Raw genomic sequence first — 53,199 nt, 5'->3', positions numbered from 1 at the left:
GGCCTGGTCGTCGGCGCCGCACGCCGCGCACCAGGTGCGGATGTCCGCGTCCGAGGGCAGGGCGTCGCCCTTCTGGATCCGGGTCGTCTTCGCCGGGTGCCAGCCGCACCGGGCGGAGAGTTCCTTCCCGGTGAGGCCGGCGTCCTTGCGCAGGTGCGAGAGCCGCACGGCGAGCGCCTCGCGGGCCGACTGGGCGCTGGACGAGGGAGAGGTGGTCGTCATGGAGGGGCGGCCCTTGAGGTGCGTGGGTCAGATCAGATGCGGTAGTCGGCGTGCGGGGTGGCCAGCTCCCACACCGTACGGAACGCCTCCGCGCACAGCTTGATGGCCTGTGGGTCCTCGGTGTGGTCGGGCTCCACGGCCTCACCGTCGCCGGAGAAGACGTTGAACCGCACGACCTGGTCGTCGATGAGCCAGAAGTCGTTGCCGGGCAGGGCGAGGGTGGAGGCGCGGCGGCGGGGCAGCCAGCGGACATCCTCTCCGGCGCGGAGGTTGGCGTCGGTGATGGCGTGCTCGAAGCGGATGTAGTCGGTGACGGGCTCGGAGACGATCCGGGCCCGACGGACCTTCACCCCGCGGGCGACGGTCCGCTCCACGAGCGGCAGCCACCCGCTCCAGTACGCCGAGTCGTACGCGGGGACGGTCCCGTCGCGCAGGAACGCGTCGTAGACCTCCCGTTCCTCCCCCACGGCGTAGGCGTCGCGGAGCTCCAGGTGCAGGGCGTGCTGTTGGGCGGAGTCGAGCAGGTCCTCAAAGCTGAGGGCCGGCGGCTTCTGCGGCATCGCATGCCTTCCTGATCTGGTCGATCATCCGGGCGGAGAGCCGGATGACGCCTTCGTCATCCGCCGGCGGACTGTCCTGGCTGCACGCGGCCCGGGTCGCCGCGTCGGCGAACTTGCCCTGCAGAACCAGTTCCGGCCCCTCTGCGGCTTCGGTGTCCACCCACACCGCCGGGCAGTTCCCGCCGCCCGAGTTCGGGTCTGTGCCGAAGAAAAGTAGCGCCATGATCGCCTCCGGAGAAAGCCAGTTGCGGGGAGTTGCGTAACTGACCGTCCCGCGCACCGGCACCCTCGGTCAAGAGTGCGTTCCACCGCTCGCCGCCACCGCGCCGGTGCCTGCTCCCTCACGTCGGGGCAGCCGCAGCGCGGGCCAGGCCGGCTCCCAGCGCCAGGCCGCCCACCGGTCGGCGTCCGCGAACGGCCCGGCCCGTTCCTCGAGCATCGCGAGGACCTGGGTACGGGCGAGCTCCACCGCCTGGTGCTCGATGTCGGTGACGATGCCCAGGCGCCGGACGTGGGCGTACTCGTCTTCGTCCTTCCACGTCCACGTGCTCAGATCGGGGTCGATGACGAGGTCGACGGTCAGATCCAAGGTGTCGAACCCGGCCTGGGTACGGAGGGTGGGGTGCTCGAAGTTGACGTACCAGTTCCTCAGCCCGGCCGTGGTGAAGAAGGCGTTGATGCTGAACCACGCCGTCGGCGGCTTCCACAGCAGCAGCTCCGTCTCCTGCCACACCCCGGGCGCGAGCTCCCACTCCCCCGCCGCCATCGCCTCGAACGCCTCGGTGCGCACCGTACGGTCGCCCTCCTCGCGGGCCTTGGCGTACAGGGCCGGCCACCGGGCCTGAGCGCCGGGCGCGCAGGCGGTCACCAGTGCCTCGCCGGTGTCGGCGACAACGCGTAGCGCCTGCTCGCTCCACACCCGGCCGGAGCGGTGCACATCGCGCCGAACGACCGTCTCCCCCGTCGTGAAGGTCTTCACCGGGTGCCTCCCTCGTACGGGCCCGGCCGGGACGTCCGGCCGGGCGGGCACCACCTCAGCGCGCGGGGGGCGGGGTGGGCAAGCCGCCGTTCGAGGGTGGCTTGCCCAGGGCCGCCGGTCAGGCGTGCCCGGCCGCCGGCTCCCACAGCGGGCGGGCGCGCCCGGTCCCGTCGCAGTGGAAGCACCGGCCGCCCCCGGGCGTGCTCCGGGCGCCGATGGTGCCGGTGGCGTTCTCGAACAGCCGGGTAAGGCCGGCGGTGTGCGCCGCGTGGATCGGGAGCTCCTGCCGTCTGCCGAGCGTGAGCTCCAAGGCGACGCCGGGACCGGTGAAGTGGGCGTGGGGGAGGTCGCCGGTCATCGCGCGGAGCGTCTCGTTCACTTGGTGCATCGTCTCCGCGCCGGTCAGCTGCACCCGGGCCGCGAGGATGGTGTCGGCGGCCGCGGTGAAGGACAGGAGTCCGGCCGGGCGGGCGAGCGGCCCAACGCGGCCCACGGGGTCGGGATGGGTGTGCTGGAGCCGGGCCAGCGCGGGCCACAGGCCGCCCGGCAGATCCTGGGGCGCGGTCTCTTCTCGGGTGCGTCTCATAAGCCCTGTCTACGGCCCGGGACTGGCGTGCAGCCGGGTTCGGCCCTTCCGTCCCGTACGGCGACGTCCCGAGTTCGCGGGCCGTCCCGCCGGGCGGGCGGGCGGGGCCGGGGCTGGGCAAGCCACCCATCGGGGTGGCTTGCCCAGGCTCCCCTTGGGCTTGCCCGGGTCAGGTCCGCCGGCGGAACCAGCCGCGGCCCCGGTCCGGCTCCGGGTCGTCCTCGGGCTCCGGCGTGGCGGCCGCGAGGCGGGCGGCTTCGGCGGCGGCCTCCTGGCGGGCGACGTCGTCGGCCCGGCACGGACCGCACACCGACTTGTCCCCGGCCCGTACGGCGGTGCGGTGCACGGTGATCTCCTCCCAACGCTCGTCGGTGAACTTGCGCCCGCAGCGCGTGCACACCGGGCGCTCCGCCTCCCGCTCAGCGGCACGGCGCTCCTTGTCCTGCGCGTCGGCGCGGGCCTCCTGGGCGCGGTAGAGGTCGTGGCCGTCGGGGTTGTCGAGCGCGTCCGTCAGCGTCTGCTCGCCCTTGCGTCCCAGCCTCCGCCACACCGCCGCACCGGCGCCGTGCTCCATCAGCTGCTCCAGGGTGGTGATGACGACGGGCACCGCCTGGCGGTAGTCCCGCGCGGTGATGGCCTTCTCGTAGAGGGACTCGTACCGGCGCGGCGCCCAGTAGCGGCGGCCGGCCTCCTCCAGCACGGCGACCGCGTTGTCGACCTTCGCCTCGGTGGTGTCCGCGAACACGAACGCGAGGGGCACCAGGCCCTCCCGGCCGGTCGGCGGGTAGAACCTGCGCCACAGCCGCTCATCGTGGCCGACCAGCCGCTCGATCGCATCCGGCCGCGACCGGACCAGATCGGCCCTGCGCTTGTCCGCGTCCTTCGGCAGCAGCCGGCCCCACTCCCAGTACCGGCGCAGCTTGGCGACCAGGTCGTGCGCGTCCTCGGTGCGGCGGTCGATCTCCAGCAGCAGCACGGGCACCCCGGCCTCCGGCGCCCGCACCACCAGGTCCGCCCGCTGCACGTAGCCGTTGCCGAGCCGGTGCGCGATCTCCGTCTGGAAGCCGAGCCGGTGCCCGATGCCCGCGACGTGCAGTGCGGCGGCGGTCGAGGTGACCGCGGCGGCGTGGTCGTCGTAGCTGGCACCGAGCAGCTTCCCGGTCACCGGGTCGTACTTCTTCTCGCGCAGCGCCGAGACCCGTATGCCCTTCGGCTCCAGCAGCTGCTTCGCCTCACCGTGTCCACGCTTCGTCAGCACCCACACCTGCCGCTGATCCTCCCTCACCAGCTCGGGCCTCACCAGGTGGTGGTCCTCCAGATCCAGGAGGTTGTCCCGTACGAGCTTGTCGTGCTTGTTGCCCGGACGGGTCAGCTTCCACAACTGGTCGGGCGTAGCCCTCTGGAAGATCCCCAGTGCTTGCAGCAGCTCCCGGCGTCGAGGTCCGGTCGAAGTCCTCCGGTGTTCAGGGCTCCTTGCTACATCTACATGAGGGTTGTCGACGCTGCGCCGACCCCCTGTCCGCCGGGGCTGACCTGCGGAAACGCCCGGTCGCTGAGAGCGGGGCGCGGAGGGGGTGATGGAGGGGTCCGCGGAGGGGGCCTCTCCGGGCTGGTCAAGGTACTTCTCGGGGTCGTCTGCGGACACAGGATGCTCCTGGAGGTGGGGCGAGACCTATCTCGCCATTCACCTTCTATCGGTGCGAGATTCGGGCTTCGTGTGACGCCGACCTCGGAAAACCTCTCTGTCGTGACCGCATCGTGATCAACGCAGGGGGGAGAGTTCTCCCCCGTCAGCGGCCGGACTCTGTCCACAGGGCCGCCGCTGGAGGCTCCTCTTGAGGCCGCCGCGAGCAGCGGGGCGGCCCGAAGATGAGGAGTCACCCATGCCCGAGAACACCGTCACCGAGCAGCTCGCCCCGATGAAGCCGGAGGACGTCGCCGCCGCCTTCGCCTACATCCGGGCCCGTCTCGTCGGCGACATCGACACCGCCGGTGCGATCGCCGACGACGCAGGCCCGGAGCAGCTGCACCGGCTGCTCGTGGACGTCGCCGCGCGCGTCTTCATCCCGGTCACCGCCGTGGACGACCACGACGGAGAGCCGTGCGCGCACTCCTTCCTGGCCGCCGCGCTCGGGCGACTGCTGCTGGAGCTCCTGTGCCACAGCGTGTGCCTGAGCAGCCTGCCGGGCATCGCCGACACCATCACCCGCTTCACCGCGAACATCCTCACCGACGACCACGGCGAGGTCGCCGGCGTCCTGCGCCAGCTGGAGGCCGCGGGGATGAAGCAGGCGATGGAGGCGCACCCGGCGCACCGCACCACCGCGTAGCCGCGCATCCGGGACGGCGGTGGTGCGGTGCGGTGCGCCGGGTGCGCATCGGGTGCGCACCATCGCCGGACGATGCACCGCACCGTGCGCACCCCGCACCGCACCGCGCGCACCTGGTGCGCACCAGGTGCGGTGACCGCATCGGAGGTGCGCGCACCGGCGCACCGCACCATCCATCGCGGTGCGCACCACCGGCCCCACCACACCGCACCGGGCGGGCGCCGCCGCCGGGCGGGGTCCTATATCACACACCCCCTTGACCGCGGCCTGATCGGCGGCCGGTACCGGCTCTGTCCAGGGGAAACGCTCCGCTGGCGAACCTGGTCAAGGGGAAACGTGCGCTCGCCCCGACCTGGACAAGGGGTCGCCGACTTCCCGCCCGAAGGCGGACAAGGGGTCGGGCCGCTGATGCGTACGACCCGGGCGGTGCGCGCACCGGGTGGAGTCCGGAGCATCGGGTGCCCGACCTCGTGGTGCGCCGAGAGTGCCCGGCATCGTCGACCGGTGCGCGCGATCCGGGCGGTGCGCACCGGGTGCGGTGCGGAGCATCGGATGCCGGACATCGTGGTGCGCGCGAGGGTGTCGGGCATCGTCGGATGGTGCGCACCGGGTGCGGTGACGGACATCGCGGCGCGCACCGGAGTGGAGTCCATCGTCATCCGGTACGCACCGGAGTGGAGTCCACTCGGTGGCGTCCATCGGGTGGAGTCCACTGAGTGGAGCCCACTCGGTGCAGCCCATCGGGTGGACTCCACTGAGTGGAGCTCACTCGGTGTCGTGCATCGCCACGGGATGCTGAACACCGTCGGCTCCACTCGGGGGACGATGCCCGGCATCGTCCCGCAGCCAGGCGTTGGAGTGCCGCACCCGGGACAGGGCGCGCGCATCGCGGCGCGCGGCCGCGTTGCCGATCCGACTCTGACGGGAGCGGGGCCGGCGCGACTGCGCGGCAGCGAGGCGGCGCTTCCCGGCGTCCTGGAGCCGCTCCCGCTGATCGCTCAGCTCCTTCTTCTTGGCCGCCTTCGACTTCGGCGTCCGGGGCCGCTTCCAGATCGGCTGCCAGCCCGAGGGCTCAGCGAGCGCGGCGGCCATCTCCTTGGTGGCTGCGCGGGCTCGGGCGAGGGCGTCCTCCAGTCCCGGGAGCTGTGGGTTCGCCGGTGTGGTCATGCGAGTCCTCCAGTAGGTGTCCGGCCCGGCGCGTGCTGCACTCCGGGCGGCGGGGTGTGCGACGGGGAGGGCGCCGCCGGGGCGGGCTGCGGCCTGTAGCGGTGGGCGACGGCGCGCTCCCGGACGCCGTCCTGGAGGCTGACGGCCATCTTGGCGACGGCCTCGATCGTGGAGCGGGTCTGCTCCAGCGCGGCAACATCGGTCTCCTGCTGCTGCTCCTGGGCGCGGCCGGCCTTCCGGTCCGTACGCGAGAGCTGCGGGCCGGACCTCGAGGCGCCGGGCACCGCGACGGTGTGCGGGCGGGTGCGGGAGCCCAGGCGCTCGGAGCGGCGCTCCGCGTGAACCCGGGCGGAGAGCGCTTTGGCGGCCATACGGGCCCGCGCGTAGAGGGGCAGCATCCGGTTGCGGGTCAGCGGGCGCAGCACGGCCTGGTCCTCGGTGTCGCGCGGGTACAGGGCGTGCAGGTCGGCGGTCATCGCCAGGCCCCGGCCGACGGGTCGGGTGTAGTCGTCGACGGCCGTCTGCACGATCCGTTCGTCCAGGCCGGGCTCGTGCGGGCGGCCGCGCAGGGCGTAGGCGAGGTAGCGGCGCGCTTCGGCGAGCAGGTGGTGGCGCTTGAAAGCCCCGCGCATCACGTACACCACGGCCACGGTGTCGACGGCCGCCAGCACTATGTCGACCACCGGCCTCACCCGCGCCCACACCGCCGTAGCCGCCGCCCGCGCCCGCTCCGCGAGCCGGTCCACGACATCGGCACCGAACGCGGCGATGGCCGACTCCCGCCATCGTTCGCGGAGCTGGGACAGCGACCGCGGCTCCTTGCGCTTGTGCGGGCGCGTCCGGTCGGCGGCCCGGCAGGCCAGCCCGTACGCGGCCCGCTCCCCCGGCTCGTGCCCGTGCTCCTCCACGTACTCGGCAGTGAGGACGAACAGGGCCTCCTCGATCTGCTGACGGCGCGTCGACTGCCAGCCGATGAGCCGCCGGTCGATGCCCGCGATCTCCATGACGGGCCGGCGCCCCGGGGTCACCTCACGCGGCTCCCACGCCCACCCGAGCCGGGCGGACACCTCCCTCATGAAAGTCAATACGTACAGGGTGTCGGCCGCGACGATGTGGGCCAGCATCGAATCCGCCGACAAGTTGCCCCACGTGCCCTTCTCGTCCGGCCGCCGGGCACGGATCGACACCAGCGCATGATCGTGGAGAAGGGGCTTGGACTCCGCGGCTCTGGACTCGTAGTGCCGGAAGACCGCGACGATCAGTCCGTCCCGGACACCGGCCCGGTGCTTGCCGCCGCCCTTCCAGCGGATCTGAGCGACCGCATCCTCCAGCCACTCAAGCGTCTCGTCCCGGGCGATGTCCTGGCACAGCTCCAGCACCCGACGATCCTCGTCACCCGACAGCGCCCACACGAGGTGAGCGGTCGGCGGAGGCCGGAACACCAAGTGCATGCCGAGCAAGGGCACGCGCTCCTTGGCCTTCTCGGTCTTGGGCGAGCGGTTGTGCTCGATGGGCCTGCCCAGCACGGTCGCTCTCCGGGCCTTCGCCGGATCGTCGCCCGCCTCCAGGCGCTCGCGCTCGATCTGGTCGGCGTCCGGGTGCCGGCCCTCCCCCAGGAGGAGTTCGGCCTGCCGCTCGGTCACCACATCCCCGGCAACCAGGCCGACACCGGCCAGGCCCCGGCCCTTCCAGATCCCGGGCGGGACACCGGCCTCATCCTGAGCGGCCCGCAGCGACGTGTCCGCAGCACGGTGGCCGTCGCCGACCATCACGCCGCGGAAGAGATAGCGCCCGTCCCCAGGACGGATCGGTGTATGGCTGATCATCGGCCCATGGAACACCGGGCTTGACCTGCCGAAAAGCGTGATCCGGGGTCCTTCCCGCCGGGCGGGAGGCCATCACCAGATCTTTACCGTGGCGCCCGCCAGGCGGGCCGCCGCCACAGCCCGAGACGGTAAGCCGCGGCCGTGTGCACAGTGCGCCGCATGACCAACGAACTGCTCCACGGAGACCTCTGCCCGCTGTGCGACCGGCCCCTCACCCGGCGGGTCACCGACACGGTCCGGTCAGCCCAGTCCGACTACCCGACACGAATCGACACGGTGCCCCACTGCGAGAGCTGCGCCGGCGACATGCTCCTGGCGCAGCAGTGGGCGGACCTGATGCGCGCCTGCTACGAGAGCTGACCCCGGCCGTGCGATTACTGCGCGCCGACCACATCGGCACCACTCGCCACGAAATCCGACTCCAGCCGGCTCCAACGTCAACCAGTGCCAACACGCACCATCGCACCACTCCCCCGACCGTCCACTGAGCGCATCGCGTCACCGACGCCCTTCAACACGACCAGCAACCACCGCCCCCGGCCGACTCCGGCCGGGGGCTTCGTGCGTCCTGGAGGTTCACCGTGCCCACGTACGAGACCCTGCCTCGCTTCGCATCCGACCTGGACCGCCTCACCCCTGAACAGCGCCGGCGCTTCCGCCGGGCCGTCAATGCCTTCGTCCACGACCTGCGCGACGGTGGACGGTTCCGCGCCGGCCTCCGCATCAAGCAAGTCAGCGGATTTCCCCACGTCTACGAGCTGACCTGGTCCATGGGCACCGGCCCCGCCGGACGCGCCACGTGGGCGTACGGGGCCGCGGTTCGTCCTGGCACACCGCATGTGATCTGGAGGCGCATCGGCACCCACTCCATCCTCACCGGGCCATGACTTGTCGGGCAGGTGGCGTCCAATCCCCTGGCGTTTCATTCCTCACCGGACGAGTGGTCTGCTGGCGAGTAGGGTCGGCGGCGACTAAGGGGAGGCTCAACGATGCCGGACACTGCAGGGCTGCTCGCGGCGGATGTCGCACAGATGATCATCACCGTCATGAACTGGCAGGACGACACCCGTACAACGTGGGTCGGTCCGACCATGGAGCGCATCGAGCATTCCGGTGACGGCCGGTGGATCGGGATCACTAGCAGCATGGGGCACACGTGGGTGTCCCTCCATGCCGGCCTGATCCGTGACGGGGTGTTCGCTTCCCCCGTGGCGCACTCGGAGCGGCTGGACGGTACCGACCAGGCCGTCCTGGCGCTCGCGGTGCGACGGCTGTGGAAGCAGTTGGATGACCTGGGGCAGAAAAGCCTGTAACGGCTCGGGTCAGTCCGCAATCAGGATCACGCCCAGGAACCTGGAGAGGCGGCCCACCACGATGTCGATCGCGTCCGCCTTGCGCCATAGGTCGTCGGAGACGGCAGCCAACTCCCAGGTCTGCCAGTCGCCTGTGGTGTCGAGCGCCCACTGGGTATCGAGCAGATCCACGTCTTCGCGAAGGTGGTCGCACAGGTCAGCCGCCGCGCCGAGCAACATCGGCAGCGGCCCCCGGGCGGGCAAGGATCGAGTGACCGAACACAAGGGCCCGGCGAGCGCAGCCAGGCGCCCGGCCCGCTGTAGCCAGGACGACGGGACGAGCAGGTTGGCCGTGGGGCCGTGTGCCGGGAGGCTGGGATAGCCGTACACGGGCGCTGCGGTCAGGCCGGTCGCGCTGGCTGCGGCCCGCTCTGGGGGGCTGATAGTCCACTCGCCGGCCTGCCACAGGGCCGCGGCCTCGGCCAGGCAGCGCACCACGAGGTCGCGGTCTGCTGTCCAACCGTGCTTGGAACCCATGCCTCACACCGTACGGCCAGCCGCTCCGCGCGCGATCTCACACACTCCCGCCATCTGGCGCCGCATCGGCACCCACAACATCCTCACCGGACCATGACGGCTTCGGGAACGCGGAAGGCCGGCCCCGGTGGTCTGGGGCCGGCCTTCGTCTTCAGTCTCGGAGGTCACTCCGCCTTCGGAAGCCTGATCGCCACGGCTCGGTCGATCTGCTGGAGCAGCGACCCAATCTCCTGGATGAGCGGGACGGCGATGTCCGGCTGGGCTTCGACGGCCCGGCGTGCTGCCGACTTGTTCACCTTCTTCGCCGCCTCCTGGAGGGAGGCGAGGGTGGTCTGCAGTCGCTCGATGTCCTTCGCTGCAAGGGGGTCCGCCTTGCTATTGCTGGGCTTCCGGCTCGACTCCCCATTTGGGGAGTCGCTGCCGAGCGAGCTGATGTCAGGGACACCATCGTTCTTCTCGTCGGCGTCGGACTTCTTATCCGGCGCCTCCAGGAGCTCGCGGACGCGACGGCCGACGTCGGCGGCCTTGGCGTCCTTCGGGAGGAAACCGAGGTCACCCACCACCTTCTCCACGAGCTCCCCTGTGACGCGAGGGCTGCATCGGGCGATGGTGTCGTAGACCGTGATCGCGACCTTGTCGTTCGTCTGGCGGCGCAGCTCGGTCATCGCGCGGACGTGGGACTCCGGCGGCTTGTGCCCGAGGTTGGCGAGAGCTTCACCGACGCGCCATTCGTCGATAAGCCGGTAGAGCTGGGATTCGGAGACCTCCCAGGTGTCCCAGACCCATGCCGCGTAGTTGGGGTTCTCCTCGCGATGCAGCTTGGCCACGCTCATGGTCTCGAACGACTTGCCCGCGATCCAGAAGGCGTTGCGGAGGTTGTCGACCCCGGCCTTGCAGGCTTCGAGGTCCGCGCGCTCCTGGTCGGACAGCTCGTCTTCGCTGTGTGGCTGGTACGGCGCGGGGATCAAGGCGAGGGAGGTGCCGGGCAGCGGCTTGACCACCACGCTCACCGCACCGGCCGCTGCCGCCAGACCTCCGCCGAAGAGGCCGCCTGTGCCCTGGCCCTGCTGAGCTTCTTCGTCGACGTCGAACAGGCCCATCAGGCCCTCCTCCTGGTGTGGTCGAAGATTTCCTGGTTCAGCTCCCGCATCTCCTTGGCCAGCGGGACGATCGTGTCCGGGACGACGTCGGCCGATGTGGCGCGGCCGGCCTTCACGTCGTACGCCGTCGCGGAGGTCGGAAGCAGGTCGGCGTACTCGCCGAACAGCAGCCCCTTCTTGCGGGCGTTGCGGGCGGGCACCTCTCGGTAGCCCACGATCGTCTCCAGGATCGGCGTGCCCTCGCCCAGAGTCGTGCGGATGTCTTCATAGACGGCCGCGTGCATCAGCGTCGCCGCACGGTTCGAGCCGTAGAGGAAGGCCCCGGCCATCTGGAGGTGAGGGTTCACCTGGGTCTTCACCAGCTTGAAGTTCTTGCTGATGCGCTCCATGCCGCGGACCGAGGAATCGTCGGAGCGGGTGGGCACGATGAGGTACTTCGCGGCGGCGAGCACCAGCTGCTCCAGAGAGTCCTTCTCCGGGGCGCTGTCGAAGATGATGCGGCCGTAGAGAGGCGCGATCGGGGCCAGGGCCTGCGCGAGCGACATGACGACGCCTGCACCTTCCTGGAGCGTGCGCAGCATCAGGAGGCCGTCGATCTCCCCGACCTTAGGCCCACCAGGCATCACGTCCAGGTTCGGGCGTACTTCCCGGATCGGCCGGAGCGGGGTGCGATCGTGTATGGCGCTGTAGAGACCCTCACCGTCTATGACGGACGGGCCCTCCGGGTGGATTCCGCGGTTGAACCGCTTGATGCCGAGGTCGTCGTCATCCTGCCCGGTCACGCAGATGAGGAGGGTCCGCTCCCCGGCAGCCGCGGATTCGCCGGCGAGGTGCGCGGCCACGGTGCTCTTGCCGACGCCACCCTTCCCTGTGCCGACGACGGTACTTCCCTCGGGGGGTTCGATCGGCTGCGCTGCGCTTGGGTTCAGCACGGGGAGTGCCCTTCCTTGTTACTCATGCGTGGGCCGCACCGTGCGCGGCAGGGGCATCTTGGCACACCCAGAACCCTTGCCAGGACTGGCTTGCGAGCATCGCTCCCCATTTGGGGAGTCCATTTGCGGGCTCATGATCCATCGAGTGCCGGACGGCGCGGAGTTGACGGCTCTGACTCCAGAAACGAAAAAAGCCCTACCTCCGGCACGGGGCCGGAGGCAGGGCTTCGGGTGGAGCAGGGGTCAGGTCGCCCAGGTCGCGGGCGCACCGTCTTCGTCGGGGTTGGGGAGGCCGGCGGCGGTCGCCGAGGCGGCGGGGTGCCGTAGGGCGGTGATCGGGACGGCGCCGGGCTCGGTGCTGGGTGCCCAGACCATGCGCCAGGTGTCGTCCCACTCGCATCCGCAGCCGTGTTCGGGGTGCGGGTGCCGTAAGAAGGCGCCGTGGGTGTGGACGGCGCGCGGGATGCGGGGGATGAGGACCGCCGGGTCGTCGCCGGGGTAGAGGTGCAGGTTCCTCCAGCCATGGGTCCGGGCCATGTACGCGGCGGCGGCCTCGATGACGTCGGCCCACCGCTGGTGTCCGAGGACCAGGAAGCCGACCGGGTAAAGGTCATCGTCGGCTCCGTCGATCCCGGCGACGAACAGGCCCTGGTGGGCGATGAACCCGTGGTCGGCCGCGCCGTCGGCGCAGGGCGTCCAGAGCTGTTCGGCGGGGTGCGTAGTGCCGTCGTCGCCCTCGCTGGTCTCGATCTCGTACAGGGCCGGGGCGATCATGCGCTCACCCCCGCGACGGCCGCGTCCAGGAGCGCAACGGCGTCGGCCTCGTACGGGTCGACGAACAGCTGATGGTCGCTGACGTCGAACGGCGCGTACCGCGCGGAGACGCGGAAGCCGGGCACCGCAGTGGTCTCCCGGCCCTCCAGCGTGCCGGTGAGCCGGTCGTAGTCCTGCTGAGCGTGCCGGGACTGGGTGTACGGCCCGAGGCGCAGCAGGGTGTAGCCGTCCAGGCTGTCGTCGCGCTTGCGGGCCTCGATGTAGAGGGCGTAGTGCGCGGGCTCCATGCCGACGTCGCCGGGCAGGGGCAGGCCGGCGGCGGCGTGGGTGAGCATCGTGTAGCCGGGCTGCCAGAAGCCGAGGATCGCGGTGGTGGGGCAGCGGAGCCAGCCGCGGTTGGTGTAGCCGAGCTGGCGGCCGTGGAGGTAGGCCGCGGCGTGCGGGGTGTCGGGGTGGACCAGGGTGACGGCGATCAGGTCGGGGCCGTGGTCGTCGCCGGGCCGGGTGTGCGCGCGTTCCACGAACGGTCCGACCCGCATGGCGATGTCCTGGGAGCCACCGGGCGTCCAGGGATGCGGGTTGCGTACGGCGGTGAGCATCGCGCGGAACTGGTCGATGACGGCCTGGTCCTCGGGGGAGAGGGCGCCGGGCGCGGTCCCGCAGCGGCGGAAGGAGGGACGCTTCATCGGGTGGGCTCCTGCTCGAAGGTGGTGTGGGTGCTCGCCGGGCGCAGGTAGTGGGCGGCGGCGTTGACGAAGTCGTCGTGGGCAACCTTCGCGGCCTCGCGGGCGGCGGTGAGGTCTTCAGTGGTGGCGTACGCGTCCCGCATCGCGTACGTGAGCGTGATCATGCGGTCGGCGGCGGCGCGCACGGTCTGGTCCTCGAAGAGGACGCGGAGCGCGACCAGTGGGCGGGTGACCGCGCTGCGGGTCATGTGGCTCTCGCCGCGCAGGGCTTCGATCCGCTCGGGGCCGGCGCCCTTGAGGACCGCGTCGCCGCGCCTCCACATCGTCGTGCGGTGGTCGCTGGCGGCGCAGGCGAGCGCGGTGACGGCCTCCAGGCGGTCGCGTCGGATCGCCTCGCCGTGACTGACGCGCACCTGCCGTTCGGCGGCGCGCTCCTGGAAGCGGCCGCTGACGATCGCGCCCAGCAGGGTGGCGACAATCGCGAGGGCGGCGGTGATCAGGGTGGCTAACACGCGGGGGCTCCTCTGGTGTGCTGGTGAGGGGAGAGAACAAGAGAGCGGCGCGCCCCGGCCTTCCGGTCGGGGCGCGGCGCTTGGTGTCGCGTGGCGGTGTCTCAGAGGGCCGTGGCCGCGCGGAGGATGTCGGCGTGGTCGAACGCGAGTCGTTCCGGCAGGGCGTCCAGGGGCCACCAGCGGGCGGTGCGGGCGTCGTCTCCAGCGACGATCGGGGTGCCGGCGGGGACGACGGCGAGGTAGGCGTCGGTGCTGTACCTGCCTCGCGGATCGCGGCCCGGGTGGTCCCAGGTGCCGATCGCGCGCAGCTGGTCGGGGTCGACGGGGACCCCGGTCTCCTCCAGGAGTTCCCGGGCGGCCGCCATGCGGCTGGTCTCCCCCTCGTCTTGGTGGCCACCCGGCAACGCCCAGGCGCCCTCGAACGGCGGCCAGTCGCGCTCGATCAGCAGGACGTTGCCGTCGGGCGTCAAGGCGACCACGTCGGCGGTGTAGCGGATCGTCTCGAATGTCTCGGTCTCGGTGTCGCTCATGGGCGCCTCTCGGTTGGGTGGTTCAGCGGGTGGTGGTGTCGGTGACTACGAGGAACTGGTCGCTGCCGAGGTCCATGACGACGTGGGCCTCGGTGCCCTGGGCCCGCTGGGCGGCGGCGTATTCGTCGGCGGGCCAGACGCCGCGGGGGTGGCCGGCGGGGAACGTCTCCAGGACGGTGCGCTGTGCGGGGAGCGTCGTGGTCATCGCGAGCCGCCCTTCTTGTAGGCGGCGATCAGGTCGCTGATCACGTCGGGGCTGGCGGCCTCGCCGACCCATGTGCCGGACGCGGTGAACACCGGGACCTGGTCCCGGTCGGCGTCGAAGACGGCCACGTAGTCGCCCCAGCGCTCCAGCACGAGGTCGAAGGGCATGAACGCCGGAGCGGCCTCGAGGACCTCCAGCCCGGCGACGGTGAAGAGGGCCGGGGCGTCGGGGGTGCCGGGCGGGGTGAGGGTGCCGGTGACGCGCAGCAGGTCGCCGCGCTGGATTTCGCTCAGCAGGACGTCGGCGAGGCCGGGGTCGGCGGTGGTGCAGGCGTACACGGTGTCGGGGGTGTCGAGGGCGATGGTGTCCGCGTCGGCGGGGGAGTGGATCAGGTCGAACGTCGCGGTGCCCCGGTCGCGGCCGGGGGCGGGGATCGCGTCGACGTAGCCGTCTATGGCGAGGTGCGTCTGGGGGTTCATCGGCTGGCCTCCGCCAGGGTGTTGGGGGAGCGTGGGGTGCGGGGTCGGTGGGTGCGCTGCGCGAGCACCAGGAGCTCGCGGTTGCGTCGTTGCTGTGCGGTGGTGAGCGGCCGGGCCTTCGCGTTGCCGTGGCGGTGCCACAGCGGCGAGGCCGGCGGCTCCGGGTAGGCGAGGGTGTGGTCGACGTGGTGGTCGGTGCTGCTCATGGGGTCCTCCGACGGGAGGGTTCAGGCGTGGGTGGCGCGCTTGGTGCTCTTGGGCTGGGTGTCGGAGGCGAACCGGCCGAGGCGAGCCTCGGTGGGATTCGCGGCGATCCAGTCCTCAGCGCACGCTTTGTGGACGGGCTCCCCGGCGTGGGAGCGCATCGGCGTGGGCTTGTCGCACAGCGCGCAGGGGCGGTCCTGCCAGTGGTCGAAGTGCTGGCTGTCGCGCCATTCCAGGAGCGTGCCGGGAGCCGGGATCAGGCCCGGCTCGAACGGCTGCTTCTTCTTGCCCCGGGTGGTCACGGCCGGAAGTCGGGCAGCTGCTGGAGGACCTGGGCGACCAGGTCCTCGCCGGGCTTCCAGGGCCCGAGCCGACCGCGGGCGGGGATGGGCAGAGCGAGCTCCTGGACGTCGGCGAGCTCCAGGTGCCACTGGCCGGGCTCCGACCACGACCCGCAGGGCGGGGTCCCGTCCGGGTCCTGGTGGCAGCCGGTCAGCCGGGCGACGCCGATCACGGCGCCGGTCGGCAGGTCGCGGCCGCGGATCGCGCAGGCGACCAGCGGCAGGCGCAGGGCAGGCCGGTCGGTCTGGAGACTGGCGTGCAGCAGCAGCCAGCCGCGCCAGGACCAGGGTTGCGGGCGGTTCTCGATCGGCTTGGCCCCGGTGGCGATGGCGGTGGCCCACGGCTGCCGGATGCTGATGCCGCGGATCCAGTCGCCCGCCGGCGGAAGGGTGGCGGTGCTCATGCCGCTCGCCCCCACACGGCCGTGCCCGGCCTGCCGGCCCGGCGCCCGTTGACGGACGGGAGCGTGGTGTGCGCGGCGACGGCGAGGACCGCGCGGCCGGAGTGCTTGCCGTCGTACAGCGCAGCGTCGGCCGCCCTCTGCAGGGCGGTCAGGTCGCGGGAGCCGACCAAGGCCGGGGCCGCGGCGCCGACCGAGGCGGCGACGGCGACGGTGCGGCCGTCGTCCAGGGTGACCGCCGTGTGCAGCATCCGGACCAGCTGCTCCAGGCGCTGCGTACGGCGGTCGGCGGCGAGTTCCAGGACCACGGCGAACTCATCGCCCCCGAGGCGGCCCACGGACGCGCGCGGGCCCGCCCACGCCGTGAGCCGGGCTCCGATCGCGGCGAGGACGGTGTCGCCCGCCTCGTGGCCCATGCCGTCATTGATCTGCTTGAAGTGGTCGGCGTCGACCATGACCACGGTCACCTTGTCGCCGTGGCGGGCCAGGAGCCGGCGGGCGCGGGCGGTGTAGGCGTCGCGGCGCAGCAGCCCGGTCAGCGGGTCCTTGTCCTTGGCGGCGTTCTGCTTGATCAGCACGGTGGCGTGGACCGCCCAGCCGGTCAGCGGGACGGCTGCGGCGGTGATCAGGAGGGTGCGTGGGCCGAACCGGCCCGTGGTGTGCAGGACGGAGTCCATACTGAGGTCTCCCTCTCGTCTCGTACGGGATGGGTGGCCCGGGGCAGTCGTCAGCCGGTCAAGCAGGGCGGCTGTCCCGGGGCGGAGCTACAACTCGAAGGTGCTGGGCTTGGTCCAGCGGAAGGGGTTCGTCCAGCGGCCGGCGGTCGCGGCGGGCCAGTCGAGCTCCCAGCCGGGCCGGTATCCGCAGGCACCCCAGCCGTCCGGCCGTCCGTGCGGGATCTCCAGCCCGGCCTCCGTCGCGGCGCGTGCCGCGTCGTAGACCTCGTGGGCGATCCGTACGGCGGCGCTGCGGCTGTCGGCCCGGCCGGTGAAGACGTGCAGCCCCCGCACGCCGGGCATCTCGGTACTGCGTATGGGCACGTCCACCTCGAAATACGGCAACGGCATGGCGCCCGTCTCCTTCCTGTGTTGAGGGGCCACCGCGACCGCCCCGGCCCCCGCGAGGTGCGGGAGTCCGGGGCGGCACGGAGTGCGCTCAGCTCAGGGCGGTCAGCTGGCCGTTTCGATCGCGGCGCGCAGGTGGGTCCGCGCGCGGGCCAGGAGCGCGGGCATGTCGGCGCCGGGCTCGGTCAGCGCGTCGGTGAGGTAGGTGGCGGCGTGGTCCAGGTCGTCCCCGGCTTCCTGGAAGTTGCCGAGGCTGGAGGAGGCGAGGACGTCGCGGACCTCTTCGACCAGGTCGATGAACCGGTTCGGGGTGAGGTCGCGTGGCGGTTCGCTGCCGATGAGGGCGGCGAGGTCCGTGGTGAAGCAGGTGTCGAGTGCGGTGAAGGTGTCGGCCGGAGCGGTCTGGACGGCCATGAGGGCCTCCTTGTCAGTAGTCGAGCTGGATGGTGATGGGGGTGCGGCGGTCGCCGTAGTCACGGCGGGGGTTGTGGACGGTCCGGCGGTGCGCGGCCAGGCCGGCGCCCCCGCCCTGGATCGGGAGGTGGCAGTCGGGGCAGCCGCTGAACCAGTCGTCGCCGTCCGGGAGGTCGGCCGGGGTGAGCGGGTGCGGGTGCGGCCCGTCGGCGGCCCGGCTCACCGGCCCTCGCCCCCGGCCGGCTGCCGGTCGGCGAGCGCCAGGAGCTCCGCGGCGAGTTCCGGCGCGGCCAGGATGATGCGCAGGATCGAGGTGATCCCGTCCCGCTCGATGGGATTCAGCCGGTCCCACACCGCGTGGGCGTCACCGTGGGCACCGACCACCTTGAGGTAGTCGGCCTCGGTGCGGGCGGTGTGCTCAGCCCCGCACCGCCCGCACCGGAAGACGGCCTGGTCCCAGCCGCACACCGGGGCCTGGGCGCTCATGCGCTGATCGCCTCCAGGGCCTGCGCCTCGAGGTCGGCGCGCCCCTCGGGGTCGTCGTCCCAGCCCCGGTCGTAGTCGTCGGCCTCCTGGTCGACGTCGTCGAGGCCGCCGTGGACGGTGCAGACGATCTCGGGGTCGTTGTCCATGGCGCCGGTCAGCGCCTTGTGCAGGTCGGTGACCGCGTAGGCCGGCGCCCACGCCTGCCCGTCGCACTCCGGGTCCACGGGGCAGGGCAGCAGGACGTCGAAGCCGAAGTCGCCCTCGCCGTCGACGTCCTCGCGCAGCGCGAGGGTGAGGTACTGCTGCCCGAGGCGGAGCTCCGCGACGCGGTCCCGGCCGGTCACCAGGTCCGAGCCGGGCCGCCACCGCCACAACGGCAGGATCTCCGGGCCGAAGAAGCGGCGGGCCAGCCACAGGTCGCCCAGGCCGTCGCTGCCGTCGCGCCCGAGGTCGGCCTCCCGGACCTTCGAGAGCCGCCCCAGGAACGGCTCCAGGCGGTGCAGGGCGTCGGCGAACACGATGGTGTTGAAGCCTTCGGCGGCGAGGCGCTGGTGGGAGTGGACCATGGCCTGGTGCTGGGAGCGGACGACGTCCTCGGGCACCCGCCGGCTGTCCGGCCGCGGGCCCTGCCGCTCCAGGCAGACCGGCAGCGGCGTGGCGACGACGACCGCGACGGTCGGCATCCCGTGCCGCTTGGCGGCCATCACCAGCTCCACCCGCACGGACTGTTCGACGTTGGTGGCGTCGATGACCGTGTTGAGGTGGCGGGCCATCCGGCGCTCCAGGATCAGCTTGAGGACGTCGGCGGCGTCGCCGGTCGCGCCCTGGTCGCCGGGGTCGTCGCTGACCGTGCCGCGCAGGCCGTCGAGGGAGAGGACCTGGGAGGCCGGCCAGGTGCGGGCCAGCGTCGACTTGCCCGCGCCGGAGGCACCGATCAGCACGATCAGCCCGTTCTCGGGCAGGTCCGGGTACAGCTCCGAGGTCATGCGAGGTCTCCTTGCGGGTCGAGGGAGCGGGCCGCCCAGGTGAGGCGCGGCCCGGCGTTGTCGGTGAGGAGCGCGGCGGCCTCGTGAAGGGGGCAGGAGGCGTCTCCGTCGCGGTCGGGCTCGATCTGCTCCGCCCGCCGCGCGGCGACGGTGAGCAGCTGCGCGAGGGCGGGGAAGAGGCCGCCGGGGACGTCGATGTCCTCCTGGAGCTCGCGCAGGATCGCGGCGAGCTCGGGGCCGTCGACGTCGTCGGCGCTCAGGTCGTCCTCGATCTGCTGGAGGGCGAGCTGGGCGATGCCGACGGAGGCGCGCACCCGGTCCAGCCGGGTGCGCGGACGGCTGGCGGTCACCGGGTGGTGGACTTGGTGGTGGCGACCAGCGCGGCGACGGTCTCCCAGCCGTGGTGCCATGCGGAGTCGAGCTGAAAGGCCCCGTTGATGCCGAAGTCGGCGAGCTTGTAGAAGCCGCCCTTGCCGGTCTTGGTGGCGATCTTCTCCAGCAGGCCCTTGCCGGGGACGCGGCGGTCCGCGGCGTAGTGGGTCGTGAAGGAGATGGCGAGCGCGGCCGCGGCGGCGGCCGGGTGAACCCGGATGCCGAGCGCGCGGGCGCCGGCCCCGGCCACGATCGCCTGCGTGGCCGTGTAGGTGAGGCAGTGGTGCAGGCACGCCGAGCGGCCACCGGCCGTGCCGTGGGTGGTCTCCTGGCCGGTGACCGGGTCCTTGAAGGTGACCGGGTGGTCGTCGGAGGCGCCCTTCACCCGGGCGCAGAAGTCGTTCTGGATCCAGAAATCTCCGATCGCGCTCCCGGCGCGGGTCAGTCCGAGCAGGGCGGCGAAGACAGCGGGGCGATGCGTCATGCTGGGTTTCTCCTGATCTCGATGGGTGAGGGAGCGGGCGGCCGGCCTTTTGCCGGTGCTGCGGCCGCCCGGGTTGTGCGGGCCCCGTCCCGGCCTGTGCGGTCGGGACGGGGCCGGTTCACGCGGCGAGCAGGTGCGTGAGCGGGACGGGGATGGTCATGAGGCTGCTGGGGTCCACGGGGGTGCCGTCGAAGCACTCGATGCAACAGCCGAGCTTTTTGGAGAGGCAGAAGTAGAACCGCCTCCCGCAGTCGCCGCAGGTCTGGCGGGCTGCCATCGCCCGGTCCAGCGCCCACTCCTGAGCGAGGGTCGGCACCCGCTTGGGCACTGCCAGGTCGACGCGGAGCAGGAAGCCGCGGGTCGGGTGACGGCAGGACCACTGCGGGCGGGTCGCGCACAGCCTGCACCGCAGGATCGCGACCGGGCCCTGATTGCCGCCGGGACTCAGCTGCATGTCCCGTAATGCCCTTCTGGTCACAAGCCCTTCGGGCACCGTGCCGCGGTCGAACTCCGGCAGCGCCGCGGCCTCGCGCAGCACCCGGGTCACCTCGCGGCGGCGGCGCCTAGTTCGGCGGCGCGGCATCACCGGTTCCAGGTGCCGGGCAGCCGGTGGGGGCGGTACGGGTAGCGGGGGCCGGGACGCTGCGGGCGGGGCCGGCCGATACGGCGGCGCGGGCGGGGGATGAGCACGGGACGGTTCCTCCAGAGGTCGGTGCACAGCGCCGCACCCCCGCCGACAGCAGCGTCGGCGGGGGTGCGGCGGGTGACGGATCAGGCGGGCGTGTGCGTGCGGTGCGCGCCGGGCAGGGCCGGCGTGGTGTGGCTCGGGCGCGGGTGCTGGGGCTGCGGGTCGGCGCCGTGCAGGTTCGTGCCGATCAGGTAGCCGATCAGCAGTCCGAGCACGCCGTAGACCTTGTGCCGGTTGGCCTTCCACCAGGTGGGCGGGGTCGGCTCCGTCAGCACGCCTATGACGGCCACGTGTTCTCCATTCGGTCGGGGACAGGGCGGGTGGTACGTGAGGCCGGTCGGCCTGTCCGGCCCTCGCCCGGCCCCGCCGGTGGCGGGGAGGGGCGAGGACCAGGCGGAGCGACCGGGGGTCAGCGCTGGAGCTGGTGGACGTTGTCGGGGGTGTCGTCGTCGGGCGCGGGGGCCGGGGCGGGGATGTGGATCTCGGGCCGGATCTCGATCTGGGGCTGGAAGGCCGGGGCGGGCGGGAGGAAGTTGTTGACGATCGGGCGCAGGCTCAGGCCGCGCAGGGCGAGGGTGGAGGCGATGGTCCAGGCGAGGACGGCGATCCCGGTGGCGACGGTGCGTCCGTCGGCCGGGGCCGCGGACCACACGGCGAGGACGCTTCCGGCGCCCCAGCAGGTCCAGGTAATGCGGGCGCCGGTGCTGCCGATGAACCCGCCGATCAGGCCGAACCAGCCCACGAGCTGCCAGAAGGTGTAGACGGCGGAGGCGCTGACGCTAAGGCCGGCGGTGTGCTGGGCGATGTAGGAGCGGATCGGGTTGTCGACCACGCCCCACAGCTCGCCGGCGGCGGTGGTGCCGGCCCGGGTGGCGGGGACCGTGTCGGCCATGCGGCTCAGGGTGGCGTCGAAGATGTCGCCCGCGGTGTCGAGCAGGATGATGACCGCGCTCACGCCGGTGAGGATCAGCAGAGCCTTGATCCAGTTGGTCATGAGGTGCCATCCGGCCTGCGGGGCCTGGCGCAGTTCCTCCCAGCGCCCGTGCAGGAAGCCGCCCTGTTCCCAGGAGGCGTTCCACCCGGCGCGCAGCTGGGCGAAGCGCATGGTGCCGGGGTCCTTGTTGAGGTCGGTGTCCGGCTGCGGGGGCGTCTGGTTGAACAGGTCGAGGAAGCTCGGGTTGTGCTGGCCGTTGATGGGCTTGTCGTCGGACTGCATGGCGAGGCGCTCCCTTGATCGGGTTCATGTGACGGGTGGTGGTGTGCAGGCCGGAGGGCCTGGCCCGCACCCGACCGCGAGGGTTCGGGTGCGAGGCAGGTGGTCCGGAGCCGGGTCAGAGGCCGCGGGCGTCGGCGAGGCCGGCGGCCTGGTCGAGCATCCGCATCGGGATGCGGCCGCTGGCGAAGCCGTCGTTGAAGGACGGCACGGAGTCGATCTCGCCGAACTGGCGGCGGATCGCGTCCATCAGGACCTGAAGGCCGCGCGACTCCAAGCTCTGGTCGCCGCGGGCCTCGATGTGGATCGCGCCGTACAGGCAGCGGGCACCGTCCTCGTCGACCAGGGCGCCGGAGCACCAGCCGCCGGTGAGCAGCCGGTGGTGCGCGCGCTGGAGGAGCGCCGCGACCGGGGTCGGGTACGGAGTCGGGGGCTGGAGCGTCGGGGTGAGCGGGAGGGTGACGATGTCGCCCAGGTCGACCGGCTCGGTGGGGATGTGCGCGGTGTTGACCTCGTAGGCGACGGCGGCTTCCTCCAGCCGGATGGTCATCGCCGCGTCGGTGGCGGCCATGCGGGCCTCCAGCGACAGTTCGGCGGGCGGCGCGCTCGTGCGGGCCGGTATGGGCGGGGCGTGGGTGGGGTGGGGCATCGGGGCTCCTCGGAAGGCGTCGGAGGTGCAGGGGGCGGCGGCCGTCGACGCCGACGGCCGGGCGGTGTCAGAAGGTGGAGATCCAGCCGGTGACGCCGCTGATCGCGTTGGTGATGAAGGGCGCGGCACCGGTGGAGGCGAGGAAGAAGCCGAAGGCGGCGCAGGCCAGGGCGTGCCAGAGGCGTACGGAGCCGCCTCGGATGAGGACGACCACGACGATGGCGAGCAGGACGACGACGGAGATCGATACGGCCACGAGCGGTGTGTCCTTCCAGAGGTGAGCAGGGCCCGGCCGGGATGCGGCCGGGCCCTGCGGGTGTGTACGGGGTGGGGTCAGACGCCGGAGAGGTTCTTGATGGCCTCCAGCGCCTGGCGGGGCGAGGTGACCGCGTCGCGGCGCGCGGCGGACTTCCCTCCGCCGCGAGGCTTGCCGCCGCCCCTCTTCGGCCTGTCGTCCCCGTCCTCGTCATCGCTCGGTTCGGGGCCGAATTCCCCAGGCCGGGGCGGCTCGGTCCAGTCGAACCACAAGTCCCGCGCCTCGAGCTCGCGGATCTCGTAGTCGGTGAGGCTGGCGACGATGTCGGGGAAGTAGTCGTCCAGGCCGGCCTTGAAGTCCATGAACAGCGTGCGCAGGACCTCGGGCTGCTTGGCTTCGACGATCCACCCGGCGCCGCCGGTGTTGGAGTCGGCGGGCGGCTCGGGCTCTCCGGCCATCACCCGCTCGATCCGGCCCGCTTCGGCAGGGGAGAAGGAGCGGGGGAGCGGCTCGGGGGTGTTCTCGGAGGAGATGCCGAGGGTCTTGAACATCTCGGCGACCTTCTTCGGCGCGACCTTCAGGACGACCGGGATGCAGTTCTCGCGCAGGTTCTCGCACAGCAGCTGCGTGAACCCGTCCTGCACGTAGATGGACTGGCCGGCCACCTTCAGCCCGATGCCGTACTTGCGGCCCTTGACCGACACCTTCTCGGCGAGGTCCATGATCTCCGCGCCGTAGTCGCCGTTGCGGGCGGCGGAGAGGAACTCGTCCAGGTAGGCGGACAGCATCCGGTAGGGGCAGCCCGGCAGCTTGGGGTCCCAGTCGTAGACCCGTCCGTCGTCCCACGGCATCTCGCCGCGGATCTCCATCAGCGCGTCCAAGGTGCGCAGGAGCCGGATCATGTAGAGCGCGCCGACGCCGTAGCGGTCGGTGTACTCGCCCAGCTTGGCGGCCTTCTCGTCCGGGGCTTCCGCCGCCAGCCACACCACCGCGCCGAACAGGGCGTCGGCGGCGACGTGCAGGCCCATCAGCTGGGTCTTGCCGCCGCCGGACGGGGCGACGAACAGGCCGTGCGCTGCTCCCCGGTCGGTGTAGACGCGGTTGCGGGCGGGCTGGCCGTTGCCGAGGTAGCCGGTCACCCACCGGCCGTCCTTGTCCGGGGTCAGCAGCTCCTTCGTGGCGGGGAAGATCTGCGCGAGCGGGCTGGAGTCCCACAGGGAGACCAGGACCTGGTTGCCGTCGACAGTGACGAACAGCCGGCCTTCGTCGTACTTGGTCTTCAGCGCGGCGGCCAGCGAGTGCTGGTTGACGCGCGGCTCGCCCATCTCGTCGGGGACCTGGGCGATGTAGTGGGTGACCTTCCGCTCGTGGTCGCGGATCTTCTTGATGAACTCCGAGCCGGGCACGGGCCCGCCGGCGATCCGGTCGGCCCACCACTCGTGGGTGGTGGGGGCCTTGCGGCGGCGCTCGTTCAGGTCGGGGGTGACGTGGACTTCCTTCCAGCCGGGTCCGCCTTCGCGGCCGTACTGGCGGACCACGTCCTCGATCCGTACGTCTTCGGTCTCGACACCGAACGCGGCGGCGACCGCTTCCTGGGTGAGGCTGGAGATCGGCCGTCCGGCCTCGGAGGCGCGCAGCAGCAGGGACAGGTCGTTGGGCATGCCCCGGTGCGGGGTGGCGGTGACGACGATGGTGCGGCCGGGCAGGCCGCGCTCCTCCCACAGCCAGCGGACCTGGCGGGTGAAGGCGTCGGCGCCGTCGTCCGGCTGCGCGAGGGACGGCTCGGGGGCGGCCTGCAGCTGCGGCGCGGGGACCGGGACGGCGAGCGCGGGACGGTGACGGCGGCGGGTGTGCCGGGAGAAGGGCATCACCAGCAGGCCGGCCGTCGCCCAGCCGGCGGCGAGGAGTCCGTCCAGGCAGTAGGGGCCCCAGCCGATCGTGTTCCGGGCGGCGATGTCGATCGCGGCGGCGGCCACGAGCGGCGACCAGCGCAGGATCTTGCGTCCCGCACCGGAGTCGGTGCTCTTGGCGGCCAGGACCCAGCCGCCGATACCGGCCACGCCCGCCAGCTGCACGACCGTGTTGACGGGGCTGTCGGCGAAGAGGTTCGGGGCCGCGGCGAGGACCGGGGCGGTCAGGGTGTAGAAGGTGCGCTCCAGGGCGACGCTGCGCGGCACGGACACGGGCTTTCTCCTTCGGGTGTGGCGATGGGCGGCCCGCCTACGTGGCGGGCCGCCCATCAAGGGGTTGCGGTGGGTCGGGTCAGCGGACGAAGAAGCCCGGCTTGGGGGTGCGCTCCGGCCGGCTGGAGCGGAGGTCGTCCAGGCCCTCGTACAGCCGCGCGTGGGTACGCCGCGTGTCGTGGGCGAGGCCGGAGACCTCCTGGGCCGTCTCGTGGAGCTTCTTCACTTCGACGGCGGCGCCGCCCAGGGCGACGGACACCTGGTTGGTCATCTCGATGAACTTGCGGTCCAGCTCCGCGTTGGCGATGTCGACGGCCAGGCCCTCGGAGCGCTGGGCGTTGGTTCGCATGCTGAGCAGCAGCACTTCGAGCTCGCCTGCGGCCAGGTCCATGGCCGTGGCCAGCGTCTTGAGCTTGTTCTGGACGGCCTTGTAGCGGTTGTCGCCGTCCGTCTTGGCGGCGGCACCGCCGCCGGTGGTGGGTGCGAGGTCGCTCATCAGCGGACTCCCTTCTAGTCGTGGTGGGCGGCGGAGGATGCGGTGGCCAGGCCCGCGTCGTCCATGGCGTCGATGTCCTGGCCGTAGACGCGGCCGACCGACATGGCGGCGATCCGGGCGGCCTCCGAGGCGATCTCGCACTCGGTGGCGCACCGTTCGGCCAGCTGCTTCATGCGGTCCGCGGCGTCGGCCAGGTCGGTGATCTGGTCGACGACCTCGGTGGCGATGTTGTGGTCACCGACCAGGTCGGCCGCCATGTCCCGCAGCGCGTCGGCGACCTTGCCGAGCGCGATGGCCAGGTCCTGGGCGCGGTCCTTGTCGAGCGCGGCGGCGATCGCGATGTTCACGATCTCCATCAGGTACTCGCCGAAGGTGATGTCGGTGCGGTGCTGGGCCGCCATGCCGGTCTGGCCCGACGTGGGCTTGTTGACCTCCGAGGCCACGGGATCCTCCTGTGCGGTGGGTCGGCTGGTGCCGGGACGCTGGGTGTGCGGCTCGGGCGCGCGGGGGAGGCTCGCCGGGCTGCTGACGTGCGCCCCGAAGGGGTCGGACGGATCGTCGACGATGACCGCGTCGGGGATGTCTTCCTCAGCCGGTTCGGGCTGCGGGGTGCGGGTGGGGCCGCCGGGGCGGTCCACCGTGACGTCGCCCAGGTCCTCGGGCCGAAGCCTTGAGGGCTCTTCCGGCTCGGGCGGGGTGTTGTCCTCGCCGGCCTTGGTGAAGAAATCCTTGAGCTTCTCCTTGAAGGAGCGCTCGTCGTCGCTGTCGTCCTTCAGGTCATCGTCGGACGGGCCTTTGACGTCGTCGGTCTTGGGGTCGGTGTCCGTCCCGGTGCCGTCCTTCGCGTCCGTGTCTGCGGAGGCGTCAGACGGCTTCTCGCCGCTCTTCTTGTCGTCGTCCGGCTCCTTGGTCGCGGAGTCGTCCTTCGGACCGTCCGAGGGCTTCTCAGGGTCGTCCTCGGTCATCTTCTTGGTCGTGGCCTCGGAGTCCTTGTCGCCGGTGGCGTCCTTGGCCTTGTCGTCCTTCGCGGCCTTGTCCTTCTCCGCCGCGCGGCGCTTGTCCCAGCGGCGCTGCGCCTCCTCCCCGAGGGCCGCGCCCAGGGTGGTACGGCCGTCGGCGGCCCTGGCCGCCTCCCGCTTCGCCCGTGCCGCGGCCTTCCGCTCGGCTTTAACCCTGCGGCGTTCCTCGCGCGCCGCCTGAACGGCGGCGCGGTCCTGGTCGCGGTCCTTGCTGCGGTCGGCGAGGTTGGCGGCCTGGTCGGCGCTGCGCCGCTGATGGCGTGCCGCCTGGCGGGCGGCGGCGCGCTCCTGGCGGCCGCGGGCCCGCTCCGCCCTGGGGCTGGAGGCCGGCGAGTCCTTCGACCTGCCGCCGTCTCCCTTCGAGCCGCCCTTGCCGGTCCCGGTACTGCCCGAGCCGTTCTTGCCGCCCGAGCCGCCCGAACTTCCCTTGCCCGTACCGGCCTTGCCCGACCCGGAGCCTCCAGGGCCGTTCTGGCGGCCGTTCGAGCCACCGGACGACTGGTTGCCCTTCGAGGGGCCTTTGCCGCCGCCAGCGGAGCGATCAGGGCCCTTCCCGGCGCCCTTGGAGGAGTTGCCGCCCCCGGAACCGCGACCGGAGCCGCCGGACCCGTTCGTTCCCGAGCCCCGCCCCCCGCCGCGACCGGACCCGCCGGAGCTGCCCCCGCCGCCGGCCTTCGAGCGGCCGCCCTTGTCGGCGCCCAGGCCGGAGCCGGAGGACCGAGCCGCGTCGGCCTTGCCGCGCGCCGCCGCCTTGTCCGACTTCGCTTTCATCTGCGCGGCGTGGAACTTCGCGTTCTGCTCCATCAGCGCGGTTTCCTGAGCGGTCCGGGCCTCCAAAAGCGCGGCCTTGCGTGCTATTTCCGCCTCACGGAACGGCGCTTCACCGGCGTGCCGGTCCCGCGCCACTTCCAGACGGAGCTCCAGCCAGTCACCGAGGCGATCTGCGAGAGAACGCGGCTGCTCGTATTCGCCTTCCTCGTATTCCTCATCGTCGAAATCCGGGGCATCGGGCATTCCCGTTTCCCGCAATGCGACTTCCGGGGAAATAGGGCCACGAATGGGCGGCACTTCCCTGGTCGCCCCTTCCGGGGATTCCGGAGTACCACCGTCGTCCGCACTTCCGCCGGACGGTTCGGTGAAAAATAGATTCCCTGCATCGGGGACTTCCGGCATTCCGCCGGAATCGCCGCCCCGAGTGGGGAGGTTGATGACGTTGCTGTCGGTGTCGTCGGACACGCGGCCCCTCCTCCTGGGCTTGACAGTCGGTGTCGGCCTCGCGTACACGCGCGCACGTCACGCGCGGCACGCGACACGCGCGGCACGCGTTGGGGTCGCCGAAGGGCCGCCCCCGAGGTTCGGGCGCGGCCCTTCGTGCGGGGCGCGGTGAGCTAGCCGGAGTGGCGGCTGTAGACGTTCTTCAGGGCGAGCGCGGCCTCACGGATGAAGTCCGTGTTCCCGTCGCGATACGCCTGGGTGCCTCGGATATTCACAATCCGGAGCCAGGCGTAGAAGGTGCCGAGGTCGTTGCCGTGCTGCGCGATCAAATCCTGTGTGATTTGCCGCTCGTGTTCTGCACGGTTCATTGCCTTCCGCTCGGCTTTCGTGAGCGGGCGACCTGCACTCACGCCGACTCCCTGCGGTCCAGGTTGTAAATCGACGTGGGGCCACCATAGCCCGAATTCGGGCTCTGCGCACCCTGCTGGCCCGGGTTTTCCGGGGCGGCCTGGAGCGTCGGGTTGTTCTTACGCGCCTTGAGCTGCGCCTTTTCCTTCCGGCTCTTCTTGACCTCCTTCACCTTTTCGTCGTGGGCGTGGCGCTTATGGGCGCTCTTTTCCAGTCCCGCAGTAACGCTCTTAAGGTTCTTGAGAACGTCGTTCAGGGAATTTTCCACCGGGAAAGAGCGCAGGAAAGCCTGGCCCCACTTGTCGCCCTCCACGCGGGTCCCGCGGCAGTGCACACGGGCCTCGCGCTGGAGGATCTCCAGCTTGGCCTGCATGTCCAGCACGACCCGGTTGAAGTCCGCCAGGTAGTGCGCGTAGGCGGCCGGGTTCTGCGCGATCTCGCGCAGCGCCGCGTGCGGGTCGTCGAAGAAGGGCTGACCGTTGTTTTCGGTGCTCACGGGGTCCTCCGTGGGGGTCGGATCTGCTGTACTCGGGGGGCTGTGGACTGCTTCCGGCAGTCGCAGCGAGGGCCAGCCCGCTTCCTTCGGGCTGGCCCTCACTGGTGTGTGCCGGACTCGGATCACGTCAGGTGCTTGTCCGCGTCCTCGGGGCGCAGCAGGCCGGCCTTGGAGAGCAGGCGCACCGCGCGGGTGTTGTTGACGGAGAGCTGGTTGCGGACCTGGTAGAGCGTCACGAACCCGTCCTCTCCGCGGGGGAGCTTCTGTACGAGCGGCAGGAGTTCTTCGTCCGTCCGTACCGGCGTACCGGGACGCTCCGCGCCTGCCGTACTGCCCGTTCCGGTTGCGGGAGAGGATGAGGCGTCCGTCCCTGTACGGGCCCCCGGCACAGCCTCGTTGCCGGGCTGTGTACGGACGCTGATGGCTCCGGTGCGTCCCTGTACGGCCGCGCTGGCCGTCCCGGTACGCCCGACAGTCTCCGTACCTGTACGCGCCGCCCCTTCGGGGGTGGTGTGTACGTCGTATGTACGGTCGCTGTACGCCCTGGTCATCGCCGCTTCGGTGTCGCCGTCGTGCGGCGGGTGCGAGGCAGGGCGGACAGGGTCCGTACCGTCCCATCCAGCGCCCGAGCCGTCCGGCTGGACCGCCGTGTGCGCGGCGTACAGGTCGTGGCTCGCGCCCTCTGTACGGCTGGCCGACGCGGTGTCCGTTCCGTCGGTACGCCGGTGCGTACCTGTACGGGCGGGCATTCCGTTTCCGCCTTCCGTACCGGTACGGACGCCCGCCGCGGCCTTGCTGCCGTGGCCGTCCGTACCGTCGTCGTGCATGAGCGTGTGGACGCGCCAGATGACGGCCACGAAGATCAGGACGACGAACGTGGTGAGCTGCCACGGAGCGGAGTGGCCGGGCTTGACGATCTCGGCCTGCTCGGACAGGTGGTAGGTCACGTTCGCCGACGCCATCAGCAGCAGCGCGTACGGGATGTCCTTCTTGGCCCGGAACGCGGTGACGCAGTAGACGTCGATGGACACCGGCAGCAGCGGGGCGACGTAGGTGTTGATGCCGACCATGCGGGCCAGCTCGTACTCGCCGGAGGCGGCGAGCCCGACGCCGGCGGCGAGCGCGATCCACGGCGCGGTCTTCCACGCCTTCCGGCTGATGTTCTGCTGCCAGCCGTTCCAGCGGGACGCGGACTTCTTCGCCTCCCGGGCCTCCTCCAGCAGCCGGCGGGCACGGGCCTCATCGGCCTTCGCCCGCTCGGTGACGGCCTTCGCCTTCCGCTCCGCCTCCGTGGTGATGCGGTCGGCCTCTTTCTGGGCGGTCTCGCGCAGCTGCACCGCGACGGTCTTGGCCTCATCCCGCAGGCGCTCGCGCTGCTTGTCGCACGCCGCCTTGAGCCCGGCGAGCTCGTCGGCGAGGACCTTGCGCTTGGTGGCGGCCTCCGCGTCGAACTGGTCGGTGAGCGCGCGGAGCTTCGTCCGCAGCTCGGTGCGGGCCGCCTCCGCCTCGGTGTGCGCGGCCGCGACCCGGTCGTCGGCCTCGCGGCGCCGGTCGTCGGCGGCCTTGACCGCGTCCGCGTACAGCGCCTCCGCCTCCGCGCGGCGGCCGTCGTACTGCTCGGCCGCCGTCGCCGCGAGAGCGGCGAACCGCTCGCGGGCCTGGTCGACCTCCCGCTGCGCGGCGGCGACCAGGTCGTCGGCCTGCTCCTGGGCGCGGGCCAGGATCTGGCCGGCCTCGGTGCGGCGCGCCTCGACCAGGGTGCTGATCTCGGTGAGGTCGGCCTCCGCCAGGCGGCGCAGCTCGGCAACGGCCGTGGCCGTGGCCGCGCGGTCGGTGGCGGCCAGCTCGGTGAGGTCGGCGACCTGCGCGCGGGCCTCCCCCACCAGGGTCTCGGCTCGCTCGCGGGCCTGGGCCAGGAGCCGGTCGGCCTCGCCGCGCGCCGCCTCCAGGTCGACCTTGGCGGCCTCGCGCTGGGCGGTGGCCTCCTGGTCGGCGTCGGCGGTGATGCCCGCGGCGCGGGTCTGCGCCTCGTTCATCAGCGCGGTGACCTGCTCGTGCGTGGCGGCGACGGTGCGCGCGGCCGCGGTCTCCGCTTCGGCCTGGAGGGCGGCGGCCTGCTCGCGCGCGGTGTCGATGACGTCGGCGGCCCGGTCCCGGGCGTCCGCGACGCGGGCCAGCGCCTCGAGGTCGACGACCTCCGCCTCCGGCTCCGTGTCCGTCGTCGTGGCCGGGGCCGGGGAGACGTCGGGGGTGGGGGAGGCGGTGGGCTGCGGCGTCGGACGGGTTGCCGCCGGCTTCTTGCGGGTGGGGGTCCTCTTGCGGGCGGTTCGTGTGGCGGCCACGCCGCCTCCTTCCAGAAGGGCGCCGCCCCAGGCGGGCGGCGTTCATGTGTGCGTTCAGGTCTGCTCGGAGGTACGGCGGCTGGGGGCGACGATGCCGGTGCGGCCGGACTCGTCGAGCCAGCGCTGGGCGTGGTCGCGGTCGTGAGCACCGGCGATCGCTGCGAGTCCGTCATCCGTGGTGACGTAGGCGGACCAGGTGGTGCCGTCGTTGTCGGTTTCGGCCTGGGCAGTGGTGATCTGGCTGGTGAGCCAGGCGGGGAGGGGCATGACTGTCTCCGGTTCTGTCAGGCGTGCGGAGCGGGCAGCGTGCTGCCGCGCGCGAGGTGCTGGCGCAGCCAGGCGACGGCGGCCGGGGACATCGCCCCGGTGTCCGGCTCTCGCAGCGGCGCGGTGTCGATGTCGTGCATCGCGTCGGCCGCGGGGAGCGGCCGCATGTAGTTGGGGTCGATCCCGGCGCGGTAGCTGAGGCTGGCCAGTTCGGTCAGGTCGTAGAGGACCCGGCCGGTGTCGACGTGCCGCCAGGAGCGCTCCACCCGGCCGACGAATGTGTGGCCGGGCTTGCCGAGCCAGAACCGTTCGACGTTGCGGAACAAGACGATGTCGCCCTTGATGTAGGTCACGGCCGGTCGGACGGCCTGCGTCTGCGGCTGCTGTGCCACGGGCTCTCCTCGTGTCGCGTGCACCGGCGCGGGGCCGGCGGTCCGGGCTGTCCGGCTCCCCATCACCGCCCGACCCGGCCGCCGGGGTGCGGCGGGCGGTGCGGGCGGATCAGGCAGCCGTCAGGCCGTGGCCGCGGCGAGGGGGCGGTGCGGGGCGATGATCTGGCCGTCGGGCAGCAGCTCGCCGGTGTCGTCGAAGAGCACCAGGGCGTTGCACAACAGGCTCCAGCCCTGCTCCGGGTGGGCCGCCACGACCAGCGCGGCCTCCCGGTCCGGGCTGTCGGCCGACGGGCACTTCGGGGCGTGCGTGCACAGCGAGTCCGGCAGCGTGGTGCCGGTCGGTGCGGTGTCGAGCGGGGTGCTGGTACGCATGGGCTCTCCTGCGGGGGTGCGGGCCCGAGACTCTCCCGGGCTGGAGGCGTGCGAAAGGCCGGCCGCCCGTGGTGCGGGCGGCCGACCTGGTGGAGCGGCGTGGTGCGGGACAGGAGTTGGGATTCCGTCCTGCGGGGCGGGCTGCTCAGCCGCGGGTGCGCCGACCGAAGTCGTGCTGCTGGTTGGTCCGGCGGAGGTCGTCCTCCAGGCGCTTCTGGTCGTCGTCGCTCATGCCGACACCGTCCGCGCCCGGTTGCGGGCGGCGCGGCGCTTCATCGCCCGCCGCTCGTCCTCGGACAGACCGCCCCAGACGCCGGTGTCCTCGCCGGACTCCAGCGCCCACTGGAGGCAGTGCTCCATGACCGGGCAGCGACGGCACACAGCCTTGGCCTCCTCGATCTGCAGGAGCGCCGGGCCGGTGTTACCGATCGGGAAGAACAGCTCAGGGTCCGCCTCGTCGCGGCAGATCGAGTTGTGTCGCCAGTCCATGCCGATCACTTCCCGCCTCGGGCGCGGCGCAGGGCCTCGTCCATGATCGGGTCGGAGTCGCCGTCGTTCCGTGCGATGCTGGGCTGCATCAGGTCCTCCACGTGGGTCCTGGACAGCCCCGGAGGGTCTCAAGTCGCCGGGGCTGTCGTGCTGTTCAGGCTGTTCGTACGAGCAGCCACGGCCCCGGCCGCCCCCTCAGCAGCGGGGCGGCTGGGGCCGTGGTCGTTCGTCCGGGGCGGGTCAGCTTGCGCGGCGCTGGGGGTGCAGCGTGTCCAGCGGCACCGGCGGTGCGCCCAGCGGCGTGTCACCGTCGGGCAGCTGCGCGCGGCGGGTGTCGGCGTCGCGGACCGCGGACTCGGTGGCCGCCCATCCCTTCTTCCGCAGCAGCCACATCGGCCGGCCGTCACCGTGCTCGTCATCCGCCGGCGTCTGCTTCTGCGCGGCGATCTGGCTGACGGCCGGGGCGACGGCGACCTTCGGCTTGCGCCGCACGGTGGTCTTGCGGCGGTGGCCGGTCTCCGCGTGGCCGTCCTCCAGGCGCTCCGCCCACTTCCGGACCGTGACGTTGACCGTGACCAGGCGGTTACTGCCCAGGCGGCAGCGAACGCCCGCGTCCTTCCACGTGCGGCCGGTGTCGTGCGGCACGACCTTGGTCGTCTTGGTGCCGAGGCCGGTGATCGGCACCCACGTCTTGCAGTCGGGGCAGACCAGCGAGGCGCAGGCGGGACGCAGGTCGTACTCGTGAGGCTTGAGGGTGGACAGGGCCAGCGCCGGGCGGGCGCTGACGGTGCGCGAGCGGGTCCGGCTCCGGCGGGGACGGGCGGTGCGCTCAAAGGTCGAAGCAGTAGGCATCTGGACTCCTCGTGGACGGAGTGGCAGGGCGTGCGTCGCGATGCGTTCTCTGCCCTCCGGGCCGCACGGCACGAGGCCGGCGTCCCGTAGGACAGACAGCGCACTGCGCTGCGACGTGCACGCAGTGGTCGCGGCCGTCAGGCTCCGGAGGAGTTCGATGGTGCTCTCACGCCCTCGGATTCCCAGCAAGCTGGGCGAGGACTACTCCGGCCACCCCGAAGGGTGAACGACTACTGCGGTGGTACTGAGGTGCGTAACCCCTGCTCAGCAGAGCGTTAGGGCTATCGCTATCGCCTAGTAGAGACCATGCCGACCTACCCAGTCAATAGCGATAGCTCTATTCGTGTCGACCGGTTGTGCTGACGCATCGCTGACTGATAGAGCTAGCCCTAGAATCAGATCCGCGCAGCACTCTGAAAGGTGGCTCCGATGCCCGTCTCGTATCGCGACATTGCAGCTGACCTGCGACAGCAGATCAGCGAGGGGCGATACATGCCGGGCGACAAGCTCCCGATGCTGACGGAGCTCCAGGCGCAGTACGGAGCTGGCTACCAGACGGTGCGAAGCGCCATCGCCCTCTTGGAGCAAGAGGGCCTTGTCGTGGCGGTCCGTCGCAGAGGCACGATCGTGCGCGAGCGTCCGGAGAAGAAGCGCATCACGCGCTCGCGCCAGGTCTTCCGGGATGAGATCGGCTACTACTTCGACCCGACGGCGCAGCCCTGGGTGGCACTGGAACCGCCCACCGTGCGCTGGGGCATCGTCCCCGTCGACCTCGCCGCGCTGATGGGTCTCAGCACCGGAGCCGAAGTCCTGGTTCGGGACCGAGTTATGGGCGATCCGGAGACTCGGAAGCCGAAGCAGCTGGCGACCAGCTACCTGCCGGCGGATCTCGCCCGCGGCACACAGCTCGCCGAAGCCGACACAGGCCCCGGCGGGATCTACGACCGCCTGGAGGAGATGGGCCACCGCCCTCTGCGCTGGAGTGAGGGGGTGTCGGCTCGCATGCCTTCCCCCGAGGAAGCCGAAGCGCTGAATCTGCCCGCTGACGTCGGTGTCCCCCTGCTGCGCGTCGTGCGCCTGACGATGGCCCCGAGCGGTGAGGTTCTTGAGCTCAACGACACTCGGATGAGTGCTGAGGAGTTCGAGATCGGTTACAGCATCCGACGGCATTCCAGCGCGCGCCTCTCGGATGTGGACGACGACGAAGACGAGCACTGAGCACCACCTCCCTGACCGAACTCGACTGTGTGCAGTTCGGTTCTAAGCCCGGGGGAGCTGCTAGTTCCAGATCTGACATGTGGCCGGGTGAACTGGCCACATCAGCCACAGGATTGGGGCGGGATGGCACAGAAACCGAGGGAGCTGACGCCCTGGGTGTCCCCCCTTCACAACTGGGGTTACCAGCTGCGCGAGCTGCGGAATTCGCGGGGTCTCAGCCTCCGCGAACTCTCGAAACCGACCCGCATCGACCACGCTCACCTGGGGCGATTCGAACGAGCGGAGCGCATGGCCGACCGCACCCAGGCGGCGCTCTTGGACGATGCCCTGGGCGCCAGCGGGATGCTGCTGCGGCTCTGGGAGCAGATCGGTGACGAGCGTGGCCATGTGGCCAATCCGCCCGTTCATGTGGCCAACTCGGCGGTCAGCCTGGCCTTGGGGGTAGCCGACCAGGCAGCGTCGGACGGTGAGGGGATCTCGGTCCCGTGTCGTCTACGCGATGGGTCGGTGGTTTGGGTGGCTCTGGAACGGCGTGCACTGCTGCGCGCGGGGGTGGGGTTGGGAGCCGTTGCGGCGGTGGGCATGGGTTCGCCGGCGGCCGCGGACTCGGACGGTGTGCCGAGCCTGGTCCGCAGGGCGCGGGCTGCGTCGGCGTACGGCTCGACACCGGTTGAGCACCTGCGCCGCGCCCGTCGCCACCTGATCGACGGCGACAACCTGCTCGGGCCGCGCCACGCCCTCAAGACCACGCGCGATTACATCGATGTCATCCAGCACCTGCGGCGGGAAGCGAAGGGCACCGACCGGCACGACCTGATGGAGCTCCAGACGCAGTACGGGGAGTTCCTGTCCTGGCTCCACCAAGACCTGGGCAACCCGGATGCCGCGTCGTATTGGCTCGACAGGGCGATGCAGTGGTCGTACACGGTCGGCGACACCGACCTGACCACCTACGTCATGGCCCGCAAGGCGCAACTGGCCGGTGACACGGCCGACTTGGTCGACGTCGTCGACCTGGCGGAGGCCGCCCAGCGCATGGCCCGGCCCCGCAGCCGGCTCGCTGCCGTCGCCCGCACCTACGAGGCGTACGGACATGCACTGCGCGGCGACGCCGACGACAGTGAGCGCGCCATCGACTCCGTGCGCAACGCCCTGGACGGCATCGGCTCCGACCCCACCCCGTGGGGCGTGTGGCTGAACGCCTCGTACGTAGAGGTCCACCGCGCGCAGGGCCTGGAGGCCCTCGGCAAGCACGACCAGGCCGCCGACGCCTTCGCCGACGCTATCCGGCTGATGCCGGACGACTACCACCGCGACCGCGGCGTCTACATGGCGCGGCAGGCCGTCGCCCTGGCCGGCGCCCGCGACCCGGAGCGGGCCGCGACGATCGGCATGCACGCGCTGACCGTCGCCGCCGACACCGGCTCCGGCCGCATCACCAACGAGCTCGCCCGGCTCGACACGGCCCTGATCCCCTGGCAGCGCGAGGCCCCGGTCTCCGAGTTCCGCGCCGCTTTCGACTCCACCCTCGCCCACGAGACAGAAACGGAAGCCTGAGCAGATGACTGCCCGCCCGTACGTCGTGCTGTCCGCCGCCACGTCGGTGGATGGATACCTGGACGACACCAGCCCCGAGCGGCTGCGTCTGTCCAACGCCGCCGACTTCGACCGCGTCGACCAGGTCCGTGCCGAGAGCGATGCGATCCTGATTGGCGCGAACACCATGCGCCGGGACAACCCCCGCCTGCTGGTCAACAGCGACGAACGCCGTGCCCGGCGCATCGCCGACGGCAAGTCGGAGTACCCGCTCAAGGTCACCGTTACCGCGAGCGGTGACCTCTCCGCCGACCTGAAGTTCTGGCACCACGGCGGCGACAAGCTCGTCGTCACCGTCGACAGCGCGGTGGAGAAGGTCCGCGCGACGCTCGGAGACCTCGCCGACGTCGTCAGCGTCGGGCCGGACCTCGATTGGGGCCTGCTCCTTGACGAGCTCGGGCGCCGCGGCGTCAAGCAGCTGATGGTGGAGGGCGGCGGCACGATCCACACCCAGCTCATGGCCCAGGACCTCGCCGACGAAGTCCACCTCGCCATCGCGCCGCTGCTGGTCGGTCAGCCGGAGGCCGCCCGGTTCCTCGGGGCCGCCGACTACCCGGGCGGATCGACCGCGCGGATGCAGGTCCTCGAGGTCCGCGCAATCGACGACGTCGTCCTCGTCCGCTACGCCCCGAAGGGACGCGCCTGATGTACGCGCCCGACCGAGACCAGGACCTGCGCTGGATGAGGCGCGCGATCAGCCTTGCCGCGTTGTGCCCGCCGGCCGCAGGGGCCTACTCGGTCGGCGCGGTCATCGTCGGCGAGGACGGCAGCGAGCTCGCGGCCGGCTATTCCCGGGAGGCCGACCCGCACGAGCACGCGGAAGAGGCCGCGCTCGCGAAGCTGCCCGCAGGTGACCCGCGCCTCGCCGGGGCGACGATCTACAGCACGCTGGAGCCCTGCTCCCAGCGGCACTCGCCGCGTACCCCGTGCGCTCAGCGCATCCTGGCCGCTGGGATTCCGCGGGTAGTCATCGCCTGGCGAGAGCCGTCGCTGTTCGTCGACGACTGCGTCGGCTACGAGCAGTTGATGGAGGCCGGGGTCGTGGTCGTGGAACTGCAGGAGCTGGCCAAGTCCGCAAGGTCGGTCAACGCGCACCTGGGGGACCTTGCGTGACGGAGCAGGTATACGTGATCGGGTCGACCGGCAGCGGCGCCATGAAGATCGGCGTCGTTACGCCGCCACGCAAGGGACCTCACGGTATGGGGACGAGGGGGGTGACATTCGCCGGTGACATCCAAATGTCACCGGCGAATGTCACCAGACACCGCGTCAGATCACGTGCCACACTCGCCGCGTTCGTCCCCTTCCCGTGTGGCGGGACGGTTCACGAACTCGCCTCCCGTCAGGCGGGAAGGGCGGGATTACAAGTCGGCGAGCGCTGGAACTGCCGCTCGAAATCTGTTCCGATTCAGGGGCACCAAGGGGTTCCACCTGCACGTTCTCACGTCAGGAACGGAACGGTCATCGAGGAAGGGCGGGGGGGCGGGTGGGGTCGGTCGGTATCTCGTGCGACAACACGCTCATTCTCGTTAGCGAAGATCGTCCGGGCCATGTATGTTTTGGGGACTGTTTCCCTATGGTGGAGGTCCCGATGTCTGATCCGCTGAGGCGAATTGACGCCCTGGTGGAGGAGGACACCCTCCCCACGCTCAAGGTTCGGCAGCAGCTCCGGCTCGCCGCCGGCCTCACCCAGGCCGAAGTCGCAGAAGCCATCGGCGTCAAGCGACTCGCGGTCGCCCAGTGGGAGGCGGGGCGTGCCCAGCCTCACCGCGGGAACCGTCGCGCGTACGCGCACTTCCTTCGGAAGCTCGCCGTGAAGTACCCGGACGCGGCCATCGAGGAGGCATCCGATGAGGGGTGATCTCGCGGCTGCGACCGTTTTCGGGTTCGCCGACTCCACCTTCGGAATCGAGGGGGTCGGGATGACCTAGGTCATCGGCCGCGCGCGCCAAACGAGCGGACTGGTAATCCGCTCCGGCCTCGCGCGGCCCGTCAGCGCCGACCACTCACAAATCAGGTCGGCTGCCTGGTCCCGGTTGGCGCCGGTTCCAGGCTCCAGCTCACTGAGCTGGTTCTTCACATATCGCATCGCATTACGCATTACCCCGCCTTGGTAAGCGGGCGCAACACCGGTCCGCAAGGACCGAGCAGTACCGCAGTCGCTCCCGTGGCAGGGAGCTTCCGCAGCGTTCCAACGGCCCCGGGAAGGGCCGGCGGAACACCAGCACGACCGGCCCGAAAGCCGTCCGCACTGCACGTCCAGCCCGAGGGCTGTCCGCAAGGTCCGAATCACCACGAAAGGAAGGGAAAGCCCGCCTCTGGTTCTTCGTCCGGTGCCCGCTCCTCACGGAGGGGGCGCCCATACATCCACACGAACGGATAGGCCCAGCCCCGCTAGGGGCTCGGTCGGTCCACGCATATGGAAGTTGGTCTCTTCATAGTGCCCGATCTCGTGTCCCTCTGTCAGCTTGGCTTCGCCCGTTTCACCCCGGTTCGGGGGTCGCAGGTGTTCCGGGTGACGGGGTCCCCGGAGCCGTTTTTCCCGGTTCGCCCAGTTCGTGCTGTATGTGCCATCGGTTCGAAAAACTTCGGCGGCGGCGTCACACGCGACCGGTTTTTTCTACCTGTAGAAGATGTGACCCCCTCTTCTCGCTCCGCTCTGTCCACCCTCGCTCTCGTCGTCCACAGGGCGGCCGCTGCTCGCCGGACTCTGTCCACAGGGGCGGTCTCCCAGGCTGGCGGGATGATCGTTCGCGTCTGCCCGCCCGTGTCCGCTCGCCACCTCGTCGTGGCGGTGGGCCGATGAGCGCCGTGGCGGCCGCGGCCGCTGTGGTGATCCCGTCCCCGCGCCCGTCCGGTTCGCCGGTCGGCGGTGCGGTCGACGTGCTGCCCGCCCTGTTCGTGCCGGAGGCGTCCCAGTGGCTGTCGACGTCGGCGGGCCGGGTCGCGCTCGAGGGCTACTCCTGGATGCAGGCGGTCCACTGGGTCGCCGGGTCTGGTCTCTACAAGCCGCGGCGGCACCGGTCGCACGGCCCTCGTTCGTTCGGCGTGACCACGGTGCGCGTCGCCCAGGAGCTCGCGCAGCTGTTCCCGTGCCGTCCGGGCATCGAGTACCTGGTGCGCCGCACCGGGCTGTCGGAGCGGTCGGTGGAGTACCACCTGGGGATGCTGCGGGAGGCCGGGCTGCTCGCGTATGTCGTACGGGGGACCCGGGTGCGCGGCGAGTCGGCGCAGGCGTCGGAGTTCGCGCGGATGATCCCTCGCGAGTTCGACGCCGCGCTGGGGATCCGCACGGTGCTGCGGGACGACACGGCGCCGGAGTACACGCGCTCGATGACCGGGATCGCGGAGGCCGGCCGGGAGCTGATGGCGAAGCTGGCGAAGAAGGCGGCCCGCAAGGTCCGCAAGCCGCGCTCGAAGAGCCCGGCGAAGGGTGCCCGGAAGGGTGCTGAGCAGGGGATTGTGACGCCTGTTTCAGGTGATGAGCGTTGCACCCCAATGCAGGTGGGTTCCTCTGGGTCTTCCTCTGCGGGTACTACCTCCTTCCCCCCTGAGAGCAAGCTCGCCAGCGGGCAGAGCGATTCCCCCACCCCGAAGAAGGTCAAGCGCGGCCGCCGGAAGCTGAACGACGTCGGGCGCCGCTTCCAGCTGGCCTCGGAGCTGATCCGCCAGGTGCCGTGGATGGGCCGCGCTGCGGTGCCCCGGATCGCCTGGATCCTCAAGGACGTCTCGGACGCGGGCTGGACGGCTGACCAGGTGATCGCGTTCCTGGACTGCGGCGATGCCCCCGGCACCGTCCACCGGCCCTCGGGGTTTCTCGCCGGGCGGCTGGCCAACGCGGTGGCTCTGTGGCCGACCGAGAAGGGCCGTCAGCGCGCTGTTCAGGCGTACCGGGACTCCCGCCGCGCGGAGAAGGCCCGCCACCAGGAGTGGGAGGGCGCCTGGACGCCGCCGAGCAGTGAGTCGGTCCGCCGCCTGGTTGCCGACGCGTTCATCCCCCAGCAGCAGCACGAGGAGTCGGTCGAGATGCAGCCCGCGCTGAACGGGATCGAGGACCTGAGCCCGGAGGACCTGGCGGACATGCGGGCGACGGGGATGGGCGAGTTCATGGCGGGCGACACCACGCTCATCATGACCACGTTCGACACCCTCGGCCCGGCCGCCGCCGTGCACATCTACGGCGCTGACCTGGTGCAGCGCGCTCGCAAGCTGGCGAGCAGCAGCTCGCTGATGACCGTCGGACGCCGGTAGGAGGCCGTGATGACCGAGACCCTCAACACCACCGTCAGCAGCAGCGAGGAGACGGCCCCGGAGCTGTCCGGCGTCGACCTGGCCCGGGTCGCGCTGCACCAGGCGCGCGAGGCCGCGAAGGCCCGCGGCGAGGCCGGCACCCGCAAGGCCAAGCGCCGTACCCGCACCACAGCGGTCCGGGGTGATGGGCGGGAGCCGACCGGGTTCGCCGCCGTGCTCCAGGGCCTGATGGCCGACCGGGCCTGGGATGTCCCGGCCGCCGGCGGAAGCATCCTGGACCAGTGGCCGGACATCGCGGCCGCGCTCTCGCCGAAGCTGGCCGCGCACGTGAAAGCGGTGGCGTTCCACTCGGAGACGGGACAGCTGGACCTGTGCCCGGACTCCTCGGCGTACGCGACGCAGCTGCGGCTGATCAGCTCCCGGATCGTCACCGCGGCGAACGACGCGGCCGGTACCCAGGCGGTCCGCACCGTCCGCGTCCTGGCCGTCGGCGCTCCGACCCCGGCGCCGCGCGAGACGGCCACCGCCCTGGCAGCCGCGGCTGCGCCCCAGGGGCCGGTTAGGACCCGCGACATGGCTCCGCCTGGCTTCCACCAGGCGCTCGCTGCCCACCAGGCCGTCCCGCGCGTCCAGCACGTCCGCTCGGGCGTCACCGAGGCGATCGAGCGTCAGAACCGGGTGATGCGCGAACTCAGCCGGAGGGCATTCCCGGAGCCGGAGGTTGCTGTCGACGATGCGCCCGCCCCGATCAACGCTGCCCATCTCCAGCGCCGCCGTGAGGCCGCCGCCACCGAGGCCGCCGCCCTCCGGCGGGCCCGCGCGGAACGGGCCGCCCGGCAGGCCGGAACCGCCGCCCTGGTCCCCAACGCGCCCCTTCCGCTGCGCACCACCGCTTGACCAGCCGGTGACACCCGACCAAGTCCCCTGCCGTAAGTGGTTCCTGCGGCGTAGCGTGACGGGTACACGCCTGGTAGACACCGTGCGTCGCGGTGATCACCGGAGGGGGAGTCGTGCAGGAAGGGACCGTGCTGGACGGCCGCTACCGGCTGATCGAGGCGATCGGCGCGGGCGGGTTCGGTCAGGTCTGGGCAGCGCACGATCCCAAGATCGACCGCCTGGTGGCGGTCAAGGTCCTCACCGGGGACGCGGGCAGCAGCAGGCAGGCGGCCCGGTTCGCACGCGAGGCCGCAGTCGCCGGCGGCCTCGCTCACCCCAACATCGTCACCGTCCACGACTTCGGCTCCACGACGCACAACGGCCAGCCCTGCGCCTACCTCGTGATGGAGCTCCTGCCCGGCAAGTCGCTCAGCGCAGCCCTGGACTCGGGAAGGCTGCCCCTCCCGAGAACCCTGAGCATCGCGGGCTGCGTCGCAGACGCCTTGAAGGCCGCACACGACGCGGGCCTGACGCACCGGGACATCAAGCCGTCCAACATCATGATCCGGTCCAATGGCACGGCCACGGTGGTGGACTTCGGCATCACCAAGGGCAGCGACGGCCGCAACGACGTCACCACCACCGGCGTCCTGATCGGCACCCCGGCCTACATGGCGCCCGAAGCGCTTGCCGGCACCTTCGACCACCGCTCCGACCTGTACTCGCTCGGCTGCGTGCTCTACGAGATGGTCACCGGCCGCCGCCCCTTCACCGGTACCTCCTGGCACCTGGTCAACCAGCACATCAAGGAACAGGCCGCACCGCTGCGCACCCTGCGCCCGGACGCGCCCGTACAACTGGAACGACTCGTCAGCCAGCTCCTGGCCAAGGACCCCGCTCAGCGGCCGGCCTCAGCTCGGAAGGTCCGGGACGTCCTCAAGGAGATCAACGACCGGCACTTCGGGGCCACCCCGCCCCGGCGCGGCCGGGACGTCGCGCACGACATGAGCGTCAGCGCGGCGGAAGCCGCGGACGGTGCGATCATCCCGCTGCGGTTCACCACCCGCATCGCCTGCCCGGCCTGCGCTACCAGGACCGACGAGAAGTCGGCGCGGGCGTGCACCACCTGCAAGGGGGAGGGGCGGATCGTCAGCGAGCAGCGCACCTACAGGGTCCGCATCCCCGCCGGAGTCAGGGACGGTCAGGAAGTTCGGATCAGGGAACTGGGGGAGCCGGGGAAGAACGGCGGCGTCCCAGGGGACATGTACGTGACCGTGCACGTTGACGCCTGAACGGCCGTCCCCTCAGCAACAAGAGCGGAGTAGGACGGCCGTCGGCGGCGTCGCGGCAGAGCGGTAGCCGGTTACTTCCAGCGGACGAAGAGCTGCTCTCCGGGCCCGGGGTCGATGCCGAACGGCAGGCTGAGCGGGGCCAGGTCCAGCTTCTCCTGTGGGGCGAGCGGCGTGAAACCGCGCTGTTGGTAGAAGCGGTCCAGACCGGAGTCGACGGGGAACTGGCCGTACAGCAGGAGCAGCCCGAGCTGCTCGTAGACCTGCACGGTGCGCTTGAGCAGGTGGGTGGCCCATCCGGCGCCGCGGGCCTTCTCCGTGACGCTGATGCCGGCCAGCTTGGCCAGGGCGAGGGGAATGGACATCAGCTGTTCGGGAGGCAATCCCTGCTGGTGGGCACCGTTCATGATGGGCATCGGCGGCATCGAGTACGCCGCGCCGACGATGTCGCCGGCCTTGTCCTCCGCGACCAGGACCAGGGAGAGGCCGGGGATCGCGTCGAGGTACGTCCTCTGTACCAGCAGCGGCGTCATCGCCCTGATCCACGCCTCCTGACCGGTCAGCCCGGCGCACAGCGCCACGGCGAGCTCCCCGCCGAACTGGTCGGCCGCCGGCTGGTCTAGCCGGGCTCCCGCCGTTTCCATCAGGGCCTGCACGGCGGCATCCTCGCCCGCCTGAGCAAGCCGGATCCGCCCTCCCTCGGGGCCCTGCCAGCCCTCGATGACTCGCTTGCTGGTCACGGGCTGCGGCGGGGTGGAGCCGCCACGCGTCTTCCCTCGTTTGGCCATGCTCGGCACCGTACTGAGCCGGACCCGGCCGGACTGGCAGATCACCAGAACCAGCCACTACACCGGCCAGAACAATGTTCCGCACCCCTCAAATCCTCTTCGTACGCGATTCGTACGGTGAACGTACGCGCATCGTACGTTTCATGGGGTAGGATGTTGGTCAGGAGGTAACCCATGTCCGAGTTGTTCGACGCGGTCGACGCCCTGCTCGCGTCCCGCGCCACGCTCCCGCCACCGGCGGAGCGCAAGCGGCTGCGCGCCGCCCACGGCCTGACGATCGACGAAGTGGCCACCACCCTGAAGGTGCGCCGCGCCACGGTCAGCGGGTGGGAGTCCGGCAAGACCGAGCCCCGGCCGCCGGAGCGCGACGCGTACGCCCGGCTGCTGGACAAGCTCGCGGAGCTCTACCCCGCACCGGTCGCCGCGGCCGTGCCCGCCCCCGACGTTGCGGTGCCGGCCACGTTCACCGCCGTGCCCGCCCCGTCGGAAGCGCGGGCTCTGTCCACAGGTCCGGCGTCCGAGGCTGCGGACATGACTTCAACCGAGAACACCCCGACCAGCCCTGCCACCGCCACCGCTCCGGCGGCCGCGCCGCGTCCGGCGTCCACCACCAGGCCGACGTCGACGTCGCGTCGCCCCGCTGCGAAAAAGGCGGCCCCAGCCGCGACCCCGGCACCGGCCCCGGCGGGGGAGAGCGACCCGCGGTTCGAGAACGGTCCGTTGGCGGTCGTCGACGTCGAGGACGGGAAGGTGCTGGCGTACTGCGTCGGCGGCCTGGTCCTGGACGTGCCCGCCAAGTCCCTGCCGTCCCTGGTCGACTGGACCCTCAAGGAGGCCAAGCTCGGTCAGCCGAAGCTGTCCGGGCCGGGAAGGCCGGCCGACCCGCTGATCGTGCTCACCGCGGCCGCGTGCGAGCGCTACGGCCTCCCGGTGGCGCTCACCGAGGAGGAGCGGATCGCCGGGCGGATCCCGGAGGGCCACAAGGTCATCAAGCAGCTGACCCGCGCCGACTGGCAGCTCACCAAGCGCGGGTTCGGGCCGTGGGCTCGGATCTACCGCCCCGCCAAGGGCACGGACCGCCAGTGCGTGCAGCTGTGCATCCCGTCGTGGAACGCGCTGGACGCCCGGTTCTGGGGCTCCGCCGCCCAGCTGCCGCCGCCGGAGCTCGCCCGCGTCCTGGGCACGTACGCGGCCCGGGTGATGACGCCGCGCGGCTCCACCGCCGTCACCGGCCTCGAGCTCATGACCGCCCTGCACCCGCCGACCTACGCCGTGCGCGACGAGGAGACCGGCGTCCTGCGGCGGGCCGACGAGAAGACGCCCGGGTCGCTGGGCGTGGACCCGGTGGACTGCGCGCCGTGCGAGGCCCCCGACGGGCACCCGCTGCTCCAGGACCTGCCGCGTTTCCACGTGCGCGGCCCCGGCGAGAAGCTGTTCGAGGAGGCGTACGACTGGGCGCGCCCGCTGACCGACGCCGAATGCCTGCGCAGCCACCTCGTGGGCCTGGACGTCAACATGGCGTTCGCCGCCGGAGCGAACGGGCTGGTCGTCGGCCTGGGCGCGCCGACGCACGTCATGAACCCGGTGTTCGACCCGAAGTTGCCCGGCTCGTGGCTGGTGGACCTGAGCCACGTCGACCTCTCAAGGGTGAAGGCCGGGAAGGAGTGGGTGGAGCTGGACGGTTCGCTGCTGCCCTCCCCGTTCACGCCGAAGGGCGACCGCCCGGCGGGACCGGCCTGGTACGCGACGCCGACCGTCGCCTACGCCCAGGAGCTCGGGTACGACGTCACGCCGACCGAGGCGTACGTGCGGTACGAGAACGGCCGCTACCTGGACGGCTGGTACAGCCGGCTGCGCGACGCCTACCTGACCACGATGGCCGACCTCGGCGTCGACGCGGACCTGTCGCCGGCCGACTTCCTCGCGGCGATGGACGGCTACAAGGGCCGCGACCCGCAGATGGCGATCGTGGCGGCGGCGGTCAAGGCGACGGTGAAGGGCGGGCTGGGCAAGCTGCGCGAGCGGCCCCGCGGCGAGGGCTGGACGTCCGGTGAGCGCTGGCGGGCCCTGGAGCGTCCGACGTGGCGGCCCGACATCCGTGCAGCGGTCATCTCCCGCACCCGGATCAACCTGCACCGCAAGATGGTCAAGCACGCGGCGTTCACCGGGCAGTACCCGGTCGCGATCCTCTCCGACTGCGTCGTCTACGCGGTCGACGGCGAGAGCCCGCTGGACTTCCTGCCCTACCGCGAGGGCAAGCCGCTGCCTGGCGGCTTCAAGCTCGGGGTCAACCCGGGCCTGGTGAAGCACGAGGGCACGCAGACCACGCTGTGGGGAGAGGGCGCCCGGGAGCAGCACCAGGCTCCTGAGCTCAACCTGGCCCGGTACATCAAGGACGGCACCGTCACCGACAAGGACAACGGGGAGTAGGGAGCGCGATGAACAAGGAGTTCGGGGACGGCCTCAACCAGGCGGTGCAGAAGGCGTTCACCCGCCCGGCACCGAAGAACGCGGGCCCGCAGATGCGGTACCTGGTCAAGCAGCTGGGCGGCACCAAGGCCGTCGCCCAGACGCTGCAGGTCTCCCAGCGCACCGTCGAGCGGTACGTGAAGGACCAGATCAAGAAGCCCCGTCCGGACCTCGCCGCGCGCCTGGAGCGCGAGGTAAAGGCCCGGTGGCAGCCGCAGATCCGGGCCAAGGCCAAGGAGAAGGCGGCGACGACCGGCGGCATCGTGATCGACGTCCACGCCCGCCTCGGCTACGCCGGAGCGTCGATGGAGTCCACGGACGAGGACCGCGAACGGCACATCACCGTCGCCCTCCCGCCCCAGTACGCGGCCCGCCTCTTCACCGCCCAGGAGCAGGGCGCCACCGAGGACCGGCTGCGCGAGCTCACCGCCGAAGCACTCAAGGAGGTCTACTTCCAGGACAGCGGCCGCCGCGCCGGCTCCCTCCAGGAAGTCCAGATCAACGACGTGCTCGACCTGGGGTTCCAGCTGTAGGCCGCGCCCCGAACCACCTGCGAGCCCCGGACCGTCAACGGCCCGGGGCTCGCCCGCGTATCCATGGAGCCCGGGTGGTCTGCTCCGGACTCTGTCCACAGGACCGGCGCCCGAGCATGCAGTCATGAACGATGACGAGCAGCAGCAGCAGCCGGCCCCGCGCCGCGGCAAGGTCCTGGAGGCCCTCGCGCGGGCGGAGCGGAAGGTCTTCACCCGGCCCGCGCCAAAATCCGCACATGCACAGGTGAAATTCCTCCTCACGCGGATGACGGGGTCAGCGAAGAGCTTGGCGGAGCGTGTGGGCACCTCAACCCGCACGATCGAGCGCTACCGTGCCGGGAAGCTGAAGAAGCCGCAGAAGCGGCTCCAGGCCGCCCTGGTGGAGGCGACCGAATCCGAGTGGCAACCGCAGGTCAGAGCGCAGGCACGTGCACAGGCGTCGACCTCCAAGGGGATGATGGTGGAGGTGACGGCGTACTTCGGATTCACCTGCACGGGCAGCTCGGACGACGGCCGAGAGCGCCAGATCACCACGGACATCTCGCCCACCTACGTGAAGCAGATCCTGGAGCTCCAGGAAGCCGGTGCGACAGAGGAGGATCTGCATCCGATTGTCGCTGAGGCCATCACGGAGTCGTATTTCACGGAGTGGGGCACACGGGCCGATGGCCTCCGCGCGGATTTCACGTCCGTGTCGTCAATTTCCTTCCGGTTCTGACCCGGCCGAATTTCGCACCTGCTATAAAACAATCCGGCGGGCCGCCGTACCGCGCTCTGGCGGCGGCCCGCTCCGAATCCGTTCCACGAATACGAGGCCGAAGATGACCAGGATGTGGCCGCCCGGCGGCGGTACCCATCGCCCGCTCGCCCCGCGCCTCGCTGCGCCCCGTGAGCCGGTCGACCCCGCCCGCATCGGCCGCCGCGTCGTACGGCGCCGGGCGAAGGGCATGGACGCCGGCGCCGTCGCGGCCGCCCTCGAGGACGCGCGGTTCGACGCACGGCAGGCGTCCCTACATGAGGACCTGGCCGACGACGCCTGCGGCCCGGCGGAGCTCGCGGAGTGGGAGCGCCTGGACCAGCTGCTCGCCGCAGCGCCCGCGGGCACCGTCTACGACCCCGACGCCGACGACGTCGTCCGGGCCGAGCTCGCCGCCGATGCCGCGGCCGCCGCCGCCCGGGAAGCCGAGCTGCGCGAAGCGATGCGGATCGCGGCCCGCGCCGACGAGCTCCAGGCGCTGCGCGAGCTCGGCACGCTGGAGCAGACCGAACCCCGCACCAGCGACGAAGCCGTACGCGACGAACTCACCCGGCGAGCCGGCGGCTACGTCCAGGCCGACGTCGACGGCTGGCTCGCGCACGCCCTGGCCGCGCACCTCGGGCACTACCGCGACCCGGCCGCCCGCGAGGAAGCCGCCGGTCTCCTGACGCCACCGCTGCTCGCCCACGCCGCGCTGCTCACCGAGCTCTCCCACGTCGCCCCGGGCGTCGACGTCGACCAGCTGGCGTTCGCGGCCCGGCTCGCCACCACGGAGCCCGAAGCCGCCGGCGCCCTCGCCGACTTCCTCGCCCGCGCCCGCGCCGAGGCAAGCTGACCTCACCAGGCCCGCCCGTTCCGACCGGTGTCACGCTGACAGAGGGTGAGCGTGACACCGCAGGCAAAAAAGTGTCACGCCGCCCGGGAAACGCCCTCATATGTCCGTTTCTCGGAGTCCAAACGGCTCTCCAGCGAGCCCCGGGGCCCGGCGTGACACGTAAGAGTTGACATCCCGCACGCCCGTGAGCAGTACGGAACGTAACCGCCGGGATCGGTCCCGGGCGGGCCGGCGGGTGCGGAAGAATCCCCGGGGTGACCACCGCCGCCCACCCCCAGATCACCGACGGCCAGGTCCTGCCCGGCCTGCCCGCCTGAGCCCTCGGCAGGAACGATGACGACACACGAGTACCAGGTCGTGGCGCGGTGCACCGACCCGTCCCACCCCGGCGCCAGCACCCTGATCTACACCACCCACGCCGCCTCGATCCAAGAGGCCACGGCGAAGGTCCAGAAGCTGCGCATCGACAAGATGACCCCGGGCCTCTACCGCATCACGCAGGTCACCGAGCGCGAACCGGAGTGCACCTGCGCCGAACCCGGCTTCGGAGGCAAGTGCGCCGGCGAACCCTGGTGCGCCAAGGTCGAAGCAGCCGCGGCCGCGAGCCCCGTACTCAACTGAGCAGAGCGGTCCCACGGCCGCCGTGCGGCCGATACCGTGGTGACACACGCCCGTTCGCGCCCTGGAGGCCCTCGATGAGCGAACAGCCGGCCCCCGCCGACACCGCCGCCCGGCAGCTGGAGCCCGCGGCCGCCGACGCGGTCCGCGCGTACGCGGCCAAGACCCGCGCCGACGCCGACCGGTTCGCCGCCGTCCTGGAGGACATCGCCACCAACGGCCTGCCCGACCCCGAGCAGTGCACCCCGTGGGAGGACCTGCGCGAGGCCCACCTCACCCGCCTCGCCGCCCAGCGCCCGGCCGTCGCCTGATGGCCAAGCCGCACGGCCCGCGCCGCGCCCGGATCACCTTCTCCGACTCCGCCGCGAAGCAGCTGGAGAACATCACCAGCGAAGCGGACATCCACGCCCTGGACCGCGCCCTGGTCGTCATCTCCGTCGACCCCGACGTCGGCGAGCCCATCCCCGGCAGCGCCGTCGGCCCCCAGCTGCGCGAGTACACCGACGACGTCGAGCGCGTACGGCTCTTGTACTGGGTCTCGGTGTTGGGGACCGTGATCGTCGTCGCGTACATCGAGGTCTAGCCGCCGAAGGAGCCGAGGTGCCCCACCTCATCCAGCAGCTCTCCGCCAACCGCGTGCTCGGTGGGCTCCGTACCGCGCTGGCGGGATGTTCCCTCCAGGCCGCCGCGCTCCGGGAAGGCCCGGCGCAGGACGACGGGCCGGGCGCGGCCTGGCTCGTCTTCCTGTGCCCCGTCCACTGCGAGGACCTGCCCGCGTGGCCCGCAGCCGCGTCCCACCCCGACAACGGCTCGATGCCCTGCGGGACCGTCCTGGACTTCCGTACGGCCGAGCAGCAGCTCCAGTCGCACGCCGATCTGTGGCTGACGCCCCTGACCGGAGTGGATCCGGCGGCGTACGGCGGTGTGTGGTCCGACGTCCTGGACCAGGCCGACCGCGTACTGCTCGCCCGAGTCGAAGAAGCCGGCGCCGAAGGCGACGACGATCCGCTGCAGAACATGCTGGCGGTGATGGGCGTGGCGTGCCGGTCTGCGGCTCAGGGCGATCTCGCAGTGGCGGCGACATCGCTGGGGCACTGCGAGACGATCGCCCTGAGCCTGACCTGAAGGGTCTGAGGAGCCTGCGGCCAGCACGGCGGACCTCTCCGCATGTTCAGCACTTGGTGAGGGATCGGGTCCGTCGTTTGGTGAGGGATCGCTCGCGTAAGAGGAATACCTAGGACTGACTGACCAGGTGACGAGCACGTTCTTCCCATCCGCCGTAGGCGAAGTGCCGGCAGTAGAAGCTGCGGGAAGCCCGGCCGCGGTACGGAGGGCGCCGGTGGTCTCGCGCTGCGCGCGGATGAGATCGGCCGTCAGTTGGAGGACAGGGCGAGGCCCGGCCTTGCACCCTTGCACCCATCCCCGGACGCAGCCCCGTGGGCCGCTTTACGGCCGGCGGTTCATCGCGGGCCGGATCTGCAGACGGCCTTGCACCCCATCAGTAGGTAGTACAGGTAGTACCTATGTGCGGGTTGTAGATCTCTTCCCCCTGAGAGCGAAGCTCGCCGCACAAGCTCCCGGCGCCCGCCGCACATGATCCTTCCCGGCGCTGTGCGGCCTCCTGCGGCGCTCTGGGCGCCTCCAGGCTCCCGAGCGACGATCACGTTCCTCTCGCGCCCTCACAGCGGCGTACAGCGCCTCGGGCGGTCTGTGGGCCTCCGCGGCTCCCAGCCGACTTGCCGCTGCTCGTATCCGGCGCCGGTGTTCTCGTTCGCCCGGCCGCGAGCTCCGCTCTCAGGGGGGGGAGAGTTCTACCCGCGCATAGGCACTACAACTACTTACCTACATTGGGGTGCAAGGAACGTCCCCGGCCCCGGCCCGCCGGACGGCCCCGGCGGCCTTCCGATGAAGCCCTGACGAGTACCTCCAGCATCGGCCGGACCTTGCACCCTTCCGCTCGCTGCCCGTCTGCTGCACGGGCCGCTGCTCCTGGTGGTGATGGGTGCAAGGAGGCTGCTGCAAGTCCGCGGTGGTTGCAGCGCAGTAATCGCACAACCGAGGCGGCACACCGGTGCTGCTCGTGTAGCAAGGGCAGCCTCACCGTGCAGCGGCTCGCCTCTCCCGGCCCTGCTCCAGCTGCTGCTGTCGGTCGCGGCGCGCTTGGCCCAGACGTGAGCACGCCTGCGCCGCGCACTCGAAGTACACGTCGACGTCCACGCTGCGCTCGCGGCGGGCGACCTCGTACCCGCCCTTCAACGCCTCGAAGGCGGCCACCACGGGCAGGGTGATGTCCTCGTGCGCCGCGGTCGCCGTGTCGAGGTAGTGGGCGAAGCCGAAGCTGTAGCTGTCGGCGCGTTCGTCCTCGAGGACGAGCTGGCGGGCCTGGCGCGCTGCCTCGAACCACCGCAAGCCGTCGTCCACGCCCAGGGCGTCCACGACGATCGCAAGGAACGGGGTCACCCGCTCCGCGGTCGCGGGCCAGCTGTCGGGGGCCGGGCCGAAGCGGTTGCCCAGCTCCTGGGTGAAGTGGAGGCCGAAGTCGTACGTCACCCTCCACTCCTACCGCGACGGCCGGCCCCCGGACGGGCGGCACGCGGAGCTCCACCCCGGGAACGCCCGTACGCACCGTGCCAACTGCGGCTTTCCCCTCCAGGGGAACGATGTACGCACCTGCGCGGCGGGACGCTGCTGGCCACGGAGTTTGTTCTGGAGAACCAGAACAAGACGGTTCCCCTGGTGATACCGTCGCCCGCGCCGCGCGCCGTTGACCTGGGCTTTCCCCTGAAGGGGAACGATGCGCGCCCTAGGGACCTGCCCGGGGCGGCGCGTGTTCTGGAGAACTAGAACATGTCGGTACCCCTGGTGATACCGACAGTCGTCATCGTGCGGCTCGGGCACGCGAACGGCGCCGCACCCTGAGGTGCGGCGCCGTGGCGTCGGGAACGGGCCCTGGAGGGCTGCTCAGGCGCTCTGCGCGAGGTTGGCGACCTGGGCGGCGAAGCGGGTCCGCCGTTGCTCGGTGAAGTCCTCAGCGGGCGTGGTGTTGATCTCGGGGACCGCCATCGCGGTGCCGGCGACCCGGCCGCCGGTGAGAACGGGGTGGAGCTGGTAGCAGCCACGGCGCAGGAGCCAGGCGAGGCCGGCCTCCCTCAGTTCCTTGAAGCCGCGGTTCACCGCGGGCTTCCCGGCTCCAAGTTCGTGTGCCATCTCGGCTTGGCTGATGCCGACCGCGCCGTTGTCGGGGTCCTGGAAGGCCAGAAGGACGTCGAGCACGCGTCGGGCGGTCAGGGAGATGTCCACGAGGGCGAGCATCCGCAGAGCATCGCGGGTGAGCGTGATCGGCTCGTTGGACGGGGGGCCAGGGACGTAAGTGGTGCTCACGAGGGCCTCCTGGTCGTTGTCGTCTGGCTCTGAGGATATGCCCGTGCGCGTCACGCGCTCGCCTTCCGGGCAGGCAGTCGGCGGCGCGACAGCGTCACGACCTTCTCGCTGCGGCGGGCGATCTCGGCTGCCTTCTTCGCCTTCGCCCGCTCGGCGCGCCACTCGGCGGGGTAGTCCGGGGCCGGGATGATGCAGGCCGGACCCTCGGCGGCGTTCCACTCCTTCTGCCACTGCTCCTGCTCGGCGGAGGTGCCGGCCACCGTGAGCCACGGGTTCAGCTGGAGCACGCCGGGCTTCGCGGTCCGCATCCAGCCGATCTGGTGGAAGAACTGCGCGGGCTCGCTCACCGAGGCAGCAGACAGGCTGCACAGCTGCTGGAGGTCGCGCTGGTTGATCCGGACGTACCCACGCGGCGCCTTCGTCCGGTCGACGCCGTGGTACGCCGGATCCTGCGCGGCCACGAGCTTGCACCACACCTGGAACCAGCTGCCCGGCATCTTCAGGCTGCCCAGGACGTCCATCAGCAGCCGGGCGTCCAGGACGTAGCCCTTGACCTCCGCGCTGACCGCGAACTCGCGGCCCTGGATCTTCTCGACACTGACGACCATGCCGCCCTTGCCGTCCGACCGGGCGACAACGCGCTGGCCGGGCCGAACGACCGGCAGCTGCTCCATCAAAGCCTCCAGGAAGATCATCGAGTACGGGCCGAACGGTACCACTAGGGGAACCGTCTTGTTTCAGAGGGGTAGAACACGGCCTGCCTCCAGCGGGTCGCTGCGCCGTCTCGACACGCCCGGAGTTTGTTCTAGATCTCCAGAACAAACCGACCCCCCTTTGTTCTGGAGATCTAGAACACGCCGTTTGACGTTTCCGCAGGTCAACGCGTTTTGAGGCCGTGAGCACTCTTAGGTGTCTGTAAGACACCCTCCGGGCCCGTCGGGCGGGCGCCGGCCTCGGTGTCACCGAGCTGGCAGCAGCGGCGAGCCGGGCGTGTCCGGCCTCGCGCGCGCCCGTCCCGGGGCTGGGACGTGGTGGCTCGGGCGGCTTCGCGTGCGGCTCCACGGCTCAGGTTCGGACCGTAGGCGGCACCAGCGGAGCTGCGTCTCGGGTGGTACCGGCCCTGACGCTCAAAAGCGAGGAAGCGCGGCCGGTGCCGGTGGGCGGTTCCGCCGCCCGGCCCCAGGGGGCCACTCGGCTCCGGTACCTCCGCACGCCGGAATTCAGCCTTTCCCATATCTGAGGTACCGTTCTGTGGCTCGGGTCCGCAGCTTCCCGATTCCTTATTCCTCGCGTGAGTGGAGGAAACCGAATTCCTGCGCTGACCTTGCATCAAAAGCCGCGCCCCGTCCAAGTGGTTGGGGGGTGTCCCATGTTTCCGCCAACGGTACATGCTGCATCAACCCGATGCACGCGGTACACTAGAACCCACACGAACGGGCGACCCCCACCCCTCGCAGCCAGCCCGGCCCGCGCCAGCGGGCCCCAAGGGACTGGAGGCGCAGCCGGAAGGACCGTCAGGCGGGGGAGCACAGCGGACCCGCCGGGAGCGCCCCGCGCTCCCCCAACTCCCCCACTGGAGGCCCCACCAACCCACACCACCACACCCCAGCGGCACGGGCCGCGCGATGCGCGGCCCAGCCGGGCGCGCAGCGGCCGGCCCCACTGCCTCCAGGAGCGCAGCGGAGGGAGGCGCCCACGCTCCGCGTGGGCGAAGGGAGCGCAGCGACCGCCCTGTGGACGACGAGAGCGAGGGTGGACAGAGCGGAGCGAGAAGAGGGGGTC

Annotated in this window: 67 protein-coding genes and 1 pseudogene (1 of these 68 only partly in view); 20 read left to right on the top strand and 48 right to left on the bottom strand. The window is 71.4% G+C overall.

What is annotated here, in order from left to right; genetic code table 11:
* The 6 genes from ACWCP2_RS31845 to ACWCP2_RS31820 all read right to left on the bottom strand — a co-directional run.
* Positions 1–222, bottom strand: partial view of a helix-turn-helix domain-containing protein gene (locus tag ACWCP2_RS31845; protein WP_450912030.1) — the beginning only. Its footprint begins 630 nt before the window's first position; the window shows 222 of its 852 coding nt (coding positions 1–222); the start codon lies at positions 220–222; its stop codon lies off the left edge, out of view.
* A gap of 32 nt (positions 223–254) precedes the next feature.
* On the bottom strand, positions 255–782 hold the full coding sequence (locus ACWCP2_RS31840; protein WP_450912029.1) for a DUF6879 family protein: 528 nt from the start codon (positions 780–782) through the stop codon (positions 255–257).
* The gene (locus tag ACWCP2_RS31835) at positions 751–1,005 is read right to left on the bottom strand and encodes a hypothetical protein (protein ID WP_450912028.1); all 255 of its coding nucleotides are present in this window, start codon (positions 1,003–1,005) and stop codon (positions 751–753) included. Before ACWCP2_RS31835 ends, ACWCP2_RS31840 begins: the two co-directional genes overlap by 32 nt.
* A 69-nt stretch (positions 1,006–1,074) precedes the next feature.
* Positions 1,075–1,761, bottom strand: coding sequence for a DUF402 domain-containing protein (locus ACWCP2_RS31830; RefSeq protein ID WP_450912027.1), 687 nt, complete (start codon positions 1,759–1,761; stop codon positions 1,075–1,077).
* A gap of 118 nt (positions 1,762–1,879) precedes the next feature.
* Complete coding sequence (locus ACWCP2_RS31825) at positions 1,880–2,347, bottom strand: hypothetical protein (protein ID WP_450912026.1); 468 nt, start codon at positions 2,345–2,347, stop codon at positions 1,880–1,882.
* A 169-nt stretch (positions 2,348–2,516) separates the two neighbouring features.
* Positions 2,517–3,728: a replication-relaxation family protein gene (locus tag ACWCP2_RS31820; protein ID WP_450912025.1), complete on the bottom strand. Its 1,212-nt coding sequence runs from the start codon at positions 3,726–3,728 to the stop codon at positions 2,517–2,519.
* 502 nt (positions 3,729–4,230) lie between these two features.
* Between ACWCP2_RS31820 and ACWCP2_RS31815 the strand changes: the two genes are divergently transcribed.
* A complete protein-coding gene (locus ACWCP2_RS31815) occupies positions 4,231–4,677 on the top strand; it encodes a hypothetical protein (protein WP_450912024.1) in 447 nt (148 codons plus the stop codon).
* 843 nt (positions 4,678–5,520) lie between these two features.
* Here ACWCP2_RS31815 and ACWCP2_RS31810 read toward each other — a convergent pair.
* Together ACWCP2_RS31810 and mobF are read right to left on the bottom strand one after the other, a co-directional pair.
* Positions 5,521–5,844: pseudogene (locus tag ACWCP2_RS31810) on the bottom strand (hypothetical protein); the annotation flags it as partial.
* The gene (gene mobF / locus ACWCP2_RS31805) at positions 5,841–7,670 is read right to left on the bottom strand and encodes a MobF family relaxase (protein ID WP_450912023.1); all 1,830 of its coding nucleotides are present in this window, start codon (positions 7,668–7,670) and stop codon (positions 5,841–5,843) included. The pseudogene ACWCP2_RS31810 and the gene mobF, both read right to left, overlap by 4 nt.
* A 159-nt stretch (positions 7,671–7,829) precedes the next feature.
* On the opposite strand from mobF, the gene ACWCP2_RS31800 reads away from it, so the two are divergent.
* The 3 genes from ACWCP2_RS31800 to ACWCP2_RS31790 all read left to right on the top strand — a co-directional run bounded on the left by ACWCP2_RS31800 (position 7,830) and on the right by ACWCP2_RS31790 (position 8,983).
* Positions 7,830–8,030 (top strand): hypothetical protein, encoded by a 201-nt coding sequence (locus ACWCP2_RS31800; protein ID WP_450912022.1) that lies wholly within the window; start codon positions 7,830–7,832, stop codon positions 8,028–8,030.
* A gap of 221 nt (positions 8,031–8,251) precedes the next feature.
* A complete protein-coding gene (locus ACWCP2_RS31795) occupies positions 8,252–8,557 on the top strand; it encodes a hypothetical protein (RefSeq protein WP_450912021.1) in 306 nt (101 codons plus the stop codon).
* 102 nt (positions 8,558–8,659) lie between these two features.
* Positions 8,660–8,983, top strand: a complete 324-nt coding sequence (locus tag ACWCP2_RS31790; RefSeq protein ID WP_450912020.1) for a hypothetical protein — start codon at positions 8,660–8,662, stop codon at positions 8,981–8,983.
* 9 nt (positions 8,984–8,992) lie between these two features.
* On the opposite strand, the gene ACWCP2_RS31785 is transcribed toward ACWCP2_RS31790, so the two are convergent.
* From ACWCP2_RS31785 to ACWCP2_RS31610, 36 genes are all read right to left on the bottom strand, one after another.
* A complete protein-coding gene (locus tag ACWCP2_RS31785) occupies positions 8,993–9,499 on the bottom strand; it encodes a hypothetical protein (RefSeq protein WP_450912019.1) in 507 nt (168 codons plus the stop codon).
* A 164-nt stretch (positions 9,500–9,663) separates the two neighbouring features.
* Positions 9,664–10,599, bottom strand: coding sequence for a hypothetical protein (locus ACWCP2_RS31780; protein WP_450912018.1), 936 nt, complete (start codon positions 10,597–10,599; stop codon positions 9,664–9,666).
* On the bottom strand, positions 10,599–11,531 hold the full coding sequence (locus ACWCP2_RS31775) for a ParA family protein (RefSeq protein ID WP_450912017.1): 933 nt from the start codon (positions 11,529–11,531) through the stop codon (positions 10,599–10,601). The genes ACWCP2_RS31780 and ACWCP2_RS31775 overlap by 1 nt, the downstream gene beginning before the upstream one ends.
* Positions 11,532–11,774: 243 nt before the next feature.
* A complete protein-coding gene (locus ACWCP2_RS31770; protein WP_450912016.1) occupies positions 11,775–12,305 on the bottom strand; it encodes a hypothetical protein in 531 nt (176 codons plus the stop codon).
* Complete coding sequence (locus tag ACWCP2_RS31765) at positions 12,302–12,991, bottom strand: hypothetical protein (RefSeq protein ID WP_450912015.1); 690 nt, start codon at positions 12,989–12,991, stop codon at positions 12,302–12,304. The genes ACWCP2_RS31770 and ACWCP2_RS31765 overlap by 4 nt, the downstream gene beginning before the upstream one ends.
* Positions 12,988–13,503 carry a hypothetical protein gene (locus ACWCP2_RS31760; protein WP_450912014.1) on the bottom strand — a complete coding sequence of 172 codons (516 nt, stop codon included), beginning with the start codon at positions 13,501–13,503 and terminating at the stop codon, positions 12,988–12,990. The genes ACWCP2_RS31765 and ACWCP2_RS31760 overlap by 4 nt, the downstream gene beginning before the upstream one ends.
* Positions 13,504–13,604: 101 nt before the next feature.
* Positions 13,605–14,033, bottom strand: coding sequence for an NUDIX domain-containing protein (locus tag ACWCP2_RS31755; protein WP_450912013.1), 429 nt, complete (start codon positions 14,031–14,033; stop codon positions 13,605–13,607).
* Between the two features lie 22 nt (positions 14,034–14,055).
* Positions 14,056–14,238: a hypothetical protein gene (locus ACWCP2_RS31750; RefSeq protein ID WP_450912012.1), complete on the bottom strand. Its 183-nt coding sequence runs from the start codon at positions 14,236–14,238 to the stop codon at positions 14,056–14,058.
* Positions 14,235–14,717 carry a hypothetical protein gene (locus ACWCP2_RS31745; protein WP_450912011.1) on the bottom strand — a complete coding sequence of 161 codons (483 nt, stop codon included), beginning with the start codon at positions 14,715–14,717 and terminating at the stop codon, positions 14,235–14,237. Before ACWCP2_RS31745 ends, ACWCP2_RS31750 begins: the two co-directional genes overlap by 4 nt.
* A complete protein-coding gene (locus ACWCP2_RS31740; RefSeq protein WP_450912010.1) occupies positions 14,714–14,923 on the bottom strand; it encodes a hypothetical protein in 210 nt (69 codons plus the stop codon). The genes ACWCP2_RS31745 and ACWCP2_RS31740 overlap by 4 nt, the downstream gene beginning before the upstream one ends.
* A gap of 21 nt (positions 14,924–14,944) precedes the next feature.
* Positions 14,945–15,223 (bottom strand): hypothetical protein, encoded by a 279-nt coding sequence (locus ACWCP2_RS31735; RefSeq protein WP_450912009.1) that lies wholly within the window; start codon positions 15,221–15,223, stop codon positions 14,945–14,947.
* A complete protein-coding gene (locus ACWCP2_RS31730) occupies positions 15,220–15,666 on the bottom strand; it encodes a hypothetical protein (protein WP_450912008.1) in 447 nt (148 codons plus the stop codon). The genes ACWCP2_RS31735 and ACWCP2_RS31730 overlap by 4 nt, the downstream gene beginning before the upstream one ends.
* Positions 15,663–16,340: a GGDEF domain-containing protein gene (locus ACWCP2_RS31725; RefSeq protein ID WP_450912007.1), complete on the bottom strand. Its 678-nt coding sequence runs from the start codon at positions 16,338–16,340 to the stop codon at positions 15,663–15,665. Before ACWCP2_RS31725 ends, ACWCP2_RS31730 begins: the two co-directional genes overlap by 4 nt.
* Before the next feature lie 87 nt (positions 16,341–16,427).
* Positions 16,428–16,730, bottom strand: a complete 303-nt coding sequence (locus ACWCP2_RS31720) for a hypothetical protein (protein ID WP_450912006.1) — start codon at positions 16,728–16,730, stop codon at positions 16,428–16,430.
* Positions 16,731–16,832: 102 nt separating this feature from the next.
* Entirely contained in the window at positions 16,833–17,141 is a 309-nt protein-coding gene (locus ACWCP2_RS31715; protein WP_450912005.1) for a hypothetical protein, read from the bottom strand.
* 13 nt (positions 17,142–17,154) lie between these two features.
* Positions 17,155–17,364, bottom strand: a complete 210-nt coding sequence (locus ACWCP2_RS31710) for a hypothetical protein (RefSeq protein ID WP_390552884.1) — start codon at positions 17,362–17,364, stop codon at positions 17,155–17,157.
* Complete coding sequence (locus tag ACWCP2_RS31705) at positions 17,361–17,627, bottom strand: hypothetical protein (protein WP_450912004.1); 267 nt, start codon at positions 17,625–17,627, stop codon at positions 17,361–17,363. Before ACWCP2_RS31705 ends, ACWCP2_RS31710 begins: the two co-directional genes overlap by 4 nt.
* Complete coding sequence (locus tag ACWCP2_RS31700) at positions 17,624–18,613, bottom strand: AAA family ATPase (RefSeq protein ID WP_450912003.1); 990 nt, start codon at positions 18,611–18,613, stop codon at positions 17,624–17,626. The genes ACWCP2_RS31705 and ACWCP2_RS31700 overlap by 4 nt, the downstream gene beginning before the upstream one ends.
* Positions 18,610–18,963: a hypothetical protein gene (locus ACWCP2_RS31695; RefSeq protein ID WP_450912002.1), complete on the bottom strand. Its 354-nt coding sequence runs from the start codon at positions 18,961–18,963 to the stop codon at positions 18,610–18,612. The genes ACWCP2_RS31700 and ACWCP2_RS31695 overlap by 4 nt, the downstream gene beginning before the upstream one ends.
* Positions 18,960–19,469 carry a hypothetical protein gene (locus ACWCP2_RS31690; RefSeq protein WP_450912001.1) on the bottom strand — a complete coding sequence of 170 codons (510 nt, stop codon included), beginning with the start codon at positions 19,467–19,469 and terminating at the stop codon, positions 18,960–18,962. Before ACWCP2_RS31690 ends, ACWCP2_RS31695 begins: the two co-directional genes overlap by 4 nt.
* Before the next feature lie 118 nt (positions 19,470–19,587).
* Positions 19,588–20,052 carry an RRQRL motif-containing zinc-binding protein gene (locus tag ACWCP2_RS31685; RefSeq protein WP_450912000.1) on the bottom strand — a complete coding sequence of 155 codons (465 nt, stop codon included), beginning with the start codon at positions 20,050–20,052 and terminating at the stop codon, positions 19,588–19,590.
* Positions 20,053–20,240: 188 nt separating this feature from the next.
* On the bottom strand, positions 20,241–20,447 hold the full coding sequence (locus tag ACWCP2_RS31680) for a hypothetical protein (RefSeq protein ID WP_390552872.1): 207 nt from the start codon (positions 20,445–20,447) through the stop codon (positions 20,241–20,243).
* A gap of 119 nt (positions 20,448–20,566) precedes the next feature.
* On the bottom strand, positions 20,567–21,373 hold the full coding sequence (locus ACWCP2_RS31675; protein ID WP_450911999.1) for a hypothetical protein: 807 nt from the start codon (positions 21,371–21,373) through the stop codon (positions 20,567–20,569).
* A 115-nt stretch (positions 21,374–21,488) separates the two neighbouring features.
* Complete coding sequence (locus ACWCP2_RS31670; protein ID WP_450911998.1) at positions 21,489–22,019, bottom strand: DUF6197 family protein; 531 nt, start codon at positions 22,017–22,019, stop codon at positions 21,489–21,491.
* A gap of 67 nt (positions 22,020–22,086) precedes the next feature.
* Positions 22,087–22,275 carry a hypothetical protein gene (locus ACWCP2_RS31665; protein ID WP_327169943.1) on the bottom strand — a complete coding sequence of 63 codons (189 nt, stop codon included), beginning with the start codon at positions 22,273–22,275 and terminating at the stop codon, positions 22,087–22,089.
* 77 nt (positions 22,276–22,352) lie between these two features.
* Positions 22,353–24,458, bottom strand: coding sequence for a chromosome segregation protein ParM (locus tag ACWCP2_RS31660; RefSeq protein WP_450911997.1), 2,106 nt, complete (start codon positions 24,456–24,458; stop codon positions 22,353–22,355).
* Between the two features lie 79 nt (positions 24,459–24,537).
* Complete coding sequence (locus ACWCP2_RS31655; protein WP_450911996.1) at positions 24,538–24,954, bottom strand: conjugal transfer protein TraB; 417 nt, start codon at positions 24,952–24,954, stop codon at positions 24,538–24,540.
* Between the two features lie 14 nt (positions 24,955–24,968).
* On the bottom strand, positions 24,969–26,777 hold the full coding sequence (locus tag ACWCP2_RS31650; RefSeq protein WP_450911995.1) for an ATP/GTP-binding protein: 1,809 nt from the start codon (positions 26,775–26,777) through the stop codon (positions 24,969–24,971).
* A gap of 584 nt (positions 26,778–27,361) precedes the next feature.
* Complete coding sequence (locus ACWCP2_RS31645) at positions 27,362–27,598, bottom strand: hypothetical protein (protein WP_450911994.1); 237 nt, start codon at positions 27,596–27,598, stop codon at positions 27,362–27,364.
* Positions 27,595–28,092 (bottom strand): hypothetical protein, encoded by a 498-nt coding sequence (locus ACWCP2_RS31640; protein ID WP_450911993.1) that lies wholly within the window; start codon positions 28,090–28,092, stop codon positions 27,595–27,597. The genes ACWCP2_RS31645 and ACWCP2_RS31640 overlap by 4 nt, the downstream gene beginning before the upstream one ends.
* A 122-nt stretch (positions 28,093–28,214) precedes the next feature.
* Complete coding sequence (locus tag ACWCP2_RS31635; protein WP_450911992.1) at positions 28,215–30,434, bottom strand: hypothetical protein; 2,220 nt, start codon at positions 30,432–30,434, stop codon at positions 28,215–28,217.
* 54 nt (positions 30,435–30,488) lie between these two features.
* Positions 30,489–30,701 carry a hypothetical protein gene (locus ACWCP2_RS31630; RefSeq protein ID WP_450911991.1) on the bottom strand — a complete coding sequence of 71 codons (213 nt, stop codon included), beginning with the start codon at positions 30,699–30,701 and terminating at the stop codon, positions 30,489–30,491.
* Between the two features lie 17 nt (positions 30,702–30,718).
* Positions 30,719–31,093 (bottom strand): hypothetical protein, encoded by a 375-nt coding sequence (locus tag ACWCP2_RS31625; RefSeq protein WP_450911990.1) that lies wholly within the window; start codon positions 31,091–31,093, stop codon positions 30,719–30,721.
* A gap of 120 nt (positions 31,094–31,213) precedes the next feature.
* Entirely contained in the window at positions 31,214–31,408 is a 195-nt protein-coding gene (locus ACWCP2_RS31620; protein WP_450912035.1) for a DUF5999 family protein, read from the bottom strand.
* Positions 31,409–31,693: 285 nt separating this feature from the next.
* Positions 31,694–31,954 (bottom strand): WhiB family transcriptional regulator, encoded by a 261-nt coding sequence (locus ACWCP2_RS31615; protein WP_450911989.1) that lies wholly within the window; start codon positions 31,952–31,954, stop codon positions 31,694–31,696.
* A gap of 240 nt (positions 31,955–32,194) precedes the next feature.
* Positions 32,195–32,806: a hypothetical protein gene (locus ACWCP2_RS31610; protein WP_450911988.1), complete on the bottom strand. Its 612-nt coding sequence runs from the start codon at positions 32,804–32,806 to the stop codon at positions 32,195–32,197.
* 429 nt (positions 32,807–33,235) lie between these two features.
* Between ACWCP2_RS31610 and ACWCP2_RS31605 the strand changes: the two genes are divergently transcribed.
* From ACWCP2_RS31605 to ACWCP2_RS31570, 8 genes are all read left to right on the top strand, one after another.
* Positions 33,236–34,024 (top strand): GntR family transcriptional regulator, encoded by a 789-nt coding sequence (locus ACWCP2_RS31605; RefSeq protein ID WP_450911987.1) that lies wholly within the window; start codon positions 33,236–33,238, stop codon positions 34,022–34,024.
* Between the two features lie 123 nt (positions 34,025–34,147).
* A complete protein-coding gene (locus ACWCP2_RS31600; protein WP_450911986.1) occupies positions 34,148–35,581 on the top strand; it encodes a helix-turn-helix domain-containing protein in 1,434 nt (477 codons plus the stop codon).
* A 4-nt stretch (positions 35,582–35,585) separates the two neighbouring features.
* On the top strand, positions 35,586–36,266 hold the full coding sequence (locus ACWCP2_RS31595; protein ID WP_450911985.1) for a RibD family protein: 681 nt from the start codon (positions 35,586–35,588) through the stop codon (positions 36,264–36,266).
* Complete coding sequence (locus ACWCP2_RS31590; protein WP_450911984.1) at positions 36,266–36,733, top strand: deaminase; 468 nt, start codon at positions 36,266–36,268, stop codon at positions 36,731–36,733. Before ACWCP2_RS31595 ends, ACWCP2_RS31590 begins: the two co-directional genes overlap by 1 nt.
* Positions 36,734–37,211: 478 nt before the next feature.
* Positions 37,212–37,481 (top strand): helix-turn-helix transcriptional regulator, encoded by a 270-nt coding sequence (locus ACWCP2_RS31585; RefSeq protein WP_450911983.1) that lies wholly within the window; start codon positions 37,212–37,214, stop codon positions 37,479–37,481.
* Between the two features lie 941 nt (positions 37,482–38,422).
* Positions 38,423–39,871: a helix-turn-helix domain-containing protein gene (locus tag ACWCP2_RS31580; protein WP_450911982.1), complete on the top strand. Its 1,449-nt coding sequence runs from the start codon at positions 38,423–38,425 to the stop codon at positions 39,869–39,871.
* A 9-nt stretch (positions 39,872–39,880) separates the two neighbouring features.
* Positions 39,881–40,768 carry a DciA family protein gene (locus ACWCP2_RS31575; protein WP_450911981.1) on the top strand — a complete coding sequence of 296 codons (888 nt, stop codon included), beginning with the start codon at positions 39,881–39,883 and terminating at the stop codon, positions 40,766–40,768.
* Between the two features lie 113 nt (positions 40,769–40,881).
* Entirely contained in the window at positions 40,882–42,039 is a 1,158-nt protein-coding gene (locus tag ACWCP2_RS31570) for a protein kinase domain-containing protein (RefSeq protein WP_450911980.1), read from the top strand.
* Positions 42,040–42,110: 71 nt separating this feature from the next.
* Here the strand turns inward: ACWCP2_RS31570 and ACWCP2_RS31565 are convergent, their stop codons facing one another.
* Positions 42,111–42,824: a GNAT family N-acetyltransferase gene (locus ACWCP2_RS31565; RefSeq protein ID WP_450911979.1), complete on the bottom strand. Its 714-nt coding sequence runs from the start codon at positions 42,822–42,824 to the stop codon at positions 42,111–42,113.
* A 174-nt stretch (positions 42,825–42,998) separates the two neighbouring features.
* Here ACWCP2_RS31565 and tap point away from each other — a divergent pair, with 174 nt between their 5' ends.
* The 8 genes from tap to ACWCP2_RS31525 all read left to right on the top strand — a co-directional run bounded on the left by tap (position 42,999) and on the right by ACWCP2_RS31525 (position 49,161).
* The gene (gene tap, locus ACWCP2_RS31560) at positions 42,999–45,254 is read left to right on the top strand and encodes a telomere-associated protein Tap (RefSeq protein WP_450911978.1); all 2,256 of its coding nucleotides are present in this window, start codon (positions 42,999–43,001) and stop codon (positions 45,252–45,254) included.
* 8 nt (positions 45,255–45,262) lie between these two features.
* Positions 45,263–45,826, top strand: coding sequence for a telomere-protecting terminal protein Tpg (gene tpg / locus ACWCP2_RS31555; protein WP_450911977.1), 564 nt, complete (start codon positions 45,263–45,265; stop codon positions 45,824–45,826).
* A gap of 124 nt (positions 45,827–45,950) precedes the next feature.
* Positions 45,951–46,544, top strand: a complete 594-nt coding sequence (tpg, locus tag ACWCP2_RS31550; protein WP_450911976.1) for a telomere-protecting terminal protein Tpg — start codon at positions 45,951–45,953, stop codon at positions 46,542–46,544.
* Between the two features lie 103 nt (positions 46,545–46,647).
* Positions 46,648–47,418 (top strand): hypothetical protein, encoded by a 771-nt coding sequence (locus ACWCP2_RS31545; protein WP_450911975.1) that lies wholly within the window; start codon positions 46,648–46,650, stop codon positions 47,416–47,418.
* Between the two features lie 333 nt (positions 47,419–47,751).
* Positions 47,752–48,039: a hypothetical protein gene (locus tag ACWCP2_RS31540; protein ID WP_450911974.1), complete on the top strand. Its 288-nt coding sequence runs from the start codon at positions 47,752–47,754 to the stop codon at positions 48,037–48,039.
* Between the two features lie 74 nt (positions 48,040–48,113).
* Positions 48,114–48,347, top strand: a complete 234-nt coding sequence (locus ACWCP2_RS31535; protein WP_450911973.1) for a hypothetical protein — start codon at positions 48,114–48,116, stop codon at positions 48,345–48,347.
* On the top strand, positions 48,347–48,619 hold the full coding sequence (locus tag ACWCP2_RS31530; protein WP_450911972.1) for a hypothetical protein: 273 nt from the start codon (positions 48,347–48,349) through the stop codon (positions 48,617–48,619). The genes ACWCP2_RS31535 and ACWCP2_RS31530 overlap by 1 nt, the downstream gene beginning before the upstream one ends.
* A gap of 17 nt (positions 48,620–48,636) precedes the next feature.
* The gene (locus ACWCP2_RS31525) at positions 48,637–49,161 is read left to right on the top strand and encodes a hypothetical protein (RefSeq protein ID WP_450911971.1); all 525 of its coding nucleotides are present in this window, start codon (positions 48,637–48,639) and stop codon (positions 49,159–49,161) included.
* Positions 49,162–50,133: 972 nt separating this feature from the next.
* Here ACWCP2_RS31525 and ACWCP2_RS31520 read toward each other — a convergent pair.
* The 3 genes from ACWCP2_RS31520 to ACWCP2_RS31510 all read right to left on the bottom strand — a co-directional run bounded on the left by ACWCP2_RS31520 (position 50,134) and on the right by ACWCP2_RS31510 (position 52,091).
* Complete coding sequence (locus ACWCP2_RS31520) at positions 50,134–50,586, bottom strand: hypothetical protein (RefSeq protein WP_450911970.1); 453 nt, start codon at positions 50,584–50,586, stop codon at positions 50,134–50,136.
* A gap of 411 nt (positions 50,587–50,997) precedes the next feature.
* Entirely contained in the window at positions 50,998–51,417 is a 420-nt protein-coding gene (locus ACWCP2_RS31515; RefSeq protein ID WP_450911969.1) for a helix-turn-helix domain-containing protein, read from the bottom strand.
* Between the two features lie 50 nt (positions 51,418–51,467).
* Positions 51,468–52,091 (bottom strand): hypothetical protein, encoded by a 624-nt coding sequence (locus tag ACWCP2_RS31510; protein WP_450911968.1) that lies wholly within the window; start codon positions 52,089–52,091, stop codon positions 51,468–51,470.
* Positions 52,092–53,199 lie beyond the last annotated feature (1,108 nt).

The organism is Streptomyces sp. NPDC002104 (assembly GCF_053593795.1).
The sequence above is the reverse complement of the archived record's forward strand: the minus strand, read 5'-3'. Positions and strand labels throughout refer to the sequence as shown.

Excerpts from the sequence above, each read along its gene's own strand:
- ACWCP2_RS31840 (WP_450912029.1), bottom strand. The coding sequence starts at position 782 with ATGCCGCAGAAGCCGCCGGCCCTCAGCTTTGAGGACCTGCTCGACTCC.
- ACWCP2_RS31835 (WP_450912028.1), bottom strand. The coding sequence starts at position 1,005 with ATGGCGCTACTTTTCTTCGGCACAGACCCGAACTCGGGCGGCGGGAAC.
- ACWCP2_RS31825 (WP_450912026.1), bottom strand. The coding sequence starts at position 2,347 with ATGAGACGCACCCGAGAAGAGACCGCGCCCCAGGATCTGCCGGGCGGC.
- ACWCP2_RS31815 (WP_450912024.1), top strand. The coding sequence starts at position 4,231 with ATGCCCGAGAACACCGTCACCGAGCAGCTCGCCCCGATGAAGCCGGAG.
- mobF (WP_450912023.1), bottom strand. The coding sequence starts at position 7,670 with ATGATCAGCCATACACCGATCCGTCCTGGGGACGGGCGCTATCTCTTC.
- ACWCP2_RS31800 (WP_450912022.1), top strand. The coding sequence starts at position 7,830 with ATGACCAACGAACTGCTCCACGGAGACCTCTGCCCGCTGTGCGACCGG.
- ACWCP2_RS31790 (WP_450912020.1), top strand. The coding sequence starts at position 8,660 with ATGCCGGACACTGCAGGGCTGCTCGCGGCGGATGTCGCACAGATGATC.
- ACWCP2_RS31785 (WP_450912019.1), bottom strand. The coding sequence starts at position 9,499 with ATGGGTTCCAAGCACGGTTGGACAGCAGACCGCGACCTCGTGGTGCGC.
- ACWCP2_RS31780 (WP_450912018.1), bottom strand. The coding sequence starts at position 10,599 with ATGGGCCTGTTCGACGTCGACGAAGAAGCTCAGCAGGGCCAGGGCACA.
- ACWCP2_RS31770 (WP_450912016.1), bottom strand. The coding sequence starts at position 12,305 with ATGATCGCCCCGGCCCTGTACGAGATCGAGACCAGCGAGGGCGACGAC.
- ACWCP2_RS31765 (WP_450912015.1), bottom strand. The coding sequence starts at position 12,991 with ATGAAGCGTCCCTCCTTCCGCCGCTGCGGGACCGCGCCCGGCGCCCTC.
- ACWCP2_RS31755 (WP_450912013.1), bottom strand. The coding sequence starts at position 14,033 with ATGAGCGACACCGAGACCGAGACATTCGAGACGATCCGCTACACCGCC.
- ACWCP2_RS31750 (WP_450912012.1), bottom strand. The coding sequence starts at position 14,238 with ATGACCACGACGCTCCCCGCACAGCGCACCGTCCTGGAGACGTTCCCC.
- ACWCP2_RS31745 (WP_450912011.1), bottom strand. The coding sequence starts at position 14,717 with ATGAACCCCCAGACGCACCTCGCCATAGACGGCTACGTCGACGCGATC.
- ACWCP2_RS31740 (WP_450912010.1), bottom strand. The coding sequence starts at position 14,923 with ATGAGCAGCACCGACCACCACGTCGACCACACCCTCGCCTACCCGGAG.
- ACWCP2_RS31730 (WP_450912008.1), bottom strand. The coding sequence starts at position 15,666 with ATGAGCACCGCCACCCTTCCGCCGGCGGGCGACTGGATCCGCGGCATC.
- ACWCP2_RS31725 (WP_450912007.1), bottom strand. The coding sequence starts at position 16,340 with ATGGACTCCGTCCTGCACACCACGGGCCGGTTCGGCCCACGCACCCTC.
- ACWCP2_RS31720 (WP_450912006.1), bottom strand. The coding sequence starts at position 16,730 with ATGCCGTTGCCGTATTTCGAGGTGGACGTGCCCATACGCAGTACCGAG.
- ACWCP2_RS31715 (WP_450912005.1), bottom strand. The coding sequence starts at position 17,141 with ATGGCCGTCCAGACCGCTCCGGCCGACACCTTCACCGCACTCGACACC.
- ACWCP2_RS31705 (WP_450912004.1), bottom strand. The coding sequence starts at position 17,627 with ATGAGCGCCCAGGCCCCGGTGTGCGGCTGGGACCAGGCCGTCTTCCGG.
- ACWCP2_RS31700 (WP_450912003.1), bottom strand. The coding sequence starts at position 18,613 with ATGACCTCGGAGCTGTACCCGGACCTGCCCGAGAACGGGCTGATCGTG.
- ACWCP2_RS31690 (WP_450912001.1), bottom strand. The coding sequence starts at position 19,469 with ATGACGCATCGCCCCGCTGTCTTCGCCGCCCTGCTCGGACTGACCCGC.
- ACWCP2_RS31685 (WP_450912000.1), bottom strand. The coding sequence starts at position 20,052 with ATGCCGCGCCGCCGAACTAGGCGCCGCCGCCGCGAGGTGACCCGGGTG.
- ACWCP2_RS31675 (WP_450911999.1), bottom strand. The coding sequence starts at position 21,373 with ATGCAGTCCGACGACAAGCCCATCAACGGCCAGCACAACCCGAGCTTC.
- ACWCP2_RS31670 (WP_450911998.1), bottom strand. The coding sequence starts at position 22,019 with ATGCCCCACCCCACCCACGCCCCGCCCATACCGGCCCGCACGAGCGCG.
- ACWCP2_RS31655 (WP_450911996.1), bottom strand. The coding sequence starts at position 24,954 with ATGAGCGACCTCGCACCCACCACCGGCGGCGGTGCCGCCGCCAAGACG.
- ACWCP2_RS31650 (WP_450911995.1), bottom strand. The coding sequence starts at position 26,777 with ATGGAGCAGAACGCGAAGTTCCACGCCGCGCAGATGAAAGCGAAGTCG.
- ACWCP2_RS31630 (WP_450911991.1), bottom strand. The coding sequence starts at position 30,701 with ATGCCCCTCCCCGCCTGGCTCACCAGCCAGATCACCACTGCCCAGGCC.
- ACWCP2_RS31615 (WP_450911989.1), bottom strand. The coding sequence starts at position 31,954 with ATGGACTGGCGACACAACTCGATCTGCCGCGACGAGGCGGACCCTGAG.
- ACWCP2_RS31610 (WP_450911988.1), bottom strand. The coding sequence starts at position 32,806 with ATGCCTACTGCTTCGACCTTTGAGCGCACCGCCCGTCCCCGCCGGAGC.
- ACWCP2_RS31605 (WP_450911987.1), top strand. The coding sequence starts at position 33,236 with ATGCCCGTCTCGTATCGCGACATTGCAGCTGACCTGCGACAGCAGATC.
- ACWCP2_RS31600 (WP_450911986.1), top strand. The coding sequence starts at position 34,148 with ATGGCACAGAAACCGAGGGAGCTGACGCCCTGGGTGTCCCCCCTTCAC.
- ACWCP2_RS31595 (WP_450911985.1), top strand. The coding sequence starts at position 35,586 with ATGACTGCCCGCCCGTACGTCGTGCTGTCCGCCGCCACGTCGGTGGAT.
- ACWCP2_RS31590 (WP_450911984.1), top strand. The coding sequence starts at position 36,266 with ATGTACGCGCCCGACCGAGACCAGGACCTGCGCTGGATGAGGCGCGCG.
- ACWCP2_RS31585 (WP_450911983.1), top strand. The coding sequence starts at position 37,212 with ATGTCTGATCCGCTGAGGCGAATTGACGCCCTGGTGGAGGAGGACACC.
- ACWCP2_RS31580 (WP_450911982.1), top strand. The coding sequence starts at position 38,423 with ATGAGCGCCGTGGCGGCCGCGGCCGCTGTGGTGATCCCGTCCCCGCGC.
- ACWCP2_RS31575 (WP_450911981.1), top strand. The coding sequence starts at position 39,881 with ATGACCGAGACCCTCAACACCACCGTCAGCAGCAGCGAGGAGACGGCC.
- ACWCP2_RS31565 (WP_450911979.1), bottom strand. The coding sequence starts at position 42,824 with ATGGCCAAACGAGGGAAGACGCGTGGCGGCTCCACCCCGCCGCAGCCC.
- tap (WP_450911978.1), top strand. The coding sequence starts at position 42,999 with ATGTCCGAGTTGTTCGACGCGGTCGACGCCCTGCTCGCGTCCCGCGCC.
- tpg (WP_450911977.1), top strand. The coding sequence starts at position 45,263 with ATGAACAAGGAGTTCGGGGACGGCCTCAACCAGGCGGTGCAGAAGGCG.
- tpg (WP_450911976.1), top strand. The coding sequence starts at position 45,951 with ATGAACGATGACGAGCAGCAGCAGCAGCCGGCCCCGCGCCGCGGCAAG.
- ACWCP2_RS31545 (WP_450911975.1), top strand. The coding sequence starts at position 46,648 with ATGACCAGGATGTGGCCGCCCGGCGGCGGTACCCATCGCCCGCTCGCC.
- ACWCP2_RS31540 (WP_450911974.1), top strand. The coding sequence starts at position 47,752 with ATGACGACACACGAGTACCAGGTCGTGGCGCGGTGCACCGACCCGTCC.
- ACWCP2_RS31535 (WP_450911973.1), top strand. The coding sequence starts at position 48,114 with ATGAGCGAACAGCCGGCCCCCGCCGACACCGCCGCCCGGCAGCTGGAG.
- ACWCP2_RS31530 (WP_450911972.1), top strand. The coding sequence starts at position 48,347 with ATGGCCAAGCCGCACGGCCCGCGCCGCGCCCGGATCACCTTCTCCGAC.
- ACWCP2_RS31510 (WP_450911968.1), bottom strand. The coding sequence starts at position 52,091 with ATGGAGCAGCTGCCGGTCGTTCGGCCCGGCCAGCGCGTTGTCGCCCGG.